This is a genomic window from Bradyrhizobium sp. 154, from assembly GCF_023073875.1.
Lineage (GTDB): Bacteria > Pseudomonadota > Alphaproteobacteria > Rhizobiales > Xanthobacteraceae > Bradyrhizobium.
This window is the reverse complement of record NZ_JADPKG010000056.1, coordinates 1-56,020: the sequence shown is the minus strand read 5'-3', so window position 1 is coordinate 56,020 and position 56,020 is coordinate 1. Positions and strand designations below refer to the sequence as shown.

Genomic DNA, 56,020 nt, shown 5'->3' with positions numbered 1-56,020 from the left:
CCATTTGAAGATGTAGGGCAGCACCTTGGCCTGCTCGGCCGGCGTCAGCTTGGACAGATCGTCCCACATGCGCGCACGCCAGAAATTGTCGAGGCCGTCGAGCATGTCGCGTGTGAGAATGCCGTCGACCTCGGTCACGATCGCGCCGGCGGATTCGAACGCCTTGGCCGCCTTCACGGCGACCTCGCGCACCGGCTTGTCCAGCGGCAGGCCGACGCCGGGATCGAGCATCAGGCCGATGCGCAGTTTGCGCGGAGACTTCTCCAGCCCCTTCCAGTTGAGCGGCTCGGCCGGCAGGCTCATCCCGTCGCGGCGATCGGGCTTGGCGATCACGCTCATCATCAGCGCACAATCGTCGACCGTGCGGGTCATGGGACCTGCGACGCGGCCGACATAGGCGGGATCGATCGGCACGCGGCCGAAGCTCGGCTTCAATCCGACGAGGCCACACCAAGCGGCGGGCAGGCGCACCGAGCCACCGATATCGGTCCCGAGATGCAAGGGACCATAGCCGGCGGCAGCGGCGGCGCCCGCACCCGCGCTGGAGCCGCCGGGATTCTTGGAGAGGTCCCAGGGATTGCGCGCGAGCGCGTGAAAGCTGGAGAGACCGGAGGACAGCATGCCGTAATCGGGCATGGTGGTCTTGGCGAAGATGATGGCGCCGGCCTCGCGCAGCCGCGCGGCGGGCGGTGCGTCCTTCTCGGCCGGCACCAGCTTGACGCTGGCAGCACCCAGCGGCACCGGCACGCCCTTGGTCGCGATGTTGTCCTTCACCGTAACAGGCACGCCGTCCAGTGCGCCGCACGGCTCGCCGCCGCTCCAGCGCGCGGTCGAGGCCTTTGCGACCTCGCGCGCGCCGTCGGGATCGAATGCATAGAGCGCCTTCAGATGCGGTTCCCACGCCGCGACATGCGCAAGCACGTCTTCAAGCACCTCGCTCGGCGAGAACTGCTTGGCGCGATAGCCCGCGATCAGATCGACCGCCGACAGATCATGCAGCGAGGTGACCGTCTCTTCGACGCTCTCTTTATGCATTGCCCCCCACCGGCATGCGGGTTTCGATGATGCGGGCAAACATGCTGGCGCCGATCGGCAGGATCTTGTCGTCGAGCACGAAACCGGGATTGTGCACAGGCACCGAGCCGTCATGGCCGACCCAGAAATAGGCGCCGGGGATGGTCTGCAGCATGTCGGCAAAATCCTCGCTGCCCATCTTCGGTTGGGCGCGGGTGATCACGTTGGCAGGATCGACCACGGTGCGCGCGACCTCCTCGACCACCTTGGACTGCTCAACCTGGTTGACCAGCACGCCGAACGTGTCGCGGATGTCGGCCGCGATCTCGCACTGGAATGCGGCGGCGATACCAGCGCAGATCGTGCGGATGCGCTCGCTGATCATGGCGCGGACTTCGTTGGAGAAGGTGCGGATGGTGCCGCAAAGATGCGCTTCGCCTGGGATGACGTTATAGGCGGAGCCCGCATGGATCTGGGTGATCGAGATGACGGCGGATTGCAGCGGCTCGACGTTGCGGCTGACGATGGTCTGGATCGCCTGCGCCAGCGTGGTCGCGATGATCACCGCGTCCTTGGATCGCTCGGGCATCGCGCCATGCGCGCCGTAGCCCGTGATGCGGAGGTCGAAGAAGTCGGCGCCGGCCATCGCCGGGCCCGGCAGAATCGCGATCTCGCCGTGGTTGAGATCGGGCGCGTTGTGCAGGCCGTAGAGCTCGTCGCAGGGAAATTTTTCGAACAGTCCGTCCTTGATCATGGCACGGGCGCCGCCGAGGCCTTCCTCGGCCGGCTGGAAGATCAGGTGCACGGTGCCGTCGAAATTGCGGGTCTCGGCGAGATAGCGCGCGGTGCCGAGCAGCATGGTGGTGTGGCCGTCGTGGCCGCAGCCGTGGAAGCGGCCGGGAATTTTCGAGCTCCATTTCAGATTGGTGTTCTCTTCCATCGGCAGCGCGTCCATATCGGCGCGCAGGCCGATGCGCTTGCCGCTCGTGCCCTTACCCTTGATGACGCCGATCACGCCGGTGCCGCCGAGACCGCGATGCACCTCGATGCCCCAGCTCTTCAGCTTGTCGGCGACGATACCGGAGGTGCGCACTTCCTCAAAGCCGATCTCGGGATGGGCGTGGAGGTCGCGCCTGATAGCGGTGAGTTCGTCGGCATAGCCGTCGATGCGGTCGATCGTGGGCATGTGTCCTGTCCGGTTAGCGTGAGGAAGGGGTGAAGGCGGGTCCGTTCGGCTTGATGCGGATGCCCGGCCGCAGGCGCGTCCAGGGCAGGCAGGCGGTGTCGGCCGGCATCGCGCCCGGTGCGGCGCAAATCAGCAGCTTTTCCGCGATCGGCTCGAAATCGGCGCGGAAGTGCACCGAGCTCTTGTTGACCAAAATCTTCCTCGCGTCGGCTCGATGCCGACATAGCGGTACATTGCCTGATCGGCGAGCTGCGCCTTGTGCGAGGAGACGACGACGCGGACGTCGCCGATGCGCAAGGCTGCGGAGGGGCCCATCTCCATCTCGCGGCCGCCATAATAAGGGCCGGACGCGATGAAGCGGCCGTCGGAGAGTTTTTCGACCACGAAGGTCTCGCGATAGGGCTCGTCGCCCGGAATGCCGGACTTGCCGCCGAGCGACAGCGTGACGGCGGCCCCGACGCCGGCTGCATGCGCGGCTCTGGCCGATTCCGGATCGTAGATCACCCCCGTCGCGGCACTTGCCTTGTTGCGCACCAGTGCGCGCAGCATACCGGTGGTATCGGAATCGCCGCCCGCGCCGGGATTGTCCTGGGTGTCGGCGATGACGATCGGCTTGCTCGCACCCTTGGAAAGCTCCATCGCATGGCGCACGCCGTCGTCGGGCGACCAGATCTTGCCGTCGAAGTCGTCCTCGTGGCTTTCGATCAGCTTGAGAAGCGCATCGGCCGCGCGGTCGGCGTCCGCTTGCGTCTTGCCATAGGCGAACACGCTCGGCCCGCAATCGCGGAAATCGGCGGCGGGGAAGCCGGGCGCGAAGGACAGCGTCGGAACCGCGTCACCCTCCAGCGCGGCGAGCTTCTCGTAGATGCTTTTGGTCGGCTGGTCGCTCGTGCACTGCCAGCTGATCGGGATCAGGAATGGCAATTGCCGGAACGCCTTTGCGAAGCGTTGCCTGGACTTCAGGAGCAGTGCGAGATGGCGCGCACAGGCGCGGCCGGTTGCGGCCATGTCGACATGCGGATAGGTGCGGTAGGCGATCAGCGCGTCGGCATGCTCGATCATCTCGGGCGTGACGTTGGCGTGCAGGTCGAGGCTCGCGACCAGCGGAATATCTTTGCCGATGATCCGGCGCACGCGCGCCAGGATCTCGCCTTCGCCATCGTCGAGGTGCTCGGCCACCATCGCGCCGTGCAGGTCGAGATAGACGGCATCGAGCGGACCGGCGGCTGCGATGCCGTCGATCATCACCTTCACGATGCGCTCGAAAGCATCTTTGGTGACATGCGCCGACGGGCTCGCACCGCAGGCGATCGTTGGGATGAGTTCCCAATCGTTCATTTCAGCGCCGTCGACGAAGCCCGCGAGACCGACATTGATGCGCCGCATCACCTTCAACACGTCGGCGCCCTGCGTCATCGCCGGCCAGCCGCCGCCATGCTGGAAGTCCGCGAACGTCGCCTTCGTCGGCGCGAAGGTGTTGGTCTCGTGCAGGAAGCCGCCGACGGCGATACGTGTCATTCGATCCAGTCCAATCGATCAAGAGTGCGCGAAGTTAGCCTTGGCCTTGCTGCAAGAGCAAGGTGGGAAGCAATCGCGCCATGCATGGGGTCAGATCGTTTTGGGAATGCTGCGGATGCGGTGGGGTGTGAGAGGAGCCATCTGCCACACCGCGGAGTCGTCCTGGCGAAGACCAGGAGCCACCGCGAGGTCCATCTGTCGTGTGCGCTGTAGTCCCGAGTGATGAGCCTCGCCAAACGTCTCCCGTAATGGGTTCTGGCTTTCGCCAGAACGACGTCAGGCGCTCGCCGCCACGCCCTCCGACACCGGCCGGAAGTTCGCAAAGTCCCAGCCTCGCCCCGGAGCCGCATCCAGCAGTGCCTTGGTGTAGGCCTCCTTCGGATGCGTCAGCACTTCGGCGGCGGGGCCCTGTTCGACGACGCGGCCGTGCTGCATCACCACGACCTCGTCGCAGATTTGCGCGGCGACGCGCAAATCATGGGTGATGAACAGGATCGCGATGCCGAGCCGCTTCTGGATCTCGTCGAGCAGCTCCAGCACTTGCGCCTGCACGGAGACGTCGAGCGCGGAGACCGCTTCGTCCGCGACCAGCACATCGGGATCGAGCGCGAGCGCCCGGGCAATGGCGATGCGCTGGCGCTGTCCGCCGGAGAACTGGTGCGGATAGCGCGACACCGCATCGACCGGCAGGCCGACCAACTCGAGCAGATCGCGCGCCCGCTTCATCGCCTCGGTGTGCGAGACGCCGTAGTTGATCGGGCCTTCGGCGATGCTCTCGCCGACGGTGACGCGCGGATTGAGCGAGCGATAGGGATCCTGGAACACGATCTGAATCTTTTGCCGGTGCGGCTGGAGCAGGCGGCGCGAGATATCGGCAATCTCGCGGCCGGCGAGGCGCACGCCGCCGGAGGTCGGATCGATCAAGCGGACGATGCAGCGCGCGACCGTCGACTTGCCGGAACCGCTCTCACCGACGATGCCGAGCGTACGGCCCTTGCGCAGTGTCAGCGTCACCTTGTCGGCGGCGACGACCTCACGGCCTTTGCCGAAGAAGGCGCGCTCCTTATAGACCTTGCTGAGCTCGTTGGCTTCCAGCACCACCGGCTCCTTGGTCTCGTCCCGCGCCGCGCGCGGCACCAAGCTCGGCACTGCGGCGAGCAAATTGCGGGTGTATTCCATGGTGGGATTGCGCAGCACGGTATCGAGCGCGCCGGTCTCGACGAGGCGGCCCTGCCGCATCACCGCGACCCGGTCGGCGATCTCGGCCACCACGCCCATATCGTGAGTGATGAACAGCACGGCGGTGCCGTGATCGCGCTGGAGGTCGCGGATCAGGGTCAAAATCTGCTTCTGCGTGGTGACGTCGAGCGCGGTGGTGGGCTCGTCCGCGATCAGCAGCTTCGGCTCGAGCACGAGCGCCATTGCGATCATGATGCGCTGGCGCTGGCCGCCGGAGAGGCGGTGCGGGTAAGAGGCGAAGATGCGCTCGACCTGGGGCAGGCGGACCTGCTCCATCATGTCGAGGATGCGCTTCTTGCGCGCTTTGGCGTCAAGATCGGTATGGGCGCGCAGCACCTCGTCGATCTGGCGGCCGACCGGCACCACCGGATTGAGCGCGGTCATCGGCTCCTGGAAGATCATCGCCATCTGCGTCGCGCGGAGCTGGCGCAGGCGGCGGTCGGTCGCGGTCAGCAGCTCCTCGCCGACCAGCTTGATGCTGCCGCCGGTCGGCACCAGCGTGCCCTTCGGCAACAGGCCCATCGTGGTGAGGGAGGTCACCGACTTGCCCGAGCCGCTTTCGCCGACGAGGCACAGCGTCTCGCGCTCGCGTACCTGGATCGAGATGCCGTCGATGATCTTCGGCCCACCCGGCTTCTTGCCGATGGAGACGACGAGGTTGTTGATGTCGAGGATGGTGCTGGTCATGCAGGGTCTTTCGTCATTCCGGGGCGCGCGCAGCGCGAACCCGGAATCCACCGGGCGTCAGTCCAAGCGGTGAAATGGATTCCGGGTTCGCGCCAAGAGGCGCGCCCCGGAATGACACTATTACCTGTTTCACTTCCCCTCCCGCTGCTTCATGCGCGGATCGAGGGCGTCGCGGGCGGCATCGCCGATCAAATTGATGCTGAGAATGGCGATCGAGAGCAGCAGGCCCGGCCAGAAGATCAGCGACGGCTTGAGCTGGAAGTACTGGCGGCCCTCGGCCATGATGTTGCCCCAGGTCGGCGTCTCCGGCGAAATGCCGGCGCCCAGGAAGGAGAGGATGGCCTCGGTCAGGATCGCGGAGGCGCAAACATAGGTGCCCTGGACGATCAGCGGTGCAATCGTGTTCGGCATCAGATGCCGCCACATGATCTTCGGCAGGCTGGAGCCGACCGAAATCGCTGCCTCGACGTAGGGCTCCTCGCGCGCCGACAGCACCACCGAGCGCACCAGGCGCGCCACGCGCGGGATTTCCGGAATGGTGATCGCGATCAGCACGGTCCAGAGGCTGGCGCCAGAGAGTGACACCACGGCGATCGCGAGCAGGATGCTCGGCATCGCCATCAGGCCGTCCATGATCCGCATCATCACGGCATCGACCAGCTTGAAGAAGCCGGACACGAGACCGATTGCAAGCCCAATGGCGACCGAGAGAATCGCCGAACCGATGCCGATCAGGAGTGAGATGCGGCCGCCATAGATGACACGCGACAGCAGGTCGCGGCCGTAGGCGTCGGTGCCGAGCAGGAACTGCGCCGACGACGGCTTCAGCCGCTGCGACGGCGCAAGCTGGATCGGATCATGCGGCGCGATCAGCGGCGCGAGAATCGAGATCACCACGACCAGCCCGAGCAAGACCGTGGCCGTCGCGATGATTGGCGTCGAGGTGAGAAATCCGAAGCGCGGCCGCAGCGGCGACGTGATCGGAATGGATGACTGGGGAAGGCTATCGACCGACATTATTGTTGTTACCCTTGCCTCAGTACCGAATCCGGGGATCGAGCAGCGTATAGGCGACGTCGATCAGGAGATTGACGACGACATAGATCAGCGACGTCAGCAGGATCATCGCCTGGATCACCGGATAGTCGCGCGCCAGCACCGCATCCACGGTGAGGCGGCCGATGCCGGGAATGTTGAACACGCTCTCGGTGACGACGACGCCGGAGATCAGCAGCGCAAAGCCGGTGCCGATCACGGTGATCACGGGCACGGCCGCGTTGCGCAGCGCATGCCGCATCATCACCGCGACCTCGTTGATGCCCTTGGCGCGCGCCGTGCGGACATAATCTTCGCCGAGCACGTCGAGCATCGCCGCACGCGTCATGCGCGCGATCAGCGCGATGTAGATGAAGGAGAGCGCGCAGGTCGGCAAGATGATGCGTTCGAAGAAGGGCCCAAAACCACTCGAGATGCTCTTGAAGCCCTGCACCGGGACCCAGCGCAGATTGATCGCGAAGATTTCGATCAGGACATAGCCGACGACGAACACCGGGACGGAGAAGCCCAGCACGGACAGGCCCATCACGAAACGGTCGATCCAGGTGCCATGCTTCCACGCCGCGATTACGCCCAGGGGCACGGCGACGACGACGGCGAGGATGATGGTCGACAGCGCGATCGAGATCGACGGCTCGACACGCTGGCCGATCATCTTCATCACCGGCAGGTTGGAAATCAGCGACGTCCCGAGATCGCCGTGCAGCAGCTTGTTCACCCAGGTGACGAACTGCACGATCAGGGGCTCGTTGAGGCCGAGCGAGGCGCGGATGCGCTCCAGCCGTTCCGGCGTCGCGTTGTCGCCGGCAAGAATCGCGGCGGGATCGCCGGGGGTGAGGCGGAGCAGCAGGAAGACGAACAGCGCGACGACGCCCATTACGGGCACGGCGGCGAAGATTCGGCGAACGAGATATCCGAGCAAGTTGGATCCGTCAGATTAGAGTCAAATCGGGCAGGGCCTTCGGCAAGCCTGCCATTAGCCTAACATTTCAGCAATTCCCGTGCCATCCGGGCCACAGCTTTTACAGGGCGGCCTGTCGTGGCGTGCTCTCTTTGCCCGTCGTCATTCCGGGGCGCGTCGAAGACGCGAACCCGGAATCTCGAGATTCCGGGCTCGGTCCTTCGGACCGCCCCGGAATGACGGACTCAGACAGTCACTCCAGCGTTGCCAGCAGCCCCGCCATCAGCCGGCCGCGTTCGACCAGGCTTTCGACCTCGATATACTCTTCGAGCGTGTGGCCGTTACCGCCGCGCACGCCCAGGCCGTCGAGCGTCGGGATTCCCATTGCGCCGGTGAAATTGCCGTCGGAGCCGCCGCCGGCACTCGCATGCGGCAGCTCGGCGCCGAGCGACTTGGCGATGCCGCGGGCTTTTTCATACAGCGCCATGGTGCCGGCGTCCGGTTCCCACACCGGCCGCGTTACGCCACGGGTGACCTTGAAGGTGACATCATTGGTTGTGCCCGACAGCGCCAGCATCCTCTCGACGCCGCGGTCGAGATCGGCCTGGCGCTTGGCCATCGAGAGCGCTTCGCCTGTGGCCGTCGTGGCAACGCAATTGACCCATTGGCCGCCATGCACGACGCCGACCGAGAAGGTGCAGTCGTCCGTGGTCATCGCGTCGATCGCGAGGATCTGCCGGGCCATCTCACGGATCGCCGAGCGTCCCGCCGACAGCGTCGCGCCGGCGTGGCTCGGGCGGCCCGTCGCCTCGAGATTGAAACGCGCGATGGCGTATCGTCCGGTGGTGACGCCATTGTCGGCGCGGCCAGGCTCGGGCACCAGCACGTATTTGTTGCGCGCGGCCTCCGCCTCGATGATGTCGCGGGTGGCGGGCGTGCCGACTTCCTCATCCGGCGTGAACAGCACGGTGATCGGCAGCGGCGTAGTGAAGGCGGCGCGCGCCAGCTGCCGGATCGCCTCCAGCGAGAGATAATTGCCGCCCTTCATGTCGTAGATGCCGGGGCCGTAGCACTTGTTGCCCTCGCGCCGCCATTTCAGCTTCTCGATGGTGCCGACCGGGTGCACGGTATCCATGTGCCCGGCGATCAGGATGCCCGGCCCGCCCTGCTTTGGATGGGGGAAGCGCGCGCGGATCACGCCGCCAAAACCCTGGCGGCCGGCGATGCGCTCGATCGTCGCACCCATGATCGCCATATCCCGCGCTGCGATATCGAGCATGCGGTTCACGGCGCCTGCGTCCCAGGTCGGACTCTCGCATTCCACCCAGCCGCGCAGGCCCTGGAGCATCGCCTCGGAATCGAAGGGAAGATTGGCTGGGTTCATCTCAATGTCTCTCAAGCTTCAAAGCTGGAACGCGCATTGCATTGGCGCAGGGGAGGACGGGCCGAGAGCGTTGTAAAGCCAAACCGATCTTTTTGGAGCCCTTGCACACGCCGCGACGGCTTGCACCGAAACCGGATTGACGCGCTCGGCACTGTCTGCAAGTCTCGAAAGATAAAGGCATTGCATGAGGTTAGTTCGCCCAAAGAACGAACCGGATGCTCAATCAATAATCTGCCTTTGAACAGTTTCACGTCAGGAGAAACTTTCCATGTTCAACTTCATGCGCCGGGGGCCTCGCGCGTTCGCCTCCAAACTTGCGCTGTCGGTGGTCGCGCTTTCGGTCGGCTTGGCCTCGCCCGTGCTTGCCGCCGGCAAGACTCTTACGGCGGTGATGCATTCGGATCTGCGCATCATCGATCCGATCTTCACCACCGCGTACATCACGCGGGACCATGGCTACATGGTCTACGACACGCTGGTCGCCACCGATTCAAACTTCAAGATCCAGCCGCAGATGGCGGATTGGAAGATTTCCGATGACAAGCTCACTTACACCTTTACGCTGCGCGACGGCCTGAAGTGGCATGACGGCGCGCCTGTGACGGCGGAAGACTGCGTCGCCTCGCTGAAGCGTTGGGCCGCGGTCGACGGCATGGGCCAGAAGCTCATGGATTTCACCGCGAGCATCGAGGCGACCGACGCCAAGACCATCACGTTGAAGCTGAAGGAGCCGTACGGCCTCGTGCTGGACTCCATCGGAAAACCCTCTTCGCGCGTCGCCTTCATGATGCCGAAGCGCCTCGCCGAGACACCGCCGGACAAGCAGATCCCGGAGCAGATCGGCTCGGGTCCCTTCAAGTTCGTGCAGTCGGAATTCCAGCCGGGCGTGAAGGCGGTCTACGTCAAGAACACCGATTACGTGCCGCGCAAGGAGCCGGCGAGTTGGACCTCGGGCGGCAAGGTGGTGAAGGTCGACCGCGTCGAATGGATCACCATGCCGGACTCGCAGACTGCGGTGAACGCGCTGCAATCGGGCGACATCGATTTCATGGAGAATCTGCCCTACGACATGCTGCCGATACTGGAGGCGAACAAGGAGCTCACGATCGAGGTCTCGAACAAGTTCGGTTTTCAGACGCTCGGCCGCATGAACTTCCTGCATCCGCCGTTCGACAACGTCAAAATACGCCGCGCAGCCTTCCTGGCGATAAACCAGAAGGACGTGCTCGACGCGCTGGTCGGAAACCCGAAATATCAAAAGATCTGTGGTGCCTTCTTCGTGTGCGATACGCCGCTCGCAACCGAGGTGGGCGCCGAGACCCTGGTGAAGGGCAACGGCATGGCGGAGGCCAAGAAGGCGCTCGCCGAGTCCGGCTATGACGGCACCCCGGTCGTGATCATGGCCCCAGGCGATGTCACGACGCTCAAGGCGCAGCCTATCGTTGCGGCCCAGCTACTGCGCGAGGCCGGCTTCAAGGTCGATCTGCAAGCGACCGATTGGCAGACGGTGGTAAGCCGCCGCGCCAGCCAGAAGCCCCCGAAGGAGGGTGGCTGGAACATGTTCTTCACCAACTGGGTCGCGGCCGACGTCTCCAACCCGATTGCCAATCTCTCGATCGGCGGCCAGGGCAAGAAGGGCGGCTGGTTCGGCTGGGCGGAAGACGCCAAGATCGAGCAGCTCAAGGATGCCTTCGTCCGCGCGTCCTCGATCGACGAGCAGAAGAAGATCGCCGCGGACATCCAGAAGGAAGCCTATGAACAGGTGATCTACATCCCGCTGGGGCAGTATCTCCTGCCGAGCGGCTGGCGCAAATCGCTGACCGGCGTGCTCGACGGCCCGGCGACGCCGCTGTTCTGGAACGTCGACAAGTCGGAGTGAGCGGAAGACGTATCCTCGCGCCATTGGCTCGATGATCCTGCGGCGCCGCTGTCATGAGCGGCGCCGTTGTCGTTTGTCAGCCTCGCGTCAGTTTGAAACCGGTGGAGCTCTTAACCCTTCTGACTTCCAATCATTGCTATTTGTTTCAATCCTGAAATAGATGTCCTTGTCCTCACGCATCACTTTTCCTCTCGAATTTAGTTCCTGTGCCGATCGATTTTGCATTCCAGGCGAGGGCCGAACGGTCCGATCGCGCGCCGGCGCGTTGGCGGCGACCGTTCCTGCGTTGGCTGGATGGCGTCGAGGCGGGTTGGGCCGTGCCGCTTCTCATCGCCTGCTTCGTTGCGATCTGGACGCTCTATCTGGCGATCGCCTATGCCGGAGGCGGTCTGCACCCTGATACGCTCGAGGCCTGCACGCTGGGGCGGCATTTCGCCTGGGGCTATCACAAGCATCCGCCCTTGATGGGCTGGATTGCCGCTGGCTGGACTTCCGTGTTCCCGCTCAGCGACTGGTCGCTGCAATTGATGGCAATGGCCAATGCCGGGCTTGCACTGTACTTCGTCGACCGGATCGCACGGCAATTCGTGACCGGACACAAGCGCGTCCTGGTGCTGCTGCTCCTGATGCTGACGCCGGCCTATCAGTTCCATGCTCAGCGCTTCAATGCCAATGCCGTGCTGCTCGCGGTCTGGCCGCTGGCGACCTGGTGCTTCCTGCGTGCGTTCGAGACGCGCGCAGTATCGTGGGCGGTCGCGCTAGGATGCACGACAGCGCTGGCAATGGTCGGCAAGTATTATTCGATCTTTCTCGTCGCGAGCTTCGCGTTTGCCGCGCTGGCGCACCCGGCGCGGCGCGCCTATTTTACCTCCGCTTCGCCCTGGATATCGGTGGTCGTCGGCCTGGCGGCGCTATCACCACACGTTTATTGGCTGGCGACGACGGGGGCGCCGACTTTCAGCTATGCGTTGGCGCACGCTAACGGCAATGTCCTAAGCTCGCTCGGCGAAGCCAGGAACTTCCTGCTCGGGCTGGCGGCGGCGATGATCGTGTCGGCTGTGACGTGGGTATTCATCGCCGGCACGCGATTGAAGCAGTTTCCGGCCGACTTCGCCGCAATGGGTCCGGGACTGCGACTTCTGTTCCACGTTGCCATAGGCACGATCGCGCTGCCGATAATGACATCCCTCATGATGGGCACCGATCTGCCCTCGCTGTGGGCCTTGCAGGGGCTGTTCCTGTTCGCCGTTCTCGTGGTCTGCGGCGCGCGCTATCCGATCGAGCGCTTCTACACCGTCAATCTCACCGTGATCGTGGCTGGCGTCGCGCTCGCCGCCGTCCTGGTCGCCGCGCCGATCCATGCCGTCTATCGTAACGATCACGGCTACGAAGAAGGCAGGAATTTCTACGCGCAGCTGGCTAGCGAATTGACGCGCGAGTGGCGCGAGCTGACCGGTACGCCGCTCAGCGCCGTGAGTGGTGATGATTCGCTGGCCTTTGCGACGGCGTTCTACAGCCCCGATCATCCGTATTATGCACGACCGTTCGAGTCTGAATACGGTTCGGGCTTGCAGCGCAAGACGACGCCCGACCGAGGCTGGGCCGCGGCGTGTTTCCGCGGCCAGGACTATTGCGGCCGCTGGATGGAATGGGCGTCCTCGAAAGCCGAACACGTCGTCCGACGCGAGTTCACGGTACAGGCCAATTTGTGGGGCCGGCGCGGTCTGGCGTGGCACGTGGTCGTGCTGATGGTGCCCCCGCGGGGAAGCGGGCCGGCGCACGAGGCCGCTGCGGATGATTTCAGCGCCAGCAGGCGGCGACCGACCAGACTTCGTGATCAGCAGTGACTGTCGCGCAACTGTTCGAGCCCTTCGCTCGCCAAAGGCGTCGTGGACGTGGTCCGCTCAGCGGCCGGCTCTGAACGCTCCTGCTCCTGCTGTTCCGGCTCGCGGTCTTCGCGGTGTTTCAGTCCCATCTCGTCATCCTCTCGAATTGCTGCGGTACAACATCGAGGGGAGCGGGAAGTTCCTCAGATGGCAGGGCGATGATGCGGCTTGAACAGCCGCCCCTTCTCCACCACCAGCACGATCGCAAGCGCCGCAAGGGTCGACAGGAAGAAGCCGACCGAGAACGGCAGCAGCGTGCCGTCGAAGCTCTGTCCGATCGCCATGCCGACCGCGATTCCGATCAGTGTCGTGATCGAGCCGTAGAGCGAGGACGCGGTGCCGGCGATGTGGCCCTGCGGCTCCATCGCGAGCGCGGTGAAGTTGGCGATCATCATGCCGAACGAGAACATCATCAGGGCGGAGAGCGCCATGAACAAGGATAGCGGCAGCACGCCGAGGCTTTCGGTGAGCAGCATCACGCCCGCGACCGCGGTGTAGAGCATGAGTGCCCCGTGCGAGATCACGCGCATGCCGAGCCGACCGACCAGCCTCGCATTGAGGAAGCCGGCGATGGCGGTGCCAGCCGCAATCGCCGCGAAGGCGAGCGGGAAGTAATGGCCGAGGTGATAGATGCCGGAGAAGACCTGTTGGGCGCAGAAGACGTAGGCAAACAGGGCGCCGATGACGCTGCCGGCCGCCGTGGCGTAGCCAATGGTCTGGCGATTCGTCACGGTCTGGCGGAACGCCGAGAGCACGTCGGCGGGCGCCAGCGATCTGCGCTCGGACTCGGGAAGGGTTTCAGGCAGCCGCAGCACGCACCATGCGAGCGCGAGCAGGCCGTAGAGCATCAGCACGACGAAAATGCCGCGCCAGGCCGTCACCAGCAGCACCGCCTGTCCGAACGAGGGGGCGACCACGGGCACCGCGATGAATACCATCATCGCGAGCGACATCACGCTCGCCATGCGGCGGCCGACGTAGCAGTCGCGCACGATCGAGGTCGCGATCACGCGCGTCGCCGAGGTGCCGAGCCCTTGCAGCGCGCGCGCCAGCAGCAACGTCTCGAACGAGGGTGCTGCCACTGCCAGCACGCTCGCCACCGCATAGACCGCCATGCCGCCGAGCAGCACGGGGCGGCGGCCGAAACGGTCCGACAACGGGCCCATGACGAACTGGCCCGCGCCGAAGCCGACCAGGAAGGTCGACAGCACCAGTTGAAGATGGTTGGCGATAGGAATCTGGAAGGCGGCGCCGATGTTGGGCAGCGCCGGCAGCATCATGTCCATCGCAAGCGGATTCAGCGCCATGATGGACGCGATCACGATGACGAATTCGGGAAAACCCATGGGACGGTGCCCGGAGGACACCCAATCATCGGCATTGACGTCGGACAAGAAGCTCACCTCTGAAATTGAGAGCTTTATTTAGTCCGATGTTGCGTTGCACAACCCCCGTTTCGGGATAGCTGTCAGGCGCAGCCGGAGCGGACAAGAATTGGTGAGAGACCAGTGTTCCCTGCCGCTGGATCCCGCGGATCGCGCAATCTCACGCCGGCCGGAAAACCAGTGATTCACCATCCCGTCCTAAAGATTGGCGTCCGGCGTGGCCTGTCCCTCTGGCAGGATAAAACCGAAACGCATCCTGCCCAGAGTGCGGCTGAGATGATGACGCGCCGCAGCGGCGCCGAGAGAAACAAGCCAAACAAGGTATCCGCCGATGTCCGAGATGTCAGGTGCAGCACGATGGTTGGAGCCCACGGCCAACATGGCCACGAGGCGCAACGTCTGGCTTGCCGGCCTGATCGCGCTGACGACGCTGCTGGTGCTCGGCAATCTCGCTAACGACGCCAGGCTCGATTTGAAATATGGCTATGGTTGGGACATTCGCGTGAATTGCGCTGCGGTCGACGCGTATGTCGGCGGACTCGATCCTTATTTCGTCAAGAACCTGAAGGGCACCAAGCTCTCCTACCCCTATCTGCCGGTGACGCTGGACGTCTTTCGCCCCCTGTGCGCGGGCGGCTTTCTGCTCGATCACTACAGAGGAATCTTTCTCGTCCTCGCCGTGCTCTGCGGCCTCCTCTTACCCAGGCTCGGCCGAAGGGGCCCGAGCGCGCGCGATGCTGCGCTCAAGGTGCTGTGCGCGCTCGGCGCGTTCGTCGGTTTCGAATGGGTGCAGGCCTCGGGCAACTTCGCGATCCTGAGCGGACTGCTGACCGCGATCGCGCTGAGGCTCCTGCTTCCTCCGCCATCCTCCGGAGCGTTGGAGGGCCGCAACTCTTTGCTCCGCGTCGCGGGCGCTGCGTTGCTCGGTTTCGTGATGTCGTTCAAGTTGGTGTTCTTTCCCGTTCTGGCCGCGCTTTACTTCCTGCCTCTGCCGTGCGGCCGCAAGCTGGCGCTGATCGCGGTGGCGACATTCAGCTTCGCATTGCCGATCCTGATATCGGGGCTGGAATATCCCGATCTGTTCGCAAGCTGGCGGCTTGCGATGGCCCGAGAAATCCCCGACCAACACGTCGTCGATCTCTTCGAGATCAATCCGTCGCTGCTGCTGCTAGCGCGAAACCTCATGGATCATGCCGGCCTCGGTGAAAGCAAGCCGGTCATATTCGCGACATATGCGTGCGCCGCGTTAGCGCTCGTGCTCGTGCCGTTCGCTTTGTCCATCTTCCGCGTGGCCGTAAGCCAACCTGCGCGGGAAGGGGCATCGGTTCTGAAGCGGCTGGATCGCTGGTTGATGGATCATCCCCGCGCGGCCATGCGCGTCACGATGCTCGCCATGTTTGCGCTCTATCTCAGCTCGCCGCGTCTCAAGGAATATGCCTTCTTCGAGCTTGCGCTCTATGCTGCCATCCTCATCGTCGATCTTCCGGCCCTGGCGCTTGCCGCATGTCTCTCGATCGGACTCCTCGTTCCGGCGCTGATGTCGCTTTTGGGAGCGATGATCGAGGGCACTTTCGCCCTTCTCGTCGTTTCCCTGTCATGCTTCTGGATCCTGCTGCTCGATTTTCGCGCCGAGCCGAAGCGCCTTGAGACGGAAGGCGCGCAACCATGAGCAACGTCGCCGCGTCCGCAGTGCGTCAGAACAAGGGCGCTTTGCCGCCGCGCTCCAGCCGGTTCGGTTGCCTGCTTTGCGGATCTGCACGCAGGCGAGCGTCATCAGCACCGATGGTGCGGGCAGCCGGGGTCGAACCGGCACAGCGCTTGCGCGCCGAGGGATTTTAAGTCCCTTGCGTCTACCAATTCCGCCATGCCCGCTTGATCCAACGAGATCAATCACTTAAGGCCACTCCCGGCCGTCTGGAATTGGCGTCTTGCCGGCCGGATGGTCGGTCCTTCCTTAAGCGAGCCGGGCGCACAAGGCAAAGCCTCAATCCGGACATCTGTTGTTGCTTTAGGCATTCTCAATCCACGGGGGCTATTTATCCGACATGGCTGCTTCGTTTTCCTGTCTCCTGCGCGGCTTCGGCGCGCTCCTCGCGCCGCTTGCGGCCGGCGTCGCGCTGTCCGGCTGCGCCGGCATGAGCGAGACGGTCGCGCCGGCCTTCGCCGATCCCGGCAAATACGAGTTGTACGACTGCAAGCAGCTCGAGACCGAGCGCAAGGCGCTCGCCAACCGCACGGCCGATTTGCAGAGGCTGATGGACAAGGCGGAGACCGGCGCTGGCGGCGCGGTCGTGTCCGAGCTTGCCTATCGCAACGACTACATCGCGGTGCGGGGCCAGGCCCAACTTGCCGACGAGGCCTGGCGCCGCAACAGGTGCCGGGACACACCGCCCGAGCCGACACCGCCCGCCACGTCACCGTCATCCGCTGCCAAGCCGGCGTCGAAATCCGGAAAAGCGATCCGCTGAGGCACCGCGCCGGCGGTGCCTCGCTTCAGGGCCGCCAGTTGTAGATCCAGTCCTGCCGCGCCAGCATGCGGTCCGGTCCGAGTGCGCGGATCGCAAGATCGCGCGCGATCGCGAGCGGCCCGCTGAAATGATAGATGCGGCCCTGCTGTCGCGCGGTCCGCTGCACCCGCCGCACGCGCGCTTGGCGCGCGCGGCCATATTGCGTCAGCGCGGCTGTGATGCCGGCGGTGCTCTCGGCCGCCTCGACGCTCAAATGCCGGGCGAGCACGGCGGCATCCTCGATCGCCATGCCGGCGCCCTGCGCTGCGAACGGCAGCATCGCATGCACGGCATCGCCGAGCAGCCCGACGGGACCCTTGCTCCAGGGGCAGCCGTCAGGCACGCCGAACAGCGCCCATTTTCGCCAGGCTTCGACCGCGGCGAGCATCATCCGCGCCGGTGGCGGCCAGCGCGGTGCGGCGAAAGCCTCCATGACCTCGGGAGGATCGCCGGGCGTGCTCCAGCCCGGCCTGTTCCACGTGCCCGGCAGCACCGCGACCACGTTGATCTGGCGTCCGCCCGCGATCGGATAGGCCACGAGATGGGCGTTCGGGCCCATCCAGAGCTGCACCCGGCGCGCGGTGTAGTCCTTCGGCAGTTGCGTCGCATCGAGCGTGCCGCGCCAGGCGATCAGGCCTGAAAAGCGCGGCTGCACGTCGGGAAACAGATGCTGGCGGACCGTCGACCAGATGCCGTCGGCGCCGATCAATGCGCTCGCAAGATCGCTGCGGCGGATCGTGCCGCTGCGATGGACCACCGTCAGCCCCTTGGTGTGAGGCGCGACGTCCTCGAAGGTTGCGCCCAGCTTCAGGTCGATATCAGGATGGTCGGACACCGCGCCGGCGAGCGCCGATTGCAGATCGGCGCGGTGCACCACCCAATAGGGAGCGCCGGCGCGCGCGGAGGCTGCCTCGCCAAGCGGCATGCGCAGCAGCTCGCCGCCGGCCCGCGCGCTCATGATCGAGACCGCCTCCGGGGTCACGGCGCCCAGCTTGAGGCGTTCGGTCAGGCCGAGCTCGACCAGCACGCGGCTGGCATTGGGGGAGAGTTGCAGACCGGCGCCGGCTTCCTCGAGGCGCTCGGCTTTTTCCAGCACGACGATGCGGAAGCCGCAGGCCGCGAGCGTCAGCGCGGCCGTCAGGCCACCGATGCCGGCACCGGCGATGACAATCGTTCGGGAGAGCGCCACCCCTGACCGATGAGAGCGGTCAGGCCACCTTGTCCTTCAGCACGCATTCCGGCGGACGGGCCTCGCCCGCCTTCAGGTCGGCCGCGAAGCGGTACAGCGTCGAGCAATAGGGGCAGATGATCTCGTTGTCGTTGCCGAGATCGAGGAAGACGTGCGGATGATCGAACGGAGGATTGGCGCCCACGCACATGAACTCTTGCGAGCCGATCTCGATGACGGGAACACCGGCATCGTTATGGAAGTGCGGGACGACATGGTCGGACATCGTAGTTCATCCTGGAGTGGCAATGGCGGCAGATACAATCAAACTGACGCGGCATTAGTAAGGCGCCGCGGACCATACTGGCGGGTGTAGATGATTGCTAGTCCAGCGGAACCGAAAGCTCCGCAATTGCCCCATGCTCATTTGCTCATGCAAATTCGACACAATCTTGCGGCTTGAGAGAAGCCCTTCTTTCGTCGGGGACGTTGTGTCGCAATTTCGGCGTACTATGTCTGTGGGCGAGCGCAATTGCGACGACAGACGAAGCGTCAGGCGTCAACGATTTTAGGACCGTCCAGGCTTTCCGCATGAAATGGCTGCGAATCAGCACAGCGTTGACCGGTGTCGCGGCATGCGCGTTCCTGCTCGCGCAGGTTGCGCCGCATGCCCGCGAGGCCGGCGCGCTTCTCGCCGCCCAGGATGATCCCGCGGTGCTCTCCGAGCTCAAGCTCGATGCGCTGCTGCGGCAGAACGATCGCCTTGTTCAGGACAACATCGAGGCTGCGCTCGCCGCAGGCGACGCCGATCTCGCCGACAGTTTCGTCGCGCTCGCGCGTGACCGCAACATCGCGCTGCCGGACGACCTCCTGAACCGCGTCAGCGATGCGGTCAAAGCCGAGAATTCCACCCCCCATTTCGCCAAACGATTTGCCACCGGTCTCGTCACCGGCAATGCCGACGACGTCGCGAGCCTGTCGGGAACGGTGGCCGGCGATCTCTTCGTAATCGGCGACATCAGGGACGTCGTCCGCGAAGGCAAGCACCTCGCCATGGGCGAGGATACCGACCGCCTCGTGCTGGGGCTGGCGGCGGCAGGCCTTGCGGTGACGGCGGCGACCTACGTCACCGTCGGTGGTGCCGCGCCGGTGCGCGCCGGGCTGACGCTGGTGAAGGACGCGCGCAAGGTGGGGCGGCTCGGCGAGGGGCTGGCCGTGTGGGCCGGCCGGTCCGCGCGCGAGATCGTCGACGCGCCGATGCTTCAGAACGCGGTCGCCAAGGGTTCGGTGCTGCGCCCGGGCGAGACCGTGAGTGCGATCAAGGCTGCGTTCCGCGCCGAAAAGGCCGGCGCGCTGGTTCGGCTCGGCAAGGACGTCACGCGCGTCGCCGGAAAGACCGGCACGCGCGGGGCGATGGACACGTTGCGGATCGCCGAAGGCCCGAAAGATGTGGCGCGCGCGGCGCGGCTCGCGGAAGCGCAGGGCGGCAAGACCCGCGCCATCATGAAACTGCTTGGCCGCGGCGCGCTGCTCCTCATTGGCGGTGCGTTCGATCTGACGCTCTGGCTATTCGGCGCGGCACTGACCCTGTTGGGACTGCTGTCCTCGATCAAGGCGACCACCGAGCACCTGACCCAGGCCTGGTGTGATCGCAGGCGCGCGCGGCGGCTCCGCCGGGCGCAGGGGGCCGCCGAGGCCGCTCTGGCGGATGCAGCCCTCAGGGTCTGAAGCGCGATGAGATTGAGGTCATTCGTAGCCGCGATAGAGGCTATTGTTTGAGCATGATCTCCGCGCAAACGCGTTCCGCGTTTGTGGAGCGGAAAAACCCGCTGCACACTTGTCCGGATCGTGCTCTAAGATCGACTTTTCCCCTCAAGACCTGCGGAACTGATGATGCCGAGCTTCCACAACGGCGCCGTTGAAATTGCCTATCTCGACGAAGGTGAGGGCGACCCGATCATTCTCGTGCACGGCTTTGCCTCCAGCAAGAACGTGAACTGGGTCTATCCGACCTGGGTCTCGGAACTGCGCAAGAACGGCCGCCGTGTCATCGCACTCGACAATCGCGGCCACGGCGAGAGTGCGAAGCTCTACGAGTCCCAGCAATACTCGATCCCAATAATGGCCGGCGACGTGCTGGCACTGATGGATCATCTCGCGATCCCGCAGGCCGACATTATGGGCTATTCGATGGGTGGACGGATGGCGGCGTGGCTTGCGCTCCACGAGCCGCAGCGCCTGCGCTCGGCGATCCTCGGCGGCATCGGCATCGGCGGTCTGATCGAGGGCACCGGCCCCGGTGAGAACGTCGCCAAGGCGCTGGAGGCGCCCTCGCTCGACGACGTCACCGATCCCGTTGGGCGCACCTTCCGCGCCTTCGCCGATCAGACCCGCTCGGACCGTCGTGCACTCGCCGCCTGCCTCCGCGGCACGCGTGACCTCATGACGAGGCAGCAGGCTGCACGCATCGAGGTGCCGGTGCTGATCGCGGTCGGCACCGCCGACGACGTCGCAGGCTCTGCCGGCGCACTCGGTGCGATCATCCCGGGCGCGCAAGTGCTCGATATCCCGGGCCGCGATCACATGCGGGCGGTCGGCGATAAGGTCTACAAGACCGGCGTGCTCGATTTCCTCTCACGCCGCGGTTGAGATCTCATCCGCCAGCGCGTCGTCGCCGAATGAGCGAAACAGAGCCGTCAGCACCACGAAGGTCGCAAGCCACGCCATCCGCGCGCCATAGCGGTCGTGCGGGCCCGAGATCACGCCGCAGATGAAGGCATTACCGAGCAGCGCCAGCGACACGGTTGCTGCCAGCAGCGTCAGATCGTCAAGCCGACGCTTGGCAAGCGCATGCACCAGCAGCACGACGAGTGCCGCCATCGAGGCCAGCGCGGCGGGGACGTGCAGCCAGTTGACGCCGTCGAAATTGACGGCCCAGTGCTGCTGTCGCGCCGCGCGCATCGGCGCGACTTGCGAAGGCACGTAACGTTCGATGATGCCGTAGGTGTGCGGGATCCAGCCGTTGGTGCCTTCGCCGGTTGCGACATGGAGCAATTGTTGCCCGATCGCCCGCAGCGCCGCGCCGGCCTGCCAGGCCGGATAGTCCGCGAGTGAATGCACGACGATGTAGCCCATCTCCTCGTTCAGCCCATCGAAGCGGCCGAGGGTGTTGAACATGCTCTTGCCCCACAGAAATTCGTCGGCGCTCGCCGGCAGCTCGTTGCGATAAGGGCAGAGCTTGTAGTGTTCGCGCGGGCAATGGTCGTTGAGATAGCGCGCCACGATGCCGTCCTGCATCATGCGACCGAAGGCGACGCCATAGCCGCCGGGCGTCCAGGTCCATTTGCCCGACAGCGCATAATTCGCCGACGTCAGCATCAGGCCGCCCGCGACGATGCTGAGACTCGCCAGCGCCAGTCCCGCAAACGGAAGGCGAGGCCCAAGGAGCGGCCGCGCCATCCAGCCGGCGGCGCACAGACCGAGCAGCACGCCGAGCGTTGCGCTGTGGGTCGCTGCGGCAAAGGCGGTGAGGACGAACAGCGCGATTTTTTCGGGCACCGAGGTGCGGTGTCGTCCGATGACCAGGAGGAACAGCGACAGCACCGACAGTCCCGCAAAGATGTCGGTAAGCAGCATGCTGGCCAGCCAGGGCAGGGCGGTCGACAGGATCAGGAGCAGACTGATCGGGACGAAGCGGAAGGTCTGCATCAGGCCGAGCACGCGCAAGCTGAGCTGCAACAGCCACAGCGTCGCCAGCGACTGGACCGCGAGGTTGATCCAAAAATCAAAACCCTCGCCATAGTGCAGATAGAGGCCGAACACGGTGGAGCGGCTGGGGACGAGATAGCCCTCGTACCAGCGGGCCAGATAGCCGCCGGTATCCCATTGCAACAAGGGATAGCCGTTCCAGAACGCCGGCGCGATCATCAGGAGGGGCAGGGCCATTGCGGCCAGCCGCAGCCAGAACGTGTCAGCGGCGCGCGCGCGCAATTGGTCGGTGGTGATGCTCAAATCTGCTCCGTCCTCGCTCGGACCATGCCCGCAATAACGGTTGGGGGAGAATTCACCAATAGTTTGACGCGGCCCGGCTTGAATTTGGCAAAACTCTGGCCACCTTGAGCCGACCTTGCCGCTTGGGGGCGTCAGAAGAAAGTCTTGTATATCAGTACTTTGGCTTGGTGTGTCGAGGCAAGGCACTGTTCACTCTCAGGCAAGCCGGTCAGGACTTTGTCGCCTAGACTGTGCTATAGAACCAACAAAACGAGCCCATTCGAAAGAGCAGATCCCATGTCAGTGCATCAGGTCAATCCGGGAGGAAAGCTCGCATCGCTCGATCCGATCTGGGACCGGATCCGGAGCGAGGCGGAAGACATCGTCCATCGCGAGCCCGAGCTTGCGACCTTCATCTATTCGACGGTGCTGCATCACAGTCGCCTGGAAGATTCCGTGATTCACCGTCTCGCCGACCGGCTCGATCACTCCGCGCTGTCGGGCGATCTTGTGCGCCAGACCTATGACGAGGCGCTGCGCGACGATCCCGATCTCGGCAACGCCTTCCGCGCCGATCTCGTTGCCGTCTACGACCGCGATCCCGCGACTTCGCGCTTCATCGATCCCTTGCTCTACTTCAAGGGCTTTCATGCGATCCAGACCCATCGCCTGGCGCATTGGCTCTATCTAAAGGGCCGCAAGGATTTCGCATACTACCTCCAGAGCCGCGCCTCGGCGGTGTTCCAGACCGATATCAATCCCGCAGCGCGCATCGGCCGCGGCATCTTCCTCGACCACGCCACCGGTTTCGTCTGCGGTGAGACGGCTGTCATCGAGGACGACGTCTCGATCCTGCACGGTGTCACGCTCGGCGGCACCGGCAAGGAGAACGAGGACCGTCATCCGAAGATCCGCCATGGCGTGCTGATCGGCGCCGGCGCAAAGATCCTCGGCAACATCGAGATCGGCCATTGCGCACGCATCGCCGCCGGCTCGGTCGTGGTCAAGCCGGTACCGCACAACGTCACGGTTGCGGGCGTCCCCGCCAAGATCGTCGGTGAAGCCGGCTGCGCCGAGCCGTCGCGCACCATGGATCAGATGATCAACGCCATGGGACTTTGATCTTCGTTTGATCGGAACAGGATTTTCCGACCCTTTCCCTCCCAAATTTCGTTGGCAATTCATGCTGGCGGTTCGTCGCGTCTCGTCGTAAACCCCGCCACGTTAGATTTCGATTGGAGACTTGCCGTGGACGTCAAGGAAGTGAGAAAGCTCGATGCGTATCTGAAGCGCGTATTCGGCAATCCCAAGATTCGCGTCGTGCCGCGGCCGAAGAAGGACGATTCCGCCGAGGTCTATATCGGCGAGGAGTTCATCGGCGTGCTCTTCGTCGACGATGAGGACGACGATCGCTCGTTCCAGTTCCAGATGGCGATCCTCGAGGACGATCTCGTCGATCAGGAATAGTGGTGACACGGAGACTTCGGCTTCGTGCCCCGGACGCAGCGCAGCGCCTCTTCGGCGATGCGCTGCAGAGCCGGGGCCCCATGCAGCAGCGGAGTGCGGTGCCTTCTGGATCCCGGCTCGGCGTCGCAGCAGCGTAAGAACGCTGCAGCGCGTCCGGGACACGCGAGCTGCGAATGCAGCGCCCCAATATGTCGTGATTGTTTCGCCGCCGTTCTTGAGCTGGACAAGCCTCTCGCAACGACGGGCATTGGCGACGCAGCTGCACAACTCGACTTTTTTGCAACAATGCGCAGCCGCGCCGCGGCATCGGCAACGATGATGCCCTCCGATCGACGAGCTCGGCATGCACGACCATGTCGCGATCAGTGTGCTCCACGATGCGCGCACGCGCCGGGATGGGGACACGCGCCGAGCTGCAGGAAAAGCATGATGACATCATGCCCCTGTTTTGCCCGACGGGTCAAGTTGAGATTCGAAAAATACGAAAAACCCCGATGCCCCCAATGCTTGGCTACTGTGCATGGGGTTGTTTTCGCAGTTTTTGTTTGGGAGGCTCCAGCCCGTCCTTCAAGCCGAGGCCCGGCTCAGCCCTTCGGCCCGCGCAGCTGCGCGGTCAGCTTCTCCATCGCCTCCGCCACATCTCGCCACTGCGACAGCCAGCTTCGCGGAAAGCGGAAGGTGAGGTCGGCGCCGCCGACGCGGCGCTCGGAGAGGCACATGCCGGGAGTGGCCGCATCGCGGGTGCAGCGTGCGGTCAGCGCCGGACTTGCGGCGGAATAGAGATCCTCGCTGCCGTAAGGGGTCTCAGCGCGAAACATCCGCATCGTCAGGCCCTCTTCGGGCATCGTCGCGGCCCGGTCGAGATAGCGCGGATAGATCGTGGCCGTTCGCTGCTCGGGCGCGAGTGCATCGTGATGGGCCGCGATCGACAGGAAGATGCGGTCGATCGATTGCGCCGCCGCCTCCACCGTATCGGCGGTGACGTGCTTCGGAGCGCCGGGCGGTTCCAGCGAGGGATAGAGGAAATCGAGATCGATGCGCTCCTGCGGCCCGGAGTGTCGCTGGATCTTCATCCGGATCGCCGTCACAGGCAGGTTGAACAGGGTGCCGCCGACGCTCACCGGTAGCTTGTCCGGGGCGTTCGCACCGCGCGTGCCCCAGGTCGGCCACAGCAAATAGGCAACGAGCGCGACCGCGCACGCCGCAGCGGCGCCGCCGAGCGCGATCGGGACGACGTGCGCTCGGGTGCGCGTCCGGGGAGAGCGAGAGGAGGCTGCCGAAAACACCGTCATGAGCTAGCGCAAGGTAAGCCGCAGTCGGCCGCTGGCCGACGAATCAGCGGCGAATATGCCATGTGCCGGCGATTTCGCGCAGCGCTCCCCACCTGCGGAGAGCGGGAAGGCCCCTGCGCGGGTTGGCGGGCGGCGTTAACCTTCCCTTAAGGATAATGTAGCGTTAACCGGCACGATTTAGCACAGGTGGGCGCCAGCGTCGCGTAAGGGCGGACCGTTCCGATGACACCTGAAGCTCTCAATACCTTCTTCTCGATCTGCATCGGTTTCGCGCTCGCGGGCGCGCTCGTGAACGGATACCAGGCGTTCGCGCAGCGTCCCGCCGGCTTCGGCTTGTTGCAGGACGGCGTCGCGCCGAAGACCTTCGCGGCCGTGCCCTTCCTGGTCTTCGCGGCGCCCTTCATCATCATGCGCAACACGCTCCGCGGCATCCGTGTGGAAACCCGCCGCGCCGAATTCGTGATGATGGCGACCCTCATCGCCGGCTTCTGGAGCATGATGAGCGGCACCTTCTTCCTGATGACGCTGCGCGCAGCTGGCGTGCTGGGCTGACGCCTCCCGCGCGACCCTTGACGCTCCGCGTGGCGGCCCCTTTGCGTCCAGGCCGCCGTTTCGCTATGCCAGGATCATCCTGACAGGAGACCTCCATGGCGATCTACGAGCTCGACGGGCAGGCGCCCGATCTTCCCGCCGACGGCAATTATTTCATCGCGGAGACCGCCACCTTGATCGGCCGTGTGCGCCTGAAGCCGGGCGCGAGCGTCTGGTTCGGCGCGGTGCTTCGCGGCGACAATGAATGGATCGAGATCGGCGAAGGCGCCAACGTGCAGGACGGCTCGACCTGCCACACCGATCTCGGCTTCCCGCTTCACGTCGGCAGGAACTGCACGGTCGGCCACAACGTCATCCTGCACGGCTGCACCATCGAGGAGGGCGCGCTCGTCGGCATGGGCGCGATCGTGATGAACGGCGCGAAGATCGGCCGCAACAGCATCGTCGGCGCCGGCTCCGTCATCACCGAGGGCAAGGAGTTTCCCGAGCGCTCGCTGATCATTGGCTCGCCGGCGCGCGTGATCCGCACGCTCGAAGATGCCCAGGTCCAGAAGATGGGGAGTGCGGCCAAGTTCTACGTGGCCAACGGTCCCCGCTTCAAGAAGGGTTTGAAGCGGATCGGCTGAGATGCCCGGGGCCGTGTCGGTCCAGTCGGTGCGGCTGCAGACGACCTATCGTCACATGCCCTCGGATTCGCGTGCCTCGATCGCGCCTGCCACCTTCTCGTGGCCGGCGGCCCATAGCGCATGCTCGTCGCTGCCGTCCGAATAGGGATTGGCTTCTGCCGGGATGCTTTCGCGCGCAGCGCGTTCGCCTTCAGCAAAGGGATCGCGATGGGTCATCGTGATTTGGCCTCCTCGCTTTCAAGCTGATGTGACGGCATTTGTTCCGGAACAGGTGATCGCGGCAGCGGTTGACCGGCAAAGGAGAATTTCCAATGTCTGCCAGATCGTCCGCAACCAAGACCATGATGGTGATCCTCGCACTCGCGGCGATTCCGGCCGTATCGTTCGCGCAAGCGACCGGCGGCTCTGCCGGATCGACCGGAGGCTCTGCGAGCTCGACCGGAGGTTCTGTGGGATCGACCGCAGGCTCTGTGGGATCGACTGGAAGCTCCGCGGGACCGACGGGCGGTGTCGCCAACTCGCCGGCCCCGCCGCCCGGGACCAACAGCCTGGGTGCGGCTCAATCATCCGGCCCGGGCTCCGGAGTCGCCACCGGCGGTGCAGGTGGGGCGGCTGATGCCACCGTCAACGCCGAGAACCGGCTGCTCGACAAGAAGATGAAGAGCATCTGCAAGATGAAGAGCATCTGCCGCGGCTGCTGACGCTCGCGCGGAAGTGAGACAGCGTGGCTGTCAGAAATGTCGAACTGACATTAGCTTGATCCGGCTTTGAAGCGTGGAGCGTATCCACGCGGAGGATCGAGTGATGTTACGCAAGATGATCATGGCGGCGGTGACCGTCGCGGCGGTAGGGCTGTCGGCGCCGCAAGTGGCCGAGGCGCGCGGTTTCGGCCATGGCGGCTGGGGCGGTGGCGGTTGGCATGGCGGCCACGGCCATTGGCACGGCGGCGGCTTCTGGCCGGGCGTCGCGATCGGGGCGGGGCTTGCCGGCGCCGGCTACTATGGCGCTTATTATGGCTATGGCTATCCGTATTACGGCAGTCCTTATTATTATGGTGCCGGCTATGACGATGGTTACGGCGGCTGCTACGTCGTTCGCAAGCGGGTCATGACGCCTTCGGGATGGCGATACCGGCGCGTGGACGTCTGCGAATAGCATCCTTGGCGAGTAGCCGGCCCACCAAAAAACAAGGCCGTTGACGCAGTATACCGTCAACGACCTTGCCAGCCCCGGACATTGAAATCGGCTCACGCCATCCGGTATCGCAAGCATCGCGCGGAATCACACGCGCGAATGTGATCCAGTTCACAAGTCGAAAAAATTCGTCGGTGTCGTGAGTTGCTCAGCCGCGCGACCGCTTGCCCGCGCTGGCCTGAACGCGGTGCCGCGCCGGTTTCCTGCGGGTAACGGAGGGTGTTTCGGCCTCGCTGGCCCGGGTGCTGGCAAAGGACTGCCGTAAGCCGTCGACGGACTCGTTCAGCGCCGCGACCTGCTCGGACAGGCGCTTGGTGTCGGCCTGCTGCGCCGCCATCAGCCGCTTCATGGTCTGGAGCTGGTCCTGCACGACCTGGAGCTGGTCGATCGATTCCTGCTGGGTCGCCTCCAGCCCTTTGGTCTTCTCGACGAGTTGCTCGGACGCCTGTGCGGTGCGGGCCTGGAGCTGCCGCGATGCTACCAGCCGGTCGGTCTCCGGTGCCGCGCCGGTATAGGCACGCCAGCCCGCGATCGAGGTCACGCCGGCGATCAGCAGGAGAAGCGCGGCCGCGGTCAGCGCGATCGGCTGGGCGCCGAGGCGAAGGAGAGGGGCGGATGGTGTGTCCTGTGCGAGATCGATCATCGCTGACAAAACCCAAATTGAAACTTGGTGAGTGGCGAAGACCGGCAACCCAGAGGATCACCGGGGCGTCCCGAAAGCCTTACGTTTCGGCAAGGAATGGGACCAAAAAGAGGCTAAGGGCAAAAAAACCAGCAATCAGCGGGAGTTGAAGCGTCCGAAGGCCCGTCGGGACCACGGATCAGGGCTGAAATTGCGAAAACGGCCCGGAATAGGTCTTCGACCGCGGCGCGGCATAGGGCCCGAGCCGGGACGTCGTCAGCCCGAGCCGCACCACTGATTCCGCCAGCGTCACGGCGGCCGCGACGCCGTCGACGACGGGCAGGCCGTGCGTGGCGGCCAGCTCGGCGGCGAGATCAGCCATGCCGGCGCAGCCGAGCACGATGGCTTCGGCGCGGTCATCACGAATCGCGGCCGAGATCTCCGCGGAGATCTGGCCGACGGCATCGGCATTGCGCTCCTCGAGCGCGAGCACGGGGACCTCGGCGGCGCGCACGCGGGCACAGCGTTCGGCGAGACCGTATTTTCGCAAATTATGTTTGATCGGCACGATGGAGACAGCGAGCGTCGTCACCACGGCGAAGCGCGCAGCGATCAGGCTTGCCATATGAAAGCCGGCTTCGCCGATGCCGATCACCGGGGCCTTCGCGGCGGCGCGCGCCGCGTCGAGGCCGGTGTCATCGAAGCAGGCAATGACGTGCGCATCCGCGCCGTCGCGATCAGCCTCGCGGATGCAGCCGAGCATGCCGGGCACGGCAAAGGCCTCGTCGTAAAATCCCTCGATCGAGACCGGGCCCATCGCCGGCTGGCGCGCATCGATCACGGTGCTGGGCAGGGCAACGGAGCGCGCGGCAGCGGCGATCTTCGTCGTCATCGCAACAGTGGTATTGGGATTGACGACGTGAAGCCGCATCGGATCAGACAAGTCCCTTGCCAGCGTCCGAGCCCTTGGCCGCCTGCCGCTTGTTGAGCATGTGGATGGTGCCGAGCGCAAGCGCGATCACCGTGAACGAGACGGCGGAGATCACGGTGCCGAGAGCATAAATGTCCGGGTTCGTCACGGTGGTGGTGAGGCCCTGCAGATCCAGCGGCAATGTATTTACAGCTCCGATCGCCTGGCTCGAGCGGGCGAGTTCGTCCCAGGATAGCGTGAAGCCGAATAGGCCAATGCCGATCACGGATGGCAATATGATCGGCAGCACGACATGGCGGAACGTCTGCCACGGCGTCGCGCCGAGATCGCGTGCGGCTTCCTCGAGCCTGGGGTCGAAGCGGTTGAAGATCGCGAACATGATCAAGAGGCCAAACGGCAGCGTCCAGGTCAGGTGGGCACCGAGGCCCGAAGTGAGCAGCCCCATCGAGGTCTCGAAGTTTTCATTCCAGTGCGCCTTGATCAAGTCGTCGATGATGCGGAACTCTAGCGATATACCGAGCGAGGTGATGATCGAGGGCACGATCAGGCTTGCGATCGCCGAATAGAACAGGATGCTCTGCGCCCTGAACTTGCGGCGGAAGGCCATGCCGGCGGCGACTGACAGCACGACGGTGAGGATCATCACGATGATGCCGAGCAGCAGCGAGCGGTGGAAAGCCGCGCCGAGATCGACGATGCCGGTGCCCTGGAACAGCTTCGCGATCCAGAAGGTCGACACGCCATTCATCGGGAAAGTGAGGCCGCCCTGCGGCCCCTGGAACGACAGCACGTAGATCGCGATCATCGGGCCATAGAGAAACAGCACATAGGCCGCGAAGAAGATCGCGAGCACGTAGAAAGAGCGCGGGCGTCCTTCCTTCATGCTCTAGAGCTCCTTCTTGATGTCGACGATGCGCGACATCATGGTGATGATCAAGAAAGTGATCGCGAGCAGGATGACGGCGTTCGCCGCGGCGGCCGGGAATTGCAGCGCGTTCACCCGCGTCTCGATGATCTTGCCGGCGGCGGCGATCTGCTGGCCGCCCATCACGCCGATGGTGATGAAGTCGCCCATCACGATGGTAATGACGAAGATCGAGCCGATCACGATGCCGGGCTTTGCCAGCGGGATGATGACGTTGACCAGCGTCTGGAAGCCGCTCGCGCCGGCGTCATAGGCGGCCTCGATCAGCGACTTGTCGATGCGCACCATCGAATTGAAGATCGGCACCACCATGAAGAAGGTGAAGAGGTGGACCAGCGCCAGCACCACGGAGAATTCGGAGAACAGCAGCCATTCCAGTGGCTGGTTGATAAGTCCTGCTTTGACAAGGCCGGAATTGACCAGGCCGTTGCGGCCCAGCAACGGGATCCAGGCGATCATGCGGATGACGTTGGAGGTCCAGAACGGGATCGTGCACAGCAGCGACAATCCCATCTGCCAGGTCTTGGACTTGACGTGGAAGGCGAGGAAGTAGGCGACCCAGAAGCCGATGAAGAGCGTGATGGCCCAGACCATGAAGCACAGCTTCAGCGTCATCACGTAGGTGCGCCCGATCGTGCAGAGATCGGGGAGCTGCGCGATGCAGCCTTCGAACGTGTCGGTGTAGCCGCGGCCCGAGAAGGCCGGCAGCAGCTGGTATTCGTTGTAGTCCCAGAACGAGACGATGACGACGAAGACGAGCGGGATGAGGAAGAAGGCGAGAAACACCAGCATCATCGGCCCGGCCTGGAGCCAGGAGATGAAGGACGGGGACAGCCGCGTCAGTTTTGCGGCGCGCGCTGTGCCCGACCCCGGAATCAAGCCCGGGGCCGCCTGTTGCAGGACCTCTTCCGACATGTCGATTACGCCGCGATGAACTCATTCCATTTGCGGACCATGTAGTCGTTCTCGTCCATCACCGCGTTCCAGCAGGCGACGCCGCCCATGCGGTCCTCGTAGGAGCCGCCGTCACGCACGGCACCAGCTTTCTCGAGCAGCGAGCCGTCGGGCGCCTTGATGTCCTTTTCGGCCGGCTTGCCTTCCATCCAGTAGGCCCATTCGTAAGGCTCCATGTTCGCCTTCGCGGTGGAGAGCACGGCAGAGTAGTAGCCCTGGCGGTTGAGGTAGGCGCCGGCGTAGCCGGACAAGAACCAGTTCACGAACTCGTAGGCCCATTCGAGCTTGGGACCCGAGACGCCCTTGGAGACGCAGAAGCCCGAGGCCCAGGAGCGGTAGCCTTCCTTCAGCGGCTGGAAGGTGCAGGGGATCCCCATCGAGCGCACCTTCGTCACCGCCGGCGACCACATCGACTGGATGACGGTCTCGCCTGAAGCCATCAGGTTGACGCTCTCGTTGAAGTCTTTCCAGAAGGCACGGAACTGGCCGGCCTTCTTGGCTTCGGTCATCACCTTCATGGTGAGGTCGATCTCTTCCTTGGTCATGTTGCCCTTGTCGGCATATTTGTACTTGCCGGAGGCCTCCACGACCATGGCGGCGTCCATGATGCCGATCGAGGGAATGTTGAGGATCGAAGCTTTGCCCTTGAATTCGGGATTGAGCAGCTCGGACCACGAGCTGATGGGGCGCTTGATCAGGTCGGGACGGATGCCCAGCGTGTCGGCGTTGTAGACGGTCGGAATCAGCGTGACGAATTCAGTCGCCGACGTCGCGAACTTCTTGGAGTCCTTTCCTTCGAGATAGAGCACCTTCCAGGGCGCGGTGCCCTGGCCTCCAATCTTCTTGCCGCCGGGCGTCTCGCCCTTGGTGAAGACCGGCGTGATGTTGTCGAATTCCTTGATCTTCTTGGCGTCGAGGGCAAGGATGTTGCCGGACGGCACGATCTTCTTGAGCGAGAAATATTCGGTGTCCAGCACGTCGAAGGAGTTCGGTTGGGTCATCACGCGCTTGGTGACGTCGTCGGTGGTCGCGGTGATGTATTCGATCTTGATGCCGGTGTCCTTCAGGCATTGCTTGGAGATGTCGTCGCCCTCGTTTACGGCGGTGCCGAGATAGCGCAGCACCTTCGCATCGGCCGACTTCACATATGGAAAGCCGGTGATCGCGCCGGAGCCGGCGGCGAGGCCGGCAAGACCTGCAGTGCCCTTGAGCAGCGTGCGGCGGCTGACGCCCTTCGTCCTGGTGGTCTCGGTCATATCAGTCACTCCTCTGTTGCGCATTCCAGTGATCGATCGGCGCTATTGCAGGCGTTGCGCCTTGGCGGGATCCCAGGTGGCCAGCACGCGATCGCCCGGACGGAACGGGTGGACGTCGAAGGTTGCCTCGGGAACGTGGGAGAACAGGGCGGTGCCATCGTCGAGCGTGAGCGAGACAGCGATGAAGGAGCCCTGGTACTCGGTCTGGGTCAAAAGCGCCGGCGCGCCGAAGGCGCCGTCAGTGAACGGGACGATGCCGAGCTGATCGGCGCGCACCGCGATCAGCTTGCCGGAATCGTTGAGCACGTTATGGCCACCGATGAAGCGCGCCACGAATTCGGTGCGGGGACGGTGGAATATCTCGCGCGCGGTGCCCTGCTGCTCGATCCTGCCGTGGTTCATCACCACGATGTGGTCGGCGAGCGCCATCGCCTCTTCCTGGCCGTGGGTGACCTGGATGAAGCTGATGCCGAGCTCGCGCTGCAGCCGCTTCAATTCGCCCCGCATTTTCACCCGCAGGAAGGGATCGAGCGCAGAGAGCGGCTCGTCGAGCAGCAGAATCTGCGGCTCGGTGATCAGCGCGCGGGCGAGTGCCACGCGCTGCTGCTGGCCGCCGGAGAGCTGTGCGGGCAGGCGTCCGGCATAAGGGCTCATCGCCACCAGTTCGAGCAATTCGCCGGCGCGCTTGTGGCGCGTCGGCTTGTCGATGCCACGCATCTTCAGCGCAAAAGCGACGTTATCGATGACGCTGAGATGCGGAAACAGCGCATAGGACTGAAACATCATGGCCGTGCCGCGCTTGGCGGGCTCAACGTCGGTGACGTTCTGCGCGCCCAGGATGATGTCGCCCTCGCTGACGGCCTCATGGCCCGCGATCATGCGCAGGGTCGAGGTCTTGCCGCAGCCGGAGGGGCCGAGCAGGCAGCAATAGGTGCCGGCCGGGATCTTCAGGCTGACATCCTCGACCGCCAGCGTCGCGTCGTAGCGTTTGGTGACGGCAACCAGTTCGAGAGCGGCAGGAGTGGCCATGGCGTGTCCGACGGGAGGGCGATGCTTCCCGCCTCTCTCCGCAAGGTCCGTGCCAACGGCTCTCGGCGGTCAATTTCTCAAAACTGTGCAGCGGAGTCAGATCGTTAGATTGAATCTGGCCGATCCGGGCTGCCTGCCGCCTGCGCAATCACCTGCACACAAAACGGGCGAAGATTGTATAAAGTTTCGCCTGTGATTGGATACAGCTCGTCGACTAACATTCGCAGCCGAACGTTCTCGATCGAGCCTGACATCCATGGCCGCCAAGACCCGCCCGAAATTCGACGTGCCGGACGCGAGCGATCGCGTCAGTCGTATTCGGGAGGGCGTGACCGCCGCGATCCTCGAGCACCGCCTGTTACCCGGCACGAAGCTCGGCGAGGACGAGATCGGTGACATCTACGGCGCCAGCCGTACCCTGGTCCGCACCGCGCTGCAGCAGCTCGCGCATGAAGGCATCGTCAACATCGAGAAGAACCGCGGAGCCTTCGTCGCACGTCCGACGCCTGCGGATGCCCGCGAAGTGTTCGAGGCGCGCCGCCTGATTGAGCCGACGATCATTGGTCACGCCATCGACGCGGTATCGCCGGCCTGGATCGACCGTCTCCAGCGCCATCTCACCGAAGAACGCGAGGCCGAACTGCGCGGCGACGCGCGCGCCTCGGTCCGCCTCTCCGGCGAGTTTCACCGTCTGGTCGCCGAGATGAGTGGCCACAGCATCTATCTCGGCTTCCTCAAGGAGCTGATCGCGCGTTCCTCGCTCATCATCCTGCTCTACCGCCGCCATGACACGCCGGCCTGCGGCACCGATCACCACGCCGGCATCGTCGCCGCGATCCGCAAGCGCGACAGAGAGGCGGCCCGCGCACAGATGCTGTCGCATCTGACCGAGATCGAGGCCGAGCTGTTCTTGAAAGATCCCGCTGCCGATGAGCTGCGGCTGGTCGATGTGCTCGGCGCCTGAGCGAACCGCGTCAGTTGCCTATGGCAACGAAGATCATTCGTTTTCGTTTGACGATTTTCAGCACGAGTAAACCCGCGCCAAGCACCAGGAAGAGAACGCCGAAGAAAGTCGTCCCGCTGGATTCGAAGGTCACGCCGACTGCGGTCAGCAAGCATCCGATGATGATTGCGAAGAGGCCGCCGAGCTTTTTGACCAGCAGGACATGTCCGTCAGTCGTTTGTGCCACCATGTTACGCCTCGTTTATATAATGTGGATTTCTTCGCGCTTCTCTTTCGCCCAATGATCCTTTCGCAGCCGCGCATGATCGTACTCCAGCGCAAGCGAATTACAATCTGACCTTGATTCTTATCTCGGTCGGTATTTGCTTTTGAATAGAGTTCGATCTTTGCGCTGTTCGCGGTGGTCGCGCTGGAGGCTGCACTGAACTTCACGGTGCCGCTCTATATCCAAATCGTGCAGGGGCGTTCGCCGCTTGCGACCGCTATTGCGATGATGCCGTTCAACCTCACGGTCTTCTTCTCGGCGATGCTGATCGTCAATGTCTACGAGCGACTAACGCCGCGCCAGATCGGTCGCTACGGGTTTTCGGTTTGCACCATCGCGCTGGTCTGGCTCGCCTTTGTCGTGCGCAACGACTGGAGCGAAATTCCCGTGCTGTTCGGGCTTTTCCTGTTCGGCATTGGTCAGGGCTCGCTGGTGACGCTGCTGTTCAACGTCCTCGTGACAGAGTCTCCAAAAGCACTCGCCGGTGACGTCGGCTCCTTACGCGGCACGACGCAAAATCTTGCCGCCGCAGTCGGGACCGCGGTCGCAGGAGCTCTTCTGGTCGGTCTACTCAGCACCATCGCACTCGGCAGGATCACGGCAAGTCCCGTGCTGACGCCGGAGCTTCAGGCCCAGGTCGATCTCGACAACATCACCTTCGTCAGCAACGACCGCCTGCGCACCGTGCTGGAAGGCACGAGCGGATCGCCGCAGCAGGTCGCGGAAGCCGTGCGGGTGAACACCGAGGCACGCCTGCGGGCGCTCAAGATTGGACTCTTGATCATGGCGGGTCTCGCCCTGATTGCGATTATCCCGGCCGGACAACTTCCTAACTACCTGCCGGGTGAGATCCCAATCGATGAAGCCCCTGCGAGAGCCTGCGTTGAAGAAGGGCAGAGGATTTCGTGAAAGAGAACCCAGGAATGAGATCAGTAAGCGAGATGGATCGACGCGCCGCGTTGCGGATGCTGTTGGGAGGCGTGATGGTCGCTGGTGCAGGAGTGACCCTAGGGTCGTACGATGCTGTGGCCCTGCCGGAGCCAAAGGATCATCCCGTTCCGAGCAGGCGCGAGCCCGCTGCCGGCACCTTTGCGCAGCAGACTGCCCGTCCGTTACAGGACCCCGGCCAACGTCCAGCGCGTCGGCCGCCACAACGTCCACGGCCTCGCCCGCCATCATGGCATCGGCGGCGTCGGCGCTGGGAGTGCTGGTGGCACCGTGGCCGCCGTCATTGCGGATGGCGTTGGAGGTAAACCGAGGAGGATGTCATGACCACTTACGACAATAGCGCACCCATGGGCGCGACGGGCCTGCCGCAACCGCCTCGCTGGGTCTGTGTGCTGCTGGGTCTGTTCATGGTGCTCGCAGGGCTGATGGTGCTCGGCGACATCGCGTTCTTCACCGTGGTCAGTGCGCTGTTCATTGGCTGGATGGCCATCGCCGCGGGCGCTTTCGAAATTTTCCACGCCTTCTGGACCAAGGGCTGGGGCGGCTTCGTCTGGCAGATCATCCTCGGCATGCTCTATATTGCCTTCGGCATTGTTCTGGTCACCCAGCCGCTGACCGGAGCGCTCCTGCTCACTTATGTGCTCGGCATTGCGCTCCTGGTCTCCGGTGTCGTACGCATGCTGATCGGCATCGGCCGCTGGCAGCAGGGCGGCGGCATCATATTCGCGTCGGGCGTGTTTGGTGTTCTGGCGGGACTCATCATCCTGACGGGCTTTCCGATGACCGGGCTGTGGGTTCTGGGACTGTTGCTCGGCATCGACTTGTTGTCTCATGGCATCGGGTGGCTGACTTTTGCGTGGCTCCCTGTGGCAAAGCCTGCGTAAGCGCTGCGGAGATTACATATGAGTTGGCGTAGGCCGGCGACGCTCCTGCGGGCTGTCATGGCGCTTTGGTTCGTTGGAGGCGTCTTCGGTCTTCCGTCACCGGTATCGGCGCAGCAGGACCCCGCTATCCTGTTCCGCAACGTCCGGATATTCGACGGCAAGTCCGTTTCGCTCTCTGCACCATCCAGCGTTCTTGTCCGGAACAAGACCATCGAGAAAATCTCAATTGGCGAAGCCACTGCTGCCGGTCTGGTAATCGACGGCGGTGGCCGCGTGTTGATGCCCGGGCTGATCGACGCACACTGGCATGCGATGCTGGTGCGCCCGACGCCGATGGCCGCGCTCGCAGGCGATGTTGGCTACAACAATCTGCTCGCCGCGGCCGAGGCAACTGCGACGCTGATGCGCGGCTTCACGACCGTGCGCGATATGGGTGGCCCCTCGTTCGGACTGAAGCAGGCCATCGACGAAGATCTCGTTGCCGGCCCTCGCATCTATCCCTCGGGCGCAATGATCACCATCACCAGCGGTCATGGCGATTTTCGTCAGCTTTCGGATCTGCCGCGCACGATCGGCGGCATGCTCAGCCGCATGGAGCGGATCGGCGGCAGCATGGTCGCCGACAGTCCCGACGAGGTCCGCATGCGGGCGCGCGAGCAACTGATGCAAGGCGCTTCGCAGGTCAAGCTTGCGGCGGGCGGTGGTGTCGCGTCGCCGTTCAGCCCGCTCGATGTCTCGACCTTCACCGAGCCCGAACTCCGCGCCGCGGTCGAGGCGGCCGACAATTGGGGCACCTATGTCGCGACCCATGCCTATACCCCGGTCGCGATCCAACGCTCGATCGCGGCCGGCGTCAGATGCATTGAGCACGGTCACCTCATGGACGAGGCGAGCGCGAGGTTGATGGCGGAAAAGGGAATATGGCTGAGCACACAGCCGTTCCTCGATCTCGCCGGCGCGGCCGCGCTTGGGCCTGCCGAACAGGACAAGATGCGGCAGGTGGTTGCCGGCACTGACCGCCTTTATGCGCTGGCAAGAAAGTACGGCATCAAAACCGCGTTCGGCACCGACGTCTTGTTCTCGAAGGCACTGGCGGACAAGCAAGGTGCGTTGCTGAGCGCGCTCACGCGCTGGTACACGCCGGCCGAAGCATTGACTATGGCGACGTCGACCAATGCGGAACTGCTGCGCCTCTCCGGTCTGCGGGATCCCTATCCCGGCAAGCTCGGCGTCGTGGAGGAGGGGGCGCTCGCCGATCTCCTGCTCGTCGACGGCAATCCGCTCGAAGACATCAGGCTCATCGAAGATCCCACGAAGAATTTTGTGGTGATCATGAAGGACGGCAGGATCTACAAAAACAGTCTTGAGCACTGACACGCGCGCGCGTATCTGCGCCGCTTGTCGCCTGCGCCGGATGGTTTTTGGCTCGACGGTCAGGACCGGCGTTTTGTCGAAGTCGCGGCCGGACCCCAGCGAGCGCATCAGCGACTGTACTCGCTTTCGGCGGCAAGCTGCCCGTCAGGCGTGATCTCGTATTCGCCGTCCTGCTTGGTCATCCATCCTGACCTGACCATCTCGCGTGCAAGCTGGATCGAGCAGATCGGATGATTGCCTCCTGGGTAATACAGCCTGTCATTCCGGACGAGCAGGTGTCCGTACAATTGGGCTTGACGTAACGCCCTGCGCATTCCGGGTGATGGATTTTTCATGCGGTTTCAAGCGCGAGCGCGATGAAGGTTCCTAATGAATGTGGTGATCTTCAATGGCATTTCCGCTCGCCGGCGGTCGGAGAGGAACCCTCGTCCCGTCGCATCGTTTGTTGCTTCGAGGAGTAGTGTCATGAATGTACGAGACGAGCACACCCGATCGCTCTGGATGGATGTTTCGGTTGCCGACGCCCCGGCGCTATCCGGTACGATGGGTACGGACGTCGTCATTGTCGGTTCTGGAATTGCCGGGCTGTCGGTCGCCTATGAGCTCGCCAGCCATGGACGCTCGGTCGTGGTGCTGGACCGCGGCGGCATCGGCAGCGGGATGACGGCGCGGACCACTGCCCACCTGGCCACCGCGCTCGACGACGGTTACGACGAGTTGGTGAGGGTGCGCGGGCTTGATTGCGCGCTCCGCTACTATCAGAGCGTTGCTGCCGCGATCGATCGCGCCGAGGCCATCCAGGGTGCCGAGCACATCGATTGTGATTTTCGACGCGTCGACGGTTACTGGGTGCTGGCGTCCGAAACGCCCGCATCGGAGCTGGACAAGGAATTGGATTGCTGTGGCAAGCTCGGAATTCCCGTCGAGAATTGCATCGAGCCAACCCCGTTCCATGCCAAGGGCCAGGTGCGTTCGCTGCGCTTTCAAAGCCAGGCGCGCATGCACCCGACCAAATATCTCGCGGGGTTAGCGCGTGCACTCGAGCGGCGGGGTGTGCGGCTCTTTAGCAACACCTGTGTTGAGAGCATCGGTCAACGCCACGGCGACATGGTCGTGACGACGGCCTCGGGTCACGAGGTCCACGCCGCCGACGTGGTGGTCGCGACGAACTCGCCCGTCAATGTGCAGGTGGCGATCCACACCAAGCAGGCGCCTTACCGCACCTATGCGCTTGCGGCGAAGATTGCGGCCGGCGCGCTGGAGGATGCGCTCTATTGGGATACGCTCGATCCCTATCATTATGTCCGGCTCCAGCCGTTCTCTGCCGACGAGGACATCGTGATCATCGGCGGCGAAGATCATAAATCGGGCGAAGCGAACGACGGCGCACAGCGCCTTGACGCGCTCGAGCGCTGGGCCCGCGATCGCTTGCCCGGTTTGCGCGAGGTCACTCATCGCTGGTCCGGCCAGGTGCTGGAGCCGGTTGATTTCGCCGGCTTCATCGGCCGCAGCCCCGGCGAGGAGCATCTGTTCATCGTCAGCGGCGATTCCGGGCAGGGGATCACGAATGGGCTCGTCGCCGGCCTTTTGGTGACGGATCTGATCACGACGGGTGCGAGCCCGTGGCAAGAGATCTACGCCCCGTCACGGAAGATCCAGAAGAACATCGGCGAGTTCATCAGTGAGAACATCACCCCGCTGAAGAATTTTGCGGAGTATCTTGCGGCGAGCGAGATTGCGAGCGTCGAACGGCTGCGGCCGGGCGAGGGGCGTCTCGTCCGCAGCGGCCTGAAGAAGATTGCCGCTTGCCGGGACCGCAACGGACGTCTGCATCTGCACTCGGCCAGCTGCACCCATCTCGGCTGCGTCGTGCACTGGAATGCGCTGGAGCAGTGCTGGGATTGTCCCTGTCACGGCTCGCAGTTCGCGCCTGACGGCACGGCGCTCAATGGTCCTGCCGTGTCACCGCTCGGCGAGGTCGATAGGCCCGCTAATCTCGAAGCCGCGGAGTGAGCGGCAATTCCCTCAAAAAGTTGCGGCCAGGCTTTGGGGGAAGCCTGGCCGCGCGCGAACCGGTCTGGGACGGGGAGGGGTGGGGATGTGACCGGGCCGCGTGACTCTTTCCTTGGGTGAACGATCAATCTCTCGCGCTGGCGGTCGAGACCGCCGGCTTGGTATCGCCCAGCGAGACCCAGACGTTGGGATCGCTCTGCGACTGGCGCTTGACGAAGCGGTAGCCGGTCTCCGTCCAGGCAAGGACGTTCTCGTTCTGATTGTCGAGAACGAACTCGCCCTTGTCGGTCTTCACCGTCAGCACCGCGTGACCTTCGCCCTTCTTGTCGCGCACGACGGTGATGAGCAGGGCCTCGCGCGGCCATCCGGCATCGATCAGCATCTTGCGCTTCAACAGCACGTAGTCTTCACAGTCGCCGTAACCGTCTGAGGGCAGCGACCACTTCTCGATCACGCCCCAGTGCTCCTGGTCGGTCAAAGGCTTCACGGTCTCGTTGACCCAGCGATTGACCTTGATGAGGTCGCGCCATGCAGCCTGCGACATCACGATATCGCGTGCCTGCGTCGGCCCGCCCTGGCACTGAGCGGCATTGTCCGCACAGAACTCGACCCAGCCGATCGGCGCACGCGTGGTGTCGCCGAGGCTCGCGTAGAGCAGGCGGCCTTCGCCGGCCTGCGCTGCCGCGCTAAATCCGAAGAGCATGGCAGCCAGCGCCAGCCCTTTCCCCTGTCCCCTGAAATCAAACATTGCGGCCCCCGTTTCTTGTTGGGACCACATTTCGCACGGAGCTTTTGAGTTGCCGCTAAGTCATCCAAGTCAAGTCGAGACGAATGCAAGTAAAACGCGCGTCGAATTCGAACTATACTTGAATCGAATTCTCATAAAGTTTGAAATGACTGCAATTGATTCAATTTTTATCTATTAACGCGGCAAACGCTGCTGAAGCCGTCGTTTGCGCGCAGCTGCAACCCTTGCGTTAACCCGCGGGGGGCCGGTCGCAACGCACGAAAAAGGCGGCGTCCGCATCACGGAGGCCGCCTTCGAGGCCGGAAATGCAGTGGTTTTGGGGTCGTTGCGCTTTACCGGGCGGTAACGCTCTCTTCGAGTGTCTCGGCCGGCTGCTCGTGCATGAACTCCAGGGCGAAGCCGTCTTCGAGGTTTCGGACCACCCGGCCCTGGACCCGGCCGAGCAGAACCGTCGATTTCAGCGGCGGGCGGTTCTCCGCGGCGATCGCGGCGCCCGACAGCGACAGGTCGATGATGCGGCAGGTCATCTTGGTGCCATCCTCGAGCGTCAGCACCGCGATCGGGTTGCGCGGCACGATACGGTCGTGGCGGCGGTCTTCCGGCAGATTGAGGATGTCGCGGTTGGCGAGCCAGGTCAGTTGGGCCGCAAGCTTGTCGCGCTTCCGCGGTGTCGCACCGATCGTCATGGCGAAGCCATTGTCGATGATCCGGGTGATCTTGCCCTCGACGCGGCCGATATGGTCGAGATAGGCGACGACGCGGTCGCCGACATTGCCGATGCCGGGGGCCAGCAGTGCCAGCCCGCCCGGCGACATGTTGATCACCTGGCAGGGGAATTCGCGGCGGTCCGGCAGCATGTAACGGCCGAGCAGGTGCACTTTCACCCGCTGGAAACGCCGACGCTCCTCGGCGGCCGGAAGAAATTTTTTGTTCGCCAACGCCATTTCCAACACCCGACCCCCCGCCCGGGCGGAGTCCGGGACGACCCTAAGGTGCATAGGGTTAATGCCGCGTTAGGATCGGGCCCGCCGGACACGGACAGACACAATGCGCTGGAAAAGCCACATCAAGGGCGGGCAGGCCCGTCCGCGCACCCCAGCCGGGCTGAGCCGGTCAAGCCTCTCGCACCCGCCGCCGATAGAGAAGACACAGCCCTGCGAGCAGCACGGCGGCCGAGAGCCCGAGCGACCAGTGAATGCCGATCGCCGCGCCTGATAGTCCGACCGTGATGCCGCTGAAGGCGCGCATGCCGAGGCCGGCCATGTTGTAAAGGCCGACGACGCGGCCGCGGATGTCGGACGGTGCGTTCAGCTGCACCAGCGCCTGCGCCATGGTGTTGAACGACAGCTCGAAGAAGCCCGCGCAGAATAGCAGCACGATCGCGGCCGGATAGATCCGCACCAAAGCGAAGCCGAGCAGCGCCCCGCTCCAGCACATCGCCAGCATGATCGCGGTGCGCGGCGTGCCCTTGAGACGCCCCCAGGATTCCAGCGCGATGCCGGCGAGCAGCGCTCCGGCCGCGTCGGCCGCGAGCAGCATGCTGTAGGAGACGCCGGGATCGCCATGGCCGAGATCGCCGGCAAAGCCCGGCATCTGGGCATGATAGGCGTTGCCGATCATGAAGGAGGTGAGGCCGGCGAGCCACGTCATCGCTGACAGCACCGGCTGCGTGCCGATCGCGCGCATCGTCAGCACGATGTCGGCAAGGCCGCGCACCGCGAAGCGCCGCATGGCGATGCTCTTGTCGCGCATCGGCGCCCAGAACAGCCACAGCAGCATCGGCAGATAGAACAGCGTGTTGAAGATGATGCCGTGCGAGGTGCCGAGGCTGAGCATGATGATGCCGCCAACGGCAGGCCCGACCAGGATGCCGAGATAGCGTGCCATCGCGTTCAGCCGTACTGCGCTCGGCAGATCGGCGGGGCCGACGAGGTCGTAGAGCAGCAGCTGGTTCGGCGTCTGCCACAACACGCCGGCGCAGCCATGGATCACCAGCAGCAGCATCGCGTGCCACATCTGGATAGTATCGGTGAGAAAGAAGAAGCCCCAGCCGCTCGATGCCACGATGAACAGCACCATGCCGCACTGGATGATGCGTCGCGGATCGAACCGGTCCGCGAGCCCGCCGACCGCGACCGAGAACAATAGGAACGGCAGCCAGTGCGACAGCACCGCAAAGCCCGCCAGCGCCGGCGAATGGAATTTCTGGAACACCACCCAATAGCTGATCAAATGCTCGATATTGTCGGCCATCATCGCCAGCACGTAAGCCGTGAACTGGAGACGGTAGGGCACGGACTTCATCGCCGCGAACGAGCCGGACGCGGCCAAGGGATTCTGGGGGAGGGGGTTCAAGCGAGCACCTTGGTGGACTGCTCGGGCCTTACACGGTCGCTGGCGAGCGCTCAAGACAATTGGGTGTGTGAGAGGGTTGCTCGGCCTCGTATGCAGCGCGATCACCAGCGCGCGGTCCGGGGACAAGTCACCTCGTGCCGCTCACGAGATTATCCTGTACAATTGCCTTCATGGAACAGAACAGCCTCTACGACCGCCCTGACCTCTACGATTTGATGGCGCCGCGAGAGCCGATCCTCGAACGCTTTTATGTCGAGATCGCAAGCGAACGCGGCGGCCGCGTGCTCGATCTCGCGTGCGGCAGCGGTCGCCTGACCATTCCGCTGGCGCAAGCCGGGCTTGAGGTGGTCGGAGGCGATTTGTCGCCGGAGATGCTCGATCGCGCGCGGAAGAACGCAAAGGCGCAGGCGGTCGAGCTCGATCTCATCCAGCTGGACATGCGCGATTTCGATCTCGGCGGGCGAACGTTCGACACCATCATCGTTGCCATGAACTCGATCCTCCACCTGCATAGCCTCGACGACTTGAAAGGCTTCTTCGGATCGGTCGGCAGACACCTATCGCCGAAGGGTCGGTTGGTGTTCGACGCCTTCCTGCCCAATATCGCCATACTCAACTCTGATCCCAACAAGCGCGAGTTGATCGGCGCGGTGGTCCACGACGGTCTTGGCGCGATCACTGTCGAGGAGACTGCGAGCTACGACCCGCTCACCCAGATCAGGCACGTTGATTGGTACTGGTCGAGCGAGACGGAGATGGACTTTTGGCAAGCCGCCTTGCCGATGCGCTGCATCTTCCCGCAGGAGATGCCGTTGCTCGTGGCCTCGGGCGGCCTGCGCGTCATCGCGCGCTTCGGTGATTTCGATCGCAGACCGCTGACTGCGGGAAGTATGCGACAGGTTTGCGTGTGCGGCCTTACGCCAGTGCCTTGACGTAGACCGCATAAGGCACGCCAGAGATATCCGGCGCCTCGCGCACTTTCTCGAATCCCATCCGCAGATACATCGGCAGAGCGACCGTCATGATCGGCGTCGTATGCAGTGCGATGATCGGCGACTGGTCGCGCTCGGCGCGGCGAACGCATTCTTCCGTGAGTTGCCGGCCAATGCCCTTGCCGCGCGCGAAGGGGTCGACCACCAGCATGCGGATGATCGGCCAGGCCGGATCGAAGAACGGCGGCTTTGGCTGCCGTGGGCCGATATAGGCCACGGCGCCGACGATCTCACCACCGTCTTCGGCGACGATGATCTCGCCCGTCCTGGAAAGCGCCGTTATCTTCGCGACATTGGCTGTAAACGTCGGCCAGTCGGAATAGTCCTGCTCGAATTGCGCGAAGGCGGCGAGAGCGACGCGCCTGACCGCTTCCGCATCCGCCGGCTGATAGTCACGCAGCATCGGCATTCTCCTCGATCATAGCCCGGATGGCGTGCAGCGCAATCCGGGGCCGCCGAGCCCGCATTCCGCTCTGCTGCATGCGGGCTACGAGACTCGCGCTTGGCACAACGGTGCATCTCACATACGTTTCGCCTCACGCCCGCACCAATCAATCATAACAGACGGGCAGCGAGGACACAGCCATGGAATCCATCCGCGTCTGCACCCACGCAGGACCGGGCTCGGAGCCTGTCATCCGCACCGTGCCGTGGCCGAAGGTCGGCCGCAAGGCGGCGCTGATCAAGGTCGGCGCCTGCGGGGTCTGCGGCACCGATTTGCATATTCTCAAGGGACATTGGCCGAAACCGCTGCCGTGGCCGTTCACGCTCGGCCACGAGCTCGGCGGTGTCATCGTCGAATGCGGCGACGAGTTCACCGAGGACTTCATGAGCAAGCCGCTGAAGGTCGGCTCGAAGGTGATGATCCCGCCGCTGATGCCCTGCGGCCGCTGCTATTACTGCATCCATTATCCGCAAGTCGCCAACAAGTGCCTGACGCCGGTCTATTACGGCCGCTATCTCGGCTTCGAGAAGGCGCCTCACATGTGGGGCGGCTGGGCCGAATATGTCTATGTCGATCTCGACATGCTGCCGGGCACCAAAATTTACAAGCTGCCCGACGACATGTCGCTGCGGCTGGGCGCGCTGTCCGAGCCGCTGACGTCCTGCATCCGCGCCTTCAATCGCGCGATCCGCGCCGGCGGTTTTTCCTGGGGCGATACCGTGGTGATCCAGGGCTCCGGCCCGATCGGCATTCTGGCGGTCGCAGCCGCGCAGGAGATGGGGGCAGGGCGCGTGATCTGCGTCGGCGCGCCGGAGCAGCCGCGGCTCAAGCTCGCCCGCGAATTCGGCGCGGAGGCGACCGTCAACATCGAGGAACTGAAGTCGCCGCAAGATCGCATCGCACGCGTGCGCGACATCGTCGGCGGCTTCGGCGCTGATCTCGTGATGGATTGCTCGGGACACCCCTCAGCCGGCCCCGAAGGCATCGAGATGCTGCGCGACGGCGGCACCTATGTCGAGATGGGCCAGTTCACCGACGCCGGCTCGATCGAGACCTCCTGGCACCGGATCTGCACCAAGGACCTCAACGTGCTGGGATCCTGGGGCTTCACCGGCAACGATCTGCCGCTCGGCGTCGACATGCTGTACCGGACGCGCGACAAGTATCCCTGGCTGAAGATGCAGACGATTTATCCGTTCACGGAAGCGGGCGTCGCGCAGGCGGTCCAGGACGCGATGGCGATGAAGACGGTGAAGTCGACCATCGTGCCGTGGCCGGAGCTGGTGGAGTAGGTCATGTTCCCCGTCAAGCGGGTGGCGCTTTGCGCCGACCGTTGGCGCCTTGCGGGGCTACGAGTCGGGGTTTGGAATGAATGACGAGATGACCAACGAACCGACCCTCGAACCGAACCAGCCCCGCTCGCCGTTCAGCGCCATCCGCGCGATCGACTACACCGTCATCTTCGTGCGCGACATGGCGGCGATGCGGCGCTTCTACGAAGACGTGCTCGCCTTGTCCCTGCTGCGCGAGCTTTCGCCGAGCTGGATCGAGTACGGCCTCGGCAGCAACACGCTGGCGCTGGCACGGCCGAGCCGGACCGCCGCTGATGCGCCGACGCCGCCGGGCAGCGCTTCGCTGCAACTGGCCTTCAAGGTGTCGGCAACTGAGGTCGATGCGTGCGCCGACGAACTCGTGCGGCGGGGCGTGGCGCTGCTGTCGCCGCCGACCAACCAGTCCTTCGGCCATCGCACGCTGTTCTTCCGCGACCCCGATGGAAATTTGCTTGAGATCTATGCGGAGATCTGAACCGCCCAGAAAGTTCCATCGGGAATTCGCGAACTCTTCATGCTGCGGTGAAACTTAGGCCCAAGTTCCGGCTTTCAGTTCACGGGAGAGGTGCCGTGAAGCGAATTCTGAAACCCGTCACTTACGTCCTGGCCGCCGTCTACTTCCTTGTGGACGCGGTTTTCATGGCCGTGGCGCGGCCAATTTCGCGCTGGGTCGAGCGGCACCTCCAATTCGCGCGATTGCGGGCCTGGATCAGGTCGCTGCCGCCCTATCCTTCGCTCGCCTTGTTTTCCGTACCCGTGATCATTCTGGAGCCGATCAAGCCCCTGGCAGCCTACCTTGCCGCAACTGGCCAGGTCCTGAGCGGCGCAGCGACCTTCATCATCGGCGAGCTGCTCAAGCTCGTTCTGGTCGAGCGCCTGTTCCATCTCACGCGGGACAAGCTGATGCGGATTCCGGCATTCGCCTGGACCTATGGCAAGTTTGCCGACGTGAAGGCGTGGCTGCAGGCAACCGAAGCCTGGCGCGCCGTCCGCGCCTTGACCTTTGCAGCAAGAGACATTGTTGCGCGGGCGAGGGCGAAGCTGGTCGGCAGCTTCAGCAAGCTGGCGACCTCCAGGGATTAGACGCGCGCCAAGCAATTGCCGGCTGGCAAATCCTTGCGACCTTCAGGCGCGGTTCTCTGGCAGGCCATGCATCATAGGCATGGTGATTTCAGCGCACTTGGCGTAAAGAGCGCCCAGATCACATCCGGCGTGCGGCCGGGCCGTTTGCCGCGCACGCGAGCTCAGGTCCGCCGGTTCACCGTTTGCGCGCCTGAATTAACCAAGGTTCTCCATCCCGTGTCTTTTCCGGCCCTGACCCCGCCGCTCGCCCGCGCTTTGGGCGAGCGGAACTATGATTCCCCGACTCCCGTTCAGCTCGCCGTGCTCGCGGACGAGGCCTCTGGCCGCGACCTCCTGGTCTCGGCCCAGACCGGCTCCGGCAAGACCCTGGCTTATGGCCTTGCCATGGCCAGGGACCTGCTCGGTGACGCCGAGCGGTTCGCGCAGGCCGGCGCGCCGCTCGCGCTGATCGTGGCGCCGACCCGCGAACTTGCCTTGCAGGTTCAGCGCGAGCTTGCATGGCTCTACGGGCATACGGGCGGGCGGGTCGTCTCCTGTGTTGGCGGCATGGATCCGCGCCGCGAGCAGCGCGAACTGGCCGCCGGCGCCCATATCGTCGTCGGCACGCCCGGCCGCCTCTGCGATCATTTGCGCCGAAGCCGTCTCGACATCTCGGAATTGAAGGTGGTCGTGCTCGACGAAGCCGACGAGATGCTCAATCTCGGCTTTCGCGAGGACATGGAGTTCATCCTCGAGACCACGCCTGAGGCGCGCCGCACCCTGTTGTTCTCGGCGACGTTTCCGCGCGGCATCGTCGCACTGGCCAGGCAATATCAACGCGACGCGCTCCGGATAGAGGTCGCTGGCGACGAAGGCGGCCACGCCGATATCGAGTACCGCGCGATCCGGATCGCGCCCGCCGACGTCGAGCACGCGGTCGTCAACGTGCTGCGATTCCACGAGGCGCCGAGCGCGCTGGTGTTCTGCAGCACGCGCGATGCCGTGAGGCATTTGCAGGCGGCGCTGCTCGAGCGCGGCTTCTCCGTGGTCGCCCTGTCAGGCGAATTGACCCAGAACGAACGCACCATGGCGCTGCAGTCGCTCCGGGACGGACGCTCCCGCGTCTGCGTCGCGACCGACGTCGCCGCCCGCGGTATCGACCTGCCGAGCCTCGACCTCGTCATCCATGCCGATCTGCCCAATGACGCCGAAGTCATGCAGCACCGCTCGGGCCGAACCGGACGTGCGGGACGAAAGGGCACGAGCGTCCTCCTGGTGCCGCCGGCACGACGCCGGCGTGCGGAATTGCTGCTCAATCTCTCGGGCATCGAGGCCATCTGGGGTACGGCGCCGCAGGCGGAGGAGATCCGCAAGCTCGATCACGCGCGCATGAAGGATGTGTTGTTCACCGAGGAGACGACCGCCGACGATCTGGTGCTGGCGCAGGCGTTGCTGGCCGAGCGTTCGCCCGAGGATATCGCCGCCGCGTTGGCGCGGCTCTATCGGGCACGGCTGCCCTCGCCCGAGGACATCATCGATCCCGGCGAGCGCAGCGGCAAGCCGCGCGAAGATCGCGGTCGTGACAGGTTTGAAGGTGAAGGCGGCGGCGATCGCCCCGGCAAGCCACGAGCAAAATCCGGGAAGTCCTCGTCGAAACATCGCATGGCCGAGGGCAGCGTCTGGTTCCGCGCCGCCATCGGCCGGCGCAAGAACGCGGAGGCGCGCTGGCTGCTGCCGATGATCTGCCGCCGCGGCGGCATCGACAAGGGCGACATCGGCGCCATCAAGATCATGGACACCACCACCGAGTTCGAGATTTCCGAGCGGGTCGCGGACTCCTTCGCTGCCAAGATCAAGCGTCCGGACAAGGAAGACAGCATCCGCATCGAGCCGATGGCGGACGGGCCGCAGCGGCAGGCGGCTTCGCAGGAGCGGTCATATGCGCCTAGGCGCGAGGCCGCTGACGATGATCACCGTGAGCGTCAGAGCGATCGCGCGCGCGAGGCAGGTGCATTCAAGCCGCGCAGCACGTCTCACGGCGAGCGTGGCCCGAAATTCGGCGAGGCTGCTTCTTTCGGGAAGCAAAAGAAGCATAAGAGCAAACAGGGCCACGCGGAGCCTTCGGTCATGCCGTGGCCCGTGAAGGGCGCGCCGGGGAAGAAGAAGGCGAGGAAGAAACGGCGAGGTTGAGCGTCCGCCATTCAGGTCAGGCAGCAATGATGCCGCCGGATTGCACTGGCGACATCATCTACTGGCGACATCATCTGAAGAGAGAGGCGTGAGCTCAGCGGCCACCGCTGCCCCCACCACCACCACCGCCGCCACTGCCACCGGCATCACGCATCGCGGAGCTATAGCGAGGATCGGTCTGCTTCATGTAAGTCGGCGAGGTGTCGCGATGGGTGACGACGCGTCGTCCGCCTTGATTCGGCATCTCGATCAGGCTGCCACAGCCCTCGAACAAGGCGAACTCGCAGCCGTATGTGCGGTACTGCGCGGCGTTGACACTGGTCGCGATGAACGCGGTCGCCGCAACAAAGGCAATCAAAGCAACTTTCGGCAATGTGAGTTTCATGGAAAGTCTCCAGTCTCGGTTCGGCGAGACCAGAACGGCCCGCACGGTTCTTCGACGGAGGCTGGTTGAAACTGGTTCGAGCAGGTGGGTTCACGCCCGCGTGAGTCGTGAGCGGGGAGGGACGTCACGTTGCAGCGAGATCGCGCTGAGATCAATCCAGCTTCAGATATTCCAGCTGCATCGCCACGAAGTCGGCCGTGCGCGATCCGTAGCGCGCATCGATCGCACGTAGCGTTTCATCCAGCGCCTGTGCCGGCGGCGAGGTGCCGGCTCCCGGCAGCGCCTGCTGCGCAGGCCAATCGTCCGCGATCCGGTCCGGCAGGATGCCGAGGCCTCCGCGGCTCGTGCGCGCCTCTGCCGTGGCGGCGAAGGTGAGGGCGCGTGAGCGATAGGTCCGCGACCATGCATCGGCGACCAGCGCGAGCGAGACCTCGTCGACACCTGGCGTCAGCGCTATACCGAGCTGCTCGCGGTTCCAGAAGGCGAGCGTGTTCGCGATCGCCGTCAGCGCGAAGGGGCGCGTGAAGCTGAACGCGTCGCTGCGGTGGCGCGCATCCCACGCCGCAAGGCCGATGTCGCGGGCGACCGCCTCGGCCTTGGCCCGACCGGCAATGGCCTCGATCAAGGTGAGGGCCATCGGCATGGATGCGGTGATGCCGGTGGTCGTTACGACGCCCTGGTCGACGACCAGTCTGCGGTCCGCCGTATAGCGGACCGTCGAATGCTTCTGAAGGTCGCGCACCGAATACCAATGCGTCGTGGCTCTCTTGCCGTCGAGCAGCCCGGTGTTGGCAACGACCGTGGCGCCGACGCAGACGCCGATCACGATCGCGCCCTTGCCGGCCTGGCTCCTGATCCACTGCAGGACGACTGTGTCGTCGTCGCGGCTCATCGCGGGCACGATGACGTAGTCGGCGCCGTCGGGATGCGCGGCGTCGAACTCGGCGATGGTCGCATGGGGCTGCACCCTGAGTGCGGGATAGAGCGTGACCGGTCCCGGCTGCGTCGCCAGGGTGAGGACGTCGGCGACGTCCGCCCGCGCGAGGATGCCGTAGGGCATCAGATAGTCGGTGGTCTCGCTCATGTCGTTGATGCCGACGATGGCGATCAGAGGGCGCTGTCGCTTCGGCGGTTTCAGCGCGGCCAGCGTCGCCTCGGCTTCGTCTTTGGAGATCGCAGGCGCGGTTCCCGATGCCGGCGCGCCTGGCAGCAGGAGCAGCCACGTTCCGCCGATCGCCACCAGCAATGCCACGCTGCCAAGGAGGGTCCATGCCAGAATGCGCCAGCTCATGATGATGTCACCCGCTCGTCATCTCACGCGGCGCGGAAACTATCCGGTTGGGACGACTTCGGGAATGACGCAAATCCGGCAAAAACGGTCATGCCGCGCGCGACGATCCATCGCGCGATCGGCACCTGCGCAGGAGCTTTCGAAGTCTACCGCAGCCCCTCATACACCATCAGCCCGCGTGCGATCTGCAATTTGCGGATCGCGCGCGGCAGCAGTTTCTCCGGCTGATGCAGATAGCGCCAGGAGGTGAGGGTGAAGGCACCGAGCACGCCGCATTCGTCGTCGAACGGTGCGAGCACGCCGGTCACGCTGACAGGCGTATGCGGGCGGGCATTGAAGGGCAGCAGCAGCAGCTCGAGATGCGCCTTGCTGCCGTTTTCGCGTTGAGCCGTGACGCCGGCAATCGCACCCAAGGTCTCGTCGGCGACGATCGTGGTGATCTCCTCGATCTCGCCGCGGCTGGCTTGCGTGAATAGCGCCGCAAAGCTCCGGTCCTTGAGATCGCCCCCGGCGAGCGCACAGACGCGCGTGCCGGCGACGCGGAACGGGAAGCCGAGCTTCTGCTCGCAGGACAGCACGAAGATATCGCCGAGCAGGTCGCGGACGGCGGCCGGATCGATGTCGGCCCGATCGGGCGCCCGCGCTGCGCCGCGCTTGTTGTCCCAATACGCGAAGAACTCGCGGCTCGACGGATGTTTCATGACTGACGCTTATTCGGGGGCGCAACCTCCCGGGACAAACCTGTCCCGCTTCAGTGCACCCGCGATCCCTTTCGTTGTTGTGCAGGAGGGGATCTGCAGCGTCCATGCCGCTGGGGTGTTTTCAGCTCCTCGGCGGCTGTCTTTGCGTTGTTAACGTTAAATTAACTATGCGCTTTGCACCGCCAGCCTGCCTGCTAAGGTGATCGCGGTCGCAAGCTTCGCCGCTTTCTCCAGGTTCTCGGCGAGGCCTGTACACAGGGCGTCAAACAGTTTGGTCGCGGGCCGCGGGAGGGGTGGGGATACACCTTATTCCCGGGAAGGTACCGGAAGGCCGACAACACGGACAGGGAGGGCTTTTCCCAGGGCCCTCCCATTTCCTTTTGTGCACTTGCGCAAGGCCGGCAAAGGCGACTATCTCCAAGCACCGCTCCGATCGCGCTGAAAGCGAAGCTGCCTTGGATTCCCCGCAAGACTTTCCGCCGCAAGGTTTTCAAACGGACGTGCCGGCCGTCGTTGAGGAGGCTTCGCGCGAGCCGATCCTGACGTTGCCCGCGGCGCTGACCGGCTATATCGCCCTGCTGGCGCTGATCCATCTGCGGGTGCTGCTGCCGCCGGAGATCGAAAACTGGACCATCGACGTCTTCGGCTTCATCCCGAAGCGCTACGATTCCTCGCTGCTCAATCTGCAGATTCCGGGCGGGGCGGGTGCGAAGGTCTGGACCTTCGTCACCTATTCGCTGCTGCACGCCAATTTGACCCATCTCGGCTTTAACGTGCTGTGGCTGCTGCCGTTCGGCAGCGCGCTGGCGCGGCGCTTTGGCGCCATCAGGTTCTTCGTGTTCATGGCGGTGACGGCGGCGGCCGGCGCGCTCGCCCATCTCGTCACCCATGAGCATGCGGTGGCGCCGATGATCGGCGCGTCGGCCTCGGTGTCGGGAGCGATGGCGGCGGCGATCCGCTTCGCGTTCGCCCGCGGCAGCTTCCTATCGTTCAGCCGTTCGGACGCCGATACCGCCGCAAAGGTTCCAGCGCTGCCGCTGTCGCGCGCGTTGCGCGACGGACGGGTGGTCGGCTTCCTCAGCGTTTGGTTCGGCGTCAACATCATCTTCGGCGTTGGCGCAATTGGCATCGATGCTGAGACCACGAGCGTGGCCTGGCAGGCCCATATCGGCGGTTTCTTCGCGGGGCTGCTGCTGTTTGCGCTGTTCGATCCGGTGCCGCGCATGCGAAGCGATGCTGCGGATGCGTCATCACGGGACGTCTCAGACCGTATTTGAAGCGGCGCTTGCGGCGCGGCCCGAATTCATCCATCATTCCCGAGAAGAATGTTCCGAAGCTGCAAGCTGATCGAGCATGATCCGGAAAAGCGTAGCGGTTTTCCGGCGAGATCATGCTCAGACGGTAACAAGGCAATGCTTCGCAAGGCGCCCGAGCGTGAAACCGGCGCTGAAACTGTTAGTTGAAGACTCGCGAACAAGTTCCGGATCGCCAAAGGGCGGACGGCTCCGATTCAGGGAGGCGACAATGACGGTACGTTCCATTCTCAACACCAAGGGCCACCAGATCGTGAGCGTCGAGCCCGACGCCAAGCTGTCGGCCGCGATCAAGCTGCTCGGTGAGAAGAAGATCGGCGCGGTGCTGGTGATGAACCAGAGCCGGCTCGAAGGCATCCTGTCCGAGCGCGACATCGTGCGCGTGCTCGGCGAACGCGGCGCCGGCGTGCTGGAGGAGCCGGTCACTCAGGTCATGACCCGCAAGGTGGTCACCTGCAAGGAGACCGACACAGTCGCCGAACTCATGGAGATAATGACCACAGGCAAGTTCCGCCATCTGCCCGTGATCGACAATGGCAAGGTGGTGGGCCTGATCTCGATCGGCGACATCGTCAAGCGCCGCGTCCAGGAATACGAGGCCGAGCAAGAAGCCCTGCGCGACTACATCAAGACGGCTTGAGCGGCTTTACTCGCTGATCTTGGGCGCCGCGCCTTCGGGCGGCGGCGCCAGCACGTGGATCGCTTCCTGAATGGAGTCCAACGCACGCTCGGCGGCGCGGGTGCCCAAGGCGATGAGGTCATCGGCACGGTGGAAGTCGAACCAGCCGAAATGGCCGACCCGCGGCGTGATCAGCATATCAGGTGGATCGCCGGCGAGGCGGGCGCGGGTGATGCGGTCCTGCATGATGTTGAAGGCGTCGACCATCACCGACGAAAGGCCGGGGCGGCTGCTGCTTGCGCCGAAAAACTCGCGCTTCACCGTTTTCTCAGGCGAGAAGAATCGCGGGAAGCGCCGTTTTGACGTTGTCTCCTCAGGCACGGGCACGACCGGTTCGGGCATCGCGCCGTGGGAATAGACCGTCGTCGAATAGGTGAAGATATCGCTGGAAAGATTTGCCGCGATAACGATTTCGGCGCCGAGCGCCCGTGCCGCCGAGACCGGTACCGGATTCACCAGCGCGCCGTCGACCAGCCAGCGGTCGCCGATCAGGACGGGAGAGAAGATGCCGGGCAGCGCATAGGAGGCGCGCATCGCGTCGACCACGCGCCCGCGCGTCAGCCAGATCTCGTGGCCGGTGCGGACCTCGGTGGCGACCGCCGCGAACTTGATCGGGAGATCCTCGATCAGGGTTCGGCCGCACGCTTCCTCGAGCCGGGTCGCCAGCTTCTCGCCGCCGATCAGGCCTGAGCCGTTGAGGCGGATGTCGAGATAGCCGAGGATGTTGCGCATGCCTTGCAGGCTGCGGCCCCATTCTTCCAGCGTATCGAGCTGGCCGGCCGCATAGAGGCCGCCGACCACCGCGCCGATCGAGGTGCCGACCACGACGTCGGGCGCGATGCCGTTGGCGAGCAGAGTCCGGATGATGCCGATATGGGCGAAGCCGCGCGCCGCACCGCCGCCGAGGGCAAGGCCGATGACCGGCCGGCGGATGCTGCCCAAGCCGACTTTCTCGCTATTCGAGCCGTTCGCGCCCCGACCCTTCAAGATGTCCAGCACTGAAAAACTCCCCTGGGCCAGGCCCGTATCACTAGACTAAGCACCGCACTGGCACTCCGCCAGAACCGGGGCAGAGCATGGTTTATGCCGCTTTGGGAAGGGCACAGGGCAGGAGTATGGCGATGGACGGTTGCTGCGAGACTAATCACGCAGGCGTCAACCGGGTTCCAAATGACCGTATTCCAGCGGGTTCCTGAGGCTTGAATTTGCCGCGTTTTCAGTGAAAAGCAGGGACATGACACGCGGGGGTGACGGCATCATCAGATGGCGGCGCAGCGATCGGCTGCTGCCGGCGCTGACCCTTGCGGCGTGCCTTGCGTCCTTCGGCCCGGTCTCCCTTGGCCAAAACGCGGCGCAAGCGCAGCTTTTCTCCGATCGTCCGCCGCCGGTGCCCCCTGCGTCGGTGCCGGATCCCGGCGGCGCCATCAATCTGGCACCGCCCTCGGGGGCAGGCGCCGGGCCGCTGAGCCTGCCGCCGACCCTGATGCAGCCGACTTCGCCCACCATGCCGCCGCCCGCGGTCACGACCGTGCCGCCGGCCGCGCCGCTGAATGCGGCCGTGCCCGGCCAGGGCGTGCTGTCGCTGACCGCGAAATACGGCAAGGATGCTCCGCCGATCACCAGCGGCCTGGTCTGGCGCGTATTTGCCGACCGTCCCGACGAGAACGGCACCTTCAAGCTGATCCGCGAGGACCGCAACGCCACGCCCAACATCGTGCTGCCGCCGGGCAATTACGTCGTGCACGTCGCCTTCGGCCTCGTCAGTGCGGTGCGCACCGTCAGCCTGAAAGCGGAGACCGACCGTGAATCCTTCGTGCTGCCGGCCGGGGGCTTGCGCATCGAGGGCCGCGTCGGCACCAGCCGCATTCCGCAGAACCAGATCTCGTTCGCGATCTACAAGGGCAGCCAGTTCGAATCCGGCGAGCGGGCTTCCCTGGTGCCGAACGTCGCCGCCGGCGACGTCGTGCTGATACCGGAGGGCACCTACTACATCGTCTCCAACTATGGCGATGCCAACTCTGTGGTGCGCTCCGACATCCGCGTCCAGGCCGGCAAGCTCACCGACGTCACCATCACCCACCGCGCTGCCGTGATCACGCTCAAGCTCGTCAGCGACAGGGGCGGGGAAGCGCTGGCCAACACCGCCTGGTCGGTGCTGACCCCGGGCGGCGACGTCATCAAGGAATCGATCGGCGCCTTCCCGCGCGTCGTGCTCTCCGAAGGCGAATACCGCGCCATCGCCAAGAACGAGGGCAAGGTCTACGAGCGCGGCTTCAACGTCGTGAACGGCGTCGACGGCGAAGTCGAGGTCGTCGCGCGGTGATGCTGGCGGCGATGCCCGCCGGTGGTGGTCTGGTCCGGATGCTGGGCTTCGCGCCTCGAAGATCCTCCGCTTCTCACATGGCGCACAAGCGCACCATCTTCCGTTACCTCTGCGATAGGTGAGCAGACGCTCACTGTTGCCGCTCCTGTGTTTTGAATCCATAGGCCTGCGCGGCCAAGCAGCGTCTCGAGGCGCGAAGCAACACCGCCATCAGCGCCTTATTCCCGAAGCGCGAGTTCACCGCACCGGTGGACGCTCAATTCCGATCATCAATTTTTATTCTCTTTCCATCCTGCTGGGTTATATGTCGCAGTCGGATGCGCAGATCATCGACGCCTGCGCCATCGGTAATGAGCAGGGGGCCCGGCCCGTCGGCATGTTCGAAGTGGTCCTAACAAGGCGCAAGCGGTTTGGCTGGCGATGGCAAGTGTGCGACCAGTCCGGCAAGATATTTGCGGACGGGTTCGAGCGCACGCGCCCGTCCGCCAAATATCAAGGCGAACGCGCGCTGTTCTTCCTGCTGTCGCAGGCCCATTTGAACGACCGCTCCGCCGCCTCGAGCGAGGACTAGCGGCACACCTGCGCTTTGCACTGAATTCGTAACCGGGTGAGCGGCTTGTATGCACTAGCTCGGCGAGCGAAGTCGGAAGCGACACTCGGGATGCACGGCAAGATTCCCGGATCTCGCTTCGCTCATTCGGATTACGAGACCTTGCGTTGCCCGCCGGGCGAAACACCAAGCCGTGGGTCAACGTGCGCCATCCAAAATATTCCGCTTTACCGAAATTCGGAAATCGCGTATGTGTCGCCCAAGCAAGAGGGGCGTATCGCGATCGTCACGACACGCGGGCCGGGCGGCGGTGGACGCAGGTCACATCGGCGCGAAGGGCTTCGCAGGGCGGAGAGCCGTGAGCGAGGACCTCGCGCACTCGACCGGTGTGATCGGCGTACGGCGAAATCGTGTGGTCCTGGCGCCCGGGGTCTGTGCGCCAAGTCTTGCGGTGATGTGAGCGGCCCAACCGGACCGCGGCATCAGCCATCGGCAAGGCGACGGGGGCAATAGTGCATCGCTCCCCGGGGAGCAACTGTGTTGAAGTAGACCGGTGATC

At 64.3% G+C, this 56,020-nt stretch carries 55 protein-coding genes, 1 tRNA gene and 1 pseudogene (1 of these 57 cut by a window edge); 26 read left to right on the top strand and 31 right to left on the bottom strand.

The annotated features are described in order from the left end of the window. From IVA92_RS15380 to IVA92_RS15350, 7 genes and pseudogenes are all read right to left on the bottom strand, one after another. On the bottom strand, positions 1 to 1,035 hold the 5' portion of the coding sequence (locus tag IVA92_RS15380) for an amidase (RefSeq protein WP_247280087.1). Its footprint begins 387 nt before the window's first position; the window shows 1,035 of its 1,422 coding nt (coding positions 1-1,035); the start codon lies at positions 1,033 to 1,035; its stop codon lies beyond the left edge, outside the window. Beyond that, positions 1,028 to 2,200, bottom strand: coding sequence for a M20 aminoacylase family protein (locus IVA92_RS15375; RefSeq protein WP_247280086.1), 1,173 nt, complete (start codon positions 2,198 to 2,200; stop codon positions 1,028 to 1,030). Before IVA92_RS15375 ends, IVA92_RS15380 begins: the two co-directional genes overlap by 8 nt. Before the next feature lie 13 nt (positions 2,201 to 2,213). After that, positions 2,214 to 3,718, bottom strand: a pseudogene (locus IVA92_RS15370) (M81 family metallopeptidase). Between the two features lie 276 nt (positions 3,719 to 3,994). Then, on the bottom strand, positions 3,995 to 5,644 hold the full coding sequence (locus IVA92_RS15365) for an ABC transporter ATP-binding protein (protein WP_247280085.1): 1,650 nt from the start codon (positions 5,642 to 5,644) through the stop codon (positions 3,995 to 3,997). A 129-nt stretch (positions 5,645 to 5,773) separates the two neighbouring features. Further along, entirely contained in the window at positions 5,774 to 6,661 is an 888-nt protein-coding gene (locus tag IVA92_RS15360) for an ABC transporter permease (RefSeq protein ID WP_247280084.1), read from the bottom strand. Between the two features lie 19 nt (positions 6,662 to 6,680). Continuing rightward, positions 6,681 to 7,622 (bottom strand): ABC transporter permease, encoded by a 942-nt coding sequence (locus IVA92_RS15355; protein WP_247280083.1) that lies wholly within the window; start codon positions 7,620 to 7,622, stop codon positions 6,681 to 6,683. A gap of 232 nt (positions 7,623 to 7,854) precedes the next feature. Then, the gene (locus IVA92_RS15350) at positions 7,855 to 8,985 is read right to left on the bottom strand and encodes a M20/M25/M40 family metallo-hydrolase (RefSeq protein ID WP_247280082.1); all 1,131 of its coding nucleotides are present in this window, start codon (positions 8,983 to 8,985) and stop codon (positions 7,855 to 7,857) included. A 268-nt stretch (positions 8,986 to 9,253) separates the two neighbouring features. On the opposite strand from IVA92_RS15350, the gene IVA92_RS15345 reads away from it, so the two are divergent. Continuing rightward, positions 9,254 to 10,864, top strand: coding sequence for an ABC transporter substrate-binding protein (locus IVA92_RS15345; RefSeq protein ID WP_247280081.1), 1,611 nt, complete (start codon positions 9,254 to 9,256; stop codon positions 10,862 to 10,864). Between the two features lie 206 nt (positions 10,865 to 11,070). Continuing rightward, positions 11,071 to 12,711 carry a glycosyltransferase family 39 protein gene (locus tag IVA92_RS15340; RefSeq protein WP_247280080.1) on the top strand — a complete coding sequence of 547 codons (1,641 nt, stop codon included), beginning with the start codon at positions 11,071 to 11,073 and terminating at the stop codon, positions 12,709 to 12,711. Here the strand turns inward: IVA92_RS15340 and IVA92_RS15335 are convergent. After that, a complete protein-coding gene (locus IVA92_RS15335; RefSeq protein ID WP_247280079.1) occupies positions 12,702 to 12,839 on the bottom strand; it encodes a hypothetical protein in 138 nt (45 codons plus the stop codon). The two genes, IVA92_RS15340 and IVA92_RS15335, sit on opposite strands and share 10 nt — an antisense overlap. 54 nt (positions 12,840 to 12,893) lie before the next feature. Next, positions 12,894 to 14,144, bottom strand: coding sequence for a multidrug effflux MFS transporter (locus IVA92_RS15330; RefSeq protein WP_247280078.1), 1,251 nt, complete (start codon positions 14,142 to 14,144; stop codon positions 12,894 to 12,896). A 370-nt stretch (positions 14,145 to 14,514) separates the two neighbouring features. Here IVA92_RS15330 and IVA92_RS15325 point away from each other — a divergent pair, with 370 nt between their 5' ends. Beyond that, positions 14,515 to 15,804 (top strand): hypothetical protein, encoded by a 1,290-nt coding sequence (locus IVA92_RS15325; protein ID WP_247280077.1) that lies wholly within the window; start codon positions 14,515 to 14,517, stop codon positions 15,802 to 15,804. Positions 15,805 to 15,918: 114 nt separating this feature from the next. Here IVA92_RS15325 and IVA92_RS15320 read toward each other — a convergent pair. Then, positions 15,919 to 16,007 (bottom strand) — tRNA-Leu (locus tag IVA92_RS15320). Between the two features lie 173 nt (positions 16,008 to 16,180). On the opposite strand from IVA92_RS15320, the gene IVA92_RS15315 reads away from it, so the two are divergent. Beyond that, positions 16,181 to 16,603, top strand: a complete 423-nt coding sequence (locus IVA92_RS15315) for a twin-arginine translocation pathway signal (RefSeq protein ID WP_247280076.1) — start codon at positions 16,181 to 16,183, stop codon at positions 16,601 to 16,603. 25 nt (positions 16,604 to 16,628) lie between these two features. Here the strand turns inward: IVA92_RS15315 and IVA92_RS15310 are convergent, their stop codons facing one another. Both IVA92_RS15310 and IVA92_RS15305 read right to left on the bottom strand, forming a co-directional pair. Next, positions 16,629 to 17,831 carry an FAD-dependent monooxygenase gene (locus IVA92_RS15310; protein WP_247280075.1) on the bottom strand — a complete coding sequence of 401 codons (1,203 nt, stop codon included), beginning with the start codon at positions 17,829 to 17,831 and terminating at the stop codon, positions 16,629 to 16,631. Positions 17,832 to 17,850: 19 nt separating this feature from the next. Then, entirely contained in the window at positions 17,851 to 18,096 is a 246-nt protein-coding gene (locus IVA92_RS15305; RefSeq protein WP_007602543.1) for a zinc-finger domain-containing protein, read from the bottom strand. A gap of 305 nt (positions 18,097 to 18,401) precedes the next feature. On the opposite strand from IVA92_RS15305, the gene IVA92_RS15300 reads away from it, so the two are divergent. Together IVA92_RS15300 and IVA92_RS15295 are read left to right on the top strand one after the other, a co-directional pair. Next, on the top strand, positions 18,402 to 19,538 hold the full coding sequence (locus IVA92_RS15300; protein WP_247280074.1) for a hypothetical protein: 1,137 nt from the start codon (positions 18,402 to 18,404) through the stop codon (positions 19,536 to 19,538). Between the two features lie 165 nt (positions 19,539 to 19,703). Further along, the gene (locus IVA92_RS15295; RefSeq protein WP_247280110.1) at positions 19,704 to 20,459 is read left to right on the top strand and encodes an alpha/beta hydrolase; all 756 of its coding nucleotides are present in this window, start codon (positions 19,704 to 19,706) and stop codon (positions 20,457 to 20,459) included. Here the strand turns inward: IVA92_RS15295 and IVA92_RS15290 are convergent. Continuing rightward, positions 20,445 to 21,821, bottom strand: a complete 1,377-nt coding sequence (locus IVA92_RS15290) for a hypothetical protein (RefSeq protein WP_247280073.1) — start codon at positions 21,819 to 21,821, stop codon at positions 20,445 to 20,447. The genes IVA92_RS15295 and IVA92_RS15290 overlap by 15 nt on opposite strands. Positions 21,822 to 22,097: 276 nt before the next feature. Between IVA92_RS15290 and cysE the strand changes: the two genes are divergently transcribed. Both cysE and IVA92_RS15280 read left to right on the top strand, forming a co-directional pair. Further along, positions 22,098 to 22,922 carry a serine O-acetyltransferase gene (gene cysE / locus IVA92_RS15285; RefSeq protein ID WP_247280072.1) on the top strand — a complete coding sequence of 275 codons (825 nt, stop codon included), beginning with the start codon at positions 22,098 to 22,100 and terminating at the stop codon, positions 22,920 to 22,922. Positions 22,923 to 23,048: 126 nt separating this feature from the next. Beyond that, entirely contained in the window at positions 23,049 to 23,267 is a 219-nt protein-coding gene (locus IVA92_RS15280) for a DUF3126 family protein (protein ID WP_007602550.1), read from the top strand. Between the two features lie 584 nt (positions 23,268 to 23,851). Here the strand turns inward: IVA92_RS15280 and IVA92_RS15275 are convergent. Beyond that, positions 23,852 to 24,559, bottom strand: a complete 708-nt coding sequence (locus IVA92_RS15275; protein WP_247280071.1) for a hypothetical protein — start codon at positions 24,557 to 24,559, stop codon at positions 23,852 to 23,854. Between the two features lie 222 nt (positions 24,560 to 24,781). On the opposite strand from IVA92_RS15275, the gene IVA92_RS15270 reads away from it, so the two are divergent. Further along, positions 24,782 to 25,111 (top strand): hypothetical protein, encoded by a 330-nt coding sequence (locus IVA92_RS15270; protein ID WP_247280070.1) that lies wholly within the window; start codon positions 24,782 to 24,784, stop codon positions 25,109 to 25,111. A gap of 95 nt (positions 25,112 to 25,206) precedes the next feature. Further along, the gene (locus tag IVA92_RS15265; RefSeq protein ID WP_247280069.1) at positions 25,207 to 25,737 is read left to right on the top strand and encodes a gamma carbonic anhydrase family protein; all 531 of its coding nucleotides are present in this window, start codon (positions 25,207 to 25,209) and stop codon (positions 25,735 to 25,737) included. Between the two features lie 51 nt (positions 25,738 to 25,788). On the opposite strand, the gene IVA92_RS15260 is transcribed toward IVA92_RS15265, so the two are convergent. Then, positions 25,789 to 25,953 (bottom strand): hypothetical protein, encoded by a 165-nt coding sequence (locus tag IVA92_RS15260; protein ID WP_247280068.1) that lies wholly within the window; start codon positions 25,951 to 25,953, stop codon positions 25,789 to 25,791. Positions 25,954 to 26,048: 95 nt separating this feature from the next. On the opposite strand from IVA92_RS15260, the gene IVA92_RS15255 reads away from it, so the two are divergent. Next, entirely contained in the window at positions 26,049 to 26,438 is a 390-nt protein-coding gene (locus IVA92_RS15255; RefSeq protein ID WP_247280067.1) for a hypothetical protein, read from the top strand. A 103-nt stretch (positions 26,439 to 26,541) separates the two neighbouring features. Further along, complete coding sequence (locus tag IVA92_RS15250; protein WP_247280066.1) at positions 26,542 to 26,892, top strand: hypothetical protein; 351 nt, start codon at positions 26,542 to 26,544, stop codon at positions 26,890 to 26,892. A gap of 187 nt (positions 26,893 to 27,079) precedes the next feature. On the opposite strand, the gene IVA92_RS15245 is transcribed toward IVA92_RS15250, so the two are convergent. From IVA92_RS15245 to IVA92_RS15220, 6 genes are all read right to left on the bottom strand, one after another. Next, positions 27,080 to 27,574, bottom strand: a complete 495-nt coding sequence (locus IVA92_RS15245; protein ID WP_247280065.1) for a hypothetical protein — start codon at positions 27,572 to 27,574, stop codon at positions 27,080 to 27,082. A gap of 178 nt (positions 27,575 to 27,752) precedes the next feature. Then, entirely contained in the window at positions 27,753 to 28,484 is a 732-nt protein-coding gene (locus IVA92_RS15240) for an aspartate/glutamate racemase family protein (protein ID WP_247280109.1), read from the bottom strand. A gap of 4 nt (positions 28,485 to 28,488) precedes the next feature. Continuing rightward, entirely contained in the window at positions 28,489 to 29,367 is an 879-nt protein-coding gene (locus IVA92_RS15235) for an ABC transporter permease (protein WP_247280064.1), read from the bottom strand. 3 nt (positions 29,368 to 29,370) lie between these two features. Further along, on the bottom strand, positions 29,371 to 30,330 hold the full coding sequence (locus IVA92_RS15230; protein WP_247280108.1) for an ABC transporter permease: 960 nt from the start codon (positions 30,328 to 30,330) through the stop codon (positions 29,371 to 29,373). Continuing rightward, entirely contained in the window at positions 30,330 to 31,619 is a 1,290-nt protein-coding gene (locus IVA92_RS15225) for an extracellular solute-binding protein (RefSeq protein ID WP_247280063.1), read from the bottom strand. The genes IVA92_RS15230 and IVA92_RS15225 overlap by 1 nt, the downstream gene beginning before the upstream one ends. 42 nt (positions 31,620 to 31,661) lie before the next feature. Next, entirely contained in the window at positions 31,662 to 32,648 is a 987-nt protein-coding gene (locus IVA92_RS15220; RefSeq protein ID WP_247280062.1) for an ABC transporter ATP-binding protein, read from the bottom strand. 256 nt (positions 32,649 to 32,904) lie between these two features. On the opposite strand from IVA92_RS15220, the gene IVA92_RS15215 reads away from it, so the two are divergent. Next, a complete protein-coding gene (locus tag IVA92_RS15215; protein ID WP_247280061.1) occupies positions 32,905 to 33,612 on the top strand; it encodes a GntR family transcriptional regulator in 708 nt (235 codons plus the stop codon). A 10-nt stretch (positions 33,613 to 33,622) separates the two neighbouring features. Here the strand turns inward: IVA92_RS15215 and IVA92_RS15210 are convergent, their stop codons facing one another. Continuing rightward, positions 33,623 to 33,841, bottom strand: coding sequence for a hypothetical protein (locus tag IVA92_RS15210; protein WP_247280060.1), 219 nt, complete (start codon positions 33,839 to 33,841; stop codon positions 33,623 to 33,625). Positions 33,842 to 33,994: 153 nt separating this feature from the next. Between IVA92_RS15210 and IVA92_RS15205 the strand changes: the two genes are divergently transcribed. From IVA92_RS15205 to IVA92_RS15195, 3 genes are all read left to right on the top strand, one after another. After that, positions 33,995 to 34,786 carry an MFS transporter gene (locus IVA92_RS15205; protein WP_346658125.1) on the top strand — a complete coding sequence of 264 codons (792 nt, stop codon included), beginning with the start codon at positions 33,995 to 33,997 and terminating at the stop codon, positions 34,784 to 34,786. Between the two features lie 359 nt (positions 34,787 to 35,145). Then, entirely contained in the window at positions 35,146 to 35,709 is a 564-nt protein-coding gene (locus IVA92_RS15200) for a DUF308 domain-containing protein (RefSeq protein ID WP_247280058.1), read from the top strand. 57 nt (positions 35,710 to 35,766) lie between these two features. Continuing rightward, positions 35,767 to 37,083 carry an amidohydrolase family protein gene (locus IVA92_RS15195; RefSeq protein WP_247280107.1) on the top strand — a complete coding sequence of 439 codons (1,317 nt, stop codon included), beginning with the start codon at positions 35,767 to 35,769 and terminating at the stop codon, positions 37,081 to 37,083. Between the two features lie 107 nt (positions 37,084 to 37,190). On the opposite strand, the gene IVA92_RS15190 is transcribed toward IVA92_RS15195, so the two are convergent. After that, a complete protein-coding gene (locus IVA92_RS15190; RefSeq protein WP_247280057.1) occupies positions 37,191 to 37,418 on the bottom strand; it encodes a hypothetical protein in 228 nt (75 codons plus the stop codon). Between the two features lie 130 nt (positions 37,419 to 37,548). Here IVA92_RS15190 and IVA92_RS15185 point away from each other — a divergent pair, with 130 nt between their 5' ends. Then, positions 37,549 to 39,096 carry an FAD-dependent oxidoreductase gene (locus tag IVA92_RS15185; protein WP_247280056.1) on the top strand — a complete coding sequence of 516 codons (1,548 nt, stop codon included), beginning with the start codon at positions 37,549 to 37,551 and terminating at the stop codon, positions 39,094 to 39,096. A 124-nt stretch (positions 39,097 to 39,220) separates the two neighbouring features. Here the strand turns inward: IVA92_RS15185 and IVA92_RS15180 are convergent, their stop codons facing one another. The 3 genes from IVA92_RS15180 to IVA92_RS15170 all read right to left on the bottom strand — a co-directional run bounded on the left by IVA92_RS15180 (position 39,221) and on the right by IVA92_RS15170 (position 42,199). Next, a complete protein-coding gene (locus tag IVA92_RS15180; RefSeq protein WP_247280055.1) occupies positions 39,221 to 39,844 on the bottom strand; it encodes a transglutaminase-like cysteine peptidase in 624 nt (207 codons plus the stop codon). A gap of 332 nt (positions 39,845 to 40,176) precedes the next feature. Beyond that, a complete protein-coding gene (locus IVA92_RS15175; RefSeq protein WP_026312634.1) occupies positions 40,177 to 40,788 on the bottom strand; it encodes a PilZ domain-containing protein in 612 nt (203 codons plus the stop codon). A 169-nt stretch (positions 40,789 to 40,957) separates the two neighbouring features. After that, positions 40,958 to 42,199: an MFS transporter gene (locus IVA92_RS15170; protein WP_256464566.1), complete on the bottom strand. Its 1,242-nt coding sequence runs from the start codon at positions 42,197 to 42,199 to the stop codon at positions 40,958 to 40,960. Positions 42,200 to 42,369: 170 nt separating this feature from the next. Between IVA92_RS15170 and IVA92_RS15165 the strand changes: the two genes are divergently transcribed. Beyond that, entirely contained in the window at positions 42,370 to 43,131 is a 762-nt protein-coding gene (locus IVA92_RS15165; protein WP_247280054.1) for a class I SAM-dependent methyltransferase, read from the top strand. Here IVA92_RS15165 and IVA92_RS15160 read toward each other — a convergent pair. Further along, the gene (locus IVA92_RS15160; RefSeq protein WP_247280053.1) at positions 43,115 to 43,594 is read right to left on the bottom strand and encodes a GNAT family N-acetyltransferase; all 480 of its coding nucleotides are present in this window, start codon (positions 43,592 to 43,594) and stop codon (positions 43,115 to 43,117) included. The two genes, IVA92_RS15165 and IVA92_RS15160, sit on opposite strands and share 17 nt — an antisense overlap. Before the next feature lie 182 nt (positions 43,595 to 43,776). Here IVA92_RS15160 and IVA92_RS15155 point away from each other — a divergent pair, with 182 nt between their 5' ends. From IVA92_RS15155 to IVA92_RS15140, 4 genes are all read left to right on the top strand, one after another. Beyond that, complete coding sequence (locus tag IVA92_RS15155) at positions 43,777 to 44,928, top strand: zinc-binding dehydrogenase (protein WP_247280052.1); 1,152 nt, start codon at positions 43,777 to 43,779, stop codon at positions 44,926 to 44,928. An 88-nt stretch (positions 44,929 to 45,016) separates the two neighbouring features. Next, a complete protein-coding gene (locus tag IVA92_RS15150) occupies positions 45,017 to 45,442 on the top strand; it encodes a VOC family protein (protein WP_247280051.1) in 426 nt (141 codons plus the stop codon). A gap of 95 nt (positions 45,443 to 45,537) precedes the next feature. Next, positions 45,538 to 46,050 carry a hypothetical protein gene (locus IVA92_RS15145; protein WP_247280050.1) on the top strand — a complete coding sequence of 171 codons (513 nt, stop codon included), beginning with the start codon at positions 45,538 to 45,540 and terminating at the stop codon, positions 46,048 to 46,050. Between the two features lie 216 nt (positions 46,051 to 46,266). Beyond that, complete coding sequence (locus tag IVA92_RS15140; RefSeq protein WP_247280049.1) at positions 46,267 to 48,219, top strand: DEAD/DEAH box helicase; 1,953 nt, start codon at positions 46,267 to 46,269, stop codon at positions 48,217 to 48,219. Between the two features lie 94 nt (positions 48,220 to 48,313). Here the strand turns inward: IVA92_RS15140 and IVA92_RS15135 are convergent, their stop codons facing one another. From IVA92_RS15135 to IVA92_RS15125, 3 genes are all read right to left on the bottom strand, one after another. Then, positions 48,314 to 48,604 carry a hypothetical protein gene (locus IVA92_RS15135; protein WP_247280048.1) on the bottom strand — a complete coding sequence of 97 codons (291 nt, stop codon included), beginning with the start codon at positions 48,602 to 48,604 and terminating at the stop codon, positions 48,314 to 48,316. Between the two features lie 151 nt (positions 48,605 to 48,755). After that, entirely contained in the window at positions 48,756 to 49,895 is a 1,140-nt protein-coding gene (locus tag IVA92_RS15130) for a DJ-1/PfpI family protein (RefSeq protein ID WP_247280047.1), read from the bottom strand. 146 nt (positions 49,896 to 50,041) lie between these two features. After that, a complete protein-coding gene (locus IVA92_RS15125; protein WP_247280046.1) occupies positions 50,042 to 50,596 on the bottom strand; it encodes a PAS domain-containing protein in 555 nt (184 codons plus the stop codon). Positions 50,597 to 51,051: 455 nt separating this feature from the next. Here IVA92_RS15125 and IVA92_RS15120 point away from each other — a divergent pair, with 455 nt between their 5' ends. Then, a complete protein-coding gene (locus IVA92_RS15120) occupies positions 51,052 to 51,873 on the top strand; it encodes a rhomboid family intramembrane serine protease (RefSeq protein WP_247280045.1) in 822 nt (273 codons plus the stop codon). A 247-nt stretch (positions 51,874 to 52,120) separates the two neighbouring features. Continuing rightward, the gene (locus IVA92_RS15115; protein ID WP_247280044.1) at positions 52,121 to 52,549 is read left to right on the top strand and encodes a CBS domain-containing protein; all 429 of its coding nucleotides are present in this window, start codon (positions 52,121 to 52,123) and stop codon (positions 52,547 to 52,549) included. 6 nt (positions 52,550 to 52,555) lie between these two features. Here the strand turns inward: IVA92_RS15115 and IVA92_RS15110 are convergent, their stop codons facing one another. Continuing rightward, positions 52,556 to 53,587: a patatin-like phospholipase family protein gene (locus IVA92_RS15110; protein ID WP_247280043.1), complete on the bottom strand. Its 1,032-nt coding sequence runs from the start codon at positions 53,585 to 53,587 to the stop codon at positions 52,556 to 52,558. A gap of 235 nt (positions 53,588 to 53,822) precedes the next feature. Between IVA92_RS15110 and IVA92_RS15105 the strand changes: the two genes are divergently transcribed. Both IVA92_RS15105 and IVA92_RS15100 read left to right on the top strand, forming a co-directional pair. Continuing rightward, positions 53,823 to 54,911 carry a hypothetical protein gene (locus IVA92_RS15105; RefSeq protein WP_247280042.1) on the top strand — a complete coding sequence of 363 codons (1,089 nt, stop codon included), beginning with the start codon at positions 53,823 to 53,825 and terminating at the stop codon, positions 54,909 to 54,911. A gap of 136 nt (positions 54,912 to 55,047) precedes the next feature. Further along, positions 55,048 to 55,482: a hypothetical protein gene (locus tag IVA92_RS15100; RefSeq protein WP_247280041.1), complete on the top strand. Its 435-nt coding sequence runs from the start codon at positions 55,048 to 55,050 to the stop codon at positions 55,480 to 55,482. The last annotated feature ends 538 nt before the right edge of the window (positions 55,483 to 56,020 follow it).

Bases quoted from the DNA above. Each gene is read 5' to 3' on its own strand.
- IVA92_RS15375 (WP_247280086.1), bottom strand. From the start codon at position 2,200: ATGCCCACGATCGACCGCATCGACGGCTATGCCGACGAACTCACCGCT.
- IVA92_RS15365 (WP_247280085.1), bottom strand. From the start codon at position 5,644: ATGACCAGCACCATCCTCGACATCAACAACCTCGTCGTCTCCATCGGC.
- IVA92_RS15360 (WP_247280084.1), bottom strand. From the start codon at position 6,661: ATGTCGGTCGATAGCCTTCCCCAGTCATCCATTCCGATCACGTCGCCG.
- IVA92_RS15350 (WP_247280082.1), bottom strand. From the start codon at position 8,985: ATGAACCCAGCCAATCTTCCCTTCGATTCCGAGGCGATGCTCCAGGGC.
- IVA92_RS15345 (WP_247280081.1), top strand. From the start codon at position 9,254: ATGTTCAACTTCATGCGCCGGGGGCCTCGCGCGTTCGCCTCCAAACTT.
- IVA92_RS15335 (WP_247280079.1), bottom strand. From the start codon at position 12,839: ATGGGACTGAAACACCGCGAAGACCGCGAGCCGGAACAGCAGGAGCAG.
- IVA92_RS15325 (WP_247280077.1), top strand. From the start codon at position 14,515: ATGGCCACGAGGCGCAACGTCTGGCTTGCCGGCCTGATCGCGCTGACG.
- IVA92_RS15315 (WP_247280076.1), top strand. From the start codon at position 16,181: ATGGCTGCTTCGTTTTCCTGTCTCCTGCGCGGCTTCGGCGCGCTCCTC.
- IVA92_RS15305 (WP_007602543.1), bottom strand. From the start codon at position 18,096: ATGTCCGACCATGTCGTCCCGCACTTCCATAACGATGCCGGTGTTCCC.
- IVA92_RS15300 (WP_247280074.1), top strand. From the start codon at position 18,402: ATGAAATGGCTGCGAATCAGCACAGCGTTGACCGGTGTCGCGGCATGC.
- IVA92_RS15295 (WP_247280110.1), top strand. From the start codon at position 19,704: ATGCCGAGCTTCCACAACGGCGCCGTTGAAATTGCCTATCTCGACGAA.
- cysE (WP_247280072.1), top strand. From the start codon at position 22,098: ATGTCAGTGCATCAGGTCAATCCGGGAGGAAAGCTCGCATCGCTCGAT.
- IVA92_RS15275 (WP_247280071.1), bottom strand. From the start codon at position 24,559: ATGACGGTGTTTTCGGCAGCCTCCTCTCGCTCTCCCCGGACGCGCACC.
- IVA92_RS15270 (WP_247280070.1), top strand. From the start codon at position 24,782: ATGACACCTGAAGCTCTCAATACCTTCTTCTCGATCTGCATCGGTTTC.
- IVA92_RS15265 (WP_247280069.1), top strand. From the start codon at position 25,207: ATGGCGATCTACGAGCTCGACGGGCAGGCGCCCGATCTTCCCGCCGAC.
- IVA92_RS15260 (WP_247280068.1), bottom strand. From the start codon at position 25,953: ATGACCCATCGCGATCCCTTTGCTGAAGGCGAACGCGCTGCGCGCGAA.
- IVA92_RS15255 (WP_247280067.1), top strand. From the start codon at position 26,049: ATGTCTGCCAGATCGTCCGCAACCAAGACCATGATGGTGATCCTCGCA.
- IVA92_RS15250 (WP_247280066.1), top strand. From the start codon at position 26,542: ATGTTACGCAAGATGATCATGGCGGCGGTGACCGTCGCGGCGGTAGGG.
- IVA92_RS15245 (WP_247280065.1), bottom strand. From the start codon at position 27,574: ATGATCGATCTCGCACAGGACACACCATCCGCCCCTCTCCTTCGCCTC.
- IVA92_RS15240 (WP_247280109.1), bottom strand. From the start codon at position 28,484: ATGCGGCTTCACGTCGTCAATCCCAATACCACTGTTGCGATGACGACG.
- IVA92_RS15235 (WP_247280064.1), bottom strand. From the start codon at position 29,367: ATGAAGGAAGGACGCCCGCGCTCTTTCTACGTGCTCGCGATCTTCTTC.
- IVA92_RS15225 (WP_247280063.1), bottom strand. From the start codon at position 31,619: ATGACCGAGACCACCAGGACGAAGGGCGTCAGCCGCCGCACGCTGCTC.
- IVA92_RS15220 (WP_247280062.1), bottom strand. From the start codon at position 32,648: ATGGCCACTCCTGCCGCTCTCGAACTGGTTGCCGTCACCAAACGCTAC.
- IVA92_RS15215 (WP_247280061.1), top strand. From the start codon at position 32,905: ATGGCCGCCAAGACCCGCCCGAAATTCGACGTGCCGGACGCGAGCGAT.
- IVA92_RS15210 (WP_247280060.1), bottom strand. From the start codon at position 33,841: ATGGTGGCACAAACGACTGACGGACATGTCCTGCTGGTCAAAAAGCTC.
- IVA92_RS15200 (WP_247280058.1), top strand. From the start codon at position 35,146: ATGACCACTTACGACAATAGCGCACCCATGGGCGCGACGGGCCTGCCG.
- IVA92_RS15195 (WP_247280107.1), top strand. From the start codon at position 35,767: ATGGCGCTTTGGTTCGTTGGAGGCGTCTTCGGTCTTCCGTCACCGGTA.
- IVA92_RS15190 (WP_247280057.1), bottom strand. From the start codon at position 37,418: ATGAAAAATCCATCACCCGGAATGCGCAGGGCGTTACGTCAAGCCCAA.
- IVA92_RS15185 (WP_247280056.1), top strand. From the start codon at position 37,549: ATGAATGTACGAGACGAGCACACCCGATCGCTCTGGATGGATGTTTCG.
- IVA92_RS15180 (WP_247280055.1), bottom strand. From the start codon at position 39,844: ATGTTTGATTTCAGGGGACAGGGGAAAGGGCTGGCGCTGGCTGCCATG.
- IVA92_RS15175 (WP_026312634.1), bottom strand. From the start codon at position 40,788: ATGGCGTTGGCGAACAAAAAATTTCTTCCGGCCGCCGAGGAGCGTCGG.
- IVA92_RS15165 (WP_247280054.1), top strand. From the start codon at position 42,370: ATGGAACAGAACAGCCTCTACGACCGCCCTGACCTCTACGATTTGATG.
- IVA92_RS15160 (WP_247280053.1), bottom strand. From the start codon at position 43,594: ATGCTGCGTGACTATCAGCCGGCGGATGCGGAAGCGGTCAGGCGCGTC.
- IVA92_RS15155 (WP_247280052.1), top strand. From the start codon at position 43,777: ATGGAATCCATCCGCGTCTGCACCCACGCAGGACCGGGCTCGGAGCCT.
- IVA92_RS15150 (WP_247280051.1), top strand. From the start codon at position 45,017: ATGACCAACGAACCGACCCTCGAACCGAACCAGCCCCGCTCGCCGTTC.
- IVA92_RS15135 (WP_247280048.1), bottom strand. From the start codon at position 48,604: ATGAAACTCACATTGCCGAAAGTTGCTTTGATTGCCTTTGTTGCGGCG.
- IVA92_RS15130 (WP_247280047.1), bottom strand. From the start codon at position 49,895: ATGAGCTGGCGCATTCTGGCATGGACCCTCCTTGGCAGCGTGGCATTG.
- IVA92_RS15125 (WP_247280046.1), bottom strand. From the start codon at position 50,596: ATGAAACATCCGTCGAGCCGCGAGTTCTTCGCGTATTGGGACAACAAG.
- IVA92_RS15115 (WP_247280044.1), top strand. From the start codon at position 52,121: ATGACGGTACGTTCCATTCTCAACACCAAGGGCCACCAGATCGTGAGC.
- IVA92_RS15105 (WP_247280042.1), top strand. From the start codon at position 53,823: ATGACACGCGGGGGTGACGGCATCATCAGATGGCGGCGCAGCGATCGG.